Source organism: Streptomyces sp. NPDC006643 (genome assembly GCF_042870175.1).
Classification (GTDB): Bacteria; Actinomycetota; Actinomycetes; order Streptomycetales; family Streptomycetaceae; genus Streptomyces.
This window is the reverse complement of record NZ_JBIAHA010000007.1, coordinates 1-53263: the sequence shown is the minus strand read 5'-3', so window position 1 is coordinate 53263 and position 53263 is coordinate 1. Positions and strand designations below refer to the sequence as shown.

Sequence of the window (53263 nt, the reverse complement as noted above, 5' to 3'; positions counted from 1 at the left end):
CGCTGTTGTAGTCGCCGTACGAATCGCTGGAGGAGCCACCGGAGGAGCTGCTGGAAATACTGCCCCCGCTCCTCCGGCGCGACAACGACTCCCCCGTCAGCGGCATCGGGATTCTCACGCCTCCGTGCCGCGTCGCCCCGGCGGTCGGTCGCACCAGCGGTGTCGGGCGGTCCCAGGCCGGGCGGCTCTGGCTCTCCCGGGCCTCCCGGGCCTCGCGGACCTCCCGGACGTCCTGGACCTGGTCGGCAGGGGCCGCCGCCTGCCGCTGCCTCTGCTGCTCGTTCGCGGCAAGCGCCTGGACGACATGTGCGAGCGCCTCGGTGGCACGGGCCAGATGCGCGGTCACGTCCAAGTTCATGTCGGCCGCCGGAGCGGCGGTCTGCCCCGCGGTCCGGCCCGGGGTCCGGCCCTCGGTCTGAGCCTGATTCGGTGGGTCACCGAGATCGCGCTGCGTGGACGGAGGCGACTGCTGCATCATTTCCTGGGGCTGTCGCCGGTACGCAGCCTCCTCCTCCACCGCCGCCCGCCCCTGCGCGATCTGGTGCGACCGCCGAAGCGCGGTCGATCCCATGGCGACAGCCGCCCCCGCGAGGATCAACGGCCCTCCGGCGACGGCCCCGACACCGGTGAGGCTCATCATCGCGCCCGCAGCCATCATGGCCAGTCCGGCGTACGTCGCCAGGTGCGACCGCGCGGCCCCCTTGGTCAGCGCCCACGTGGTCCTGAGGGCGCCGCGCGCCAGTCCGCCCAGCCGCTCACGCCACCCTTTCCCGCGCTCCTCCTGATCACGATCCTCAGTGCTGTGCATGCTGCTCGCATCGGACATGCGCTGCCACCCCTTCGCCCGGCCCGCCTGCCGGCCGGCCTGCTGAGCAAGAACGGTCAGGGGTGGTGGTCGGTTCAACCGCTCCCGGTACGTCTCGGTACGTACGTCACTAACGGGCCGGGCCCCGCGCGCTGTTGGGGCGGGAGGGAGTCACCACGTGCCCGTCGGGCGGCGCCGAGTTGATGACCGGCAGCGAACGGGACCGGCCGCGCCGCGGTGCGCCGACGACGGCAGCCGCAGCCGACGCCACCGCAGAGTTCACGGTCTCGGCGGCGGGCGCCGGCCGTACCGTGCCGCTCTCCAGCTCACCGGCCCGCAGCCAGCGATCGTCCGGACCCGGTGTCACCGGGGTCAACGCCCTTGCGTGGCGGGCGACATCGCCCCGATGCAGCGGGAGGAGCGGGCGCGGGTCGGCCGGGCGGTACATCTCCTCCGCCGGCAGGAAGTGCTGCTTGAGCACGTTGGAGGCGGTGACGAGCAACAGGCCGCCCCCGGTGCCGTACCGGCCGAGGCCCCCACCGGCACCGGCGCCGTAGAGCCCGTAACCCGTCACGTTGAGAACCCCGAAAGCGAGCCGCGTGAGACTCGGTTTGACGTGCTCCTGGTCGGGTCGCGTCCAGACCGCATGGGCGGCGCGGACCTCGTACACGATCTGGTTCAGCCCTTCGAGGCCGGCGATGCCCGTGCCCACCCCGTAGACGGCCAGGCTGTCCTGGAACTTCCCGAGCCCCTTCACGAAGGGCGCCGCGTCCGTCGCGACGGAGGGAAGCAGGTCGGCCCACCGCACATTGCTGACCACGCTCGGTACCTCCGCTCACGACCGGGAACGCGCCCCGGTGCCCTGCACGATCCTGATCACTCCGACCTTCGCGCCGGGAGCTGAATCCAGGACCAACGGCAAGTGACACCACGGCCATCGTTGGACCGTACGAGCCGATCAACAGGTCGTGTTCTACGACGAGTTCCCTGAGGTCCGCGCGCTGCGGACCCCAGGGCGCTCACCGAGCGGCGGGGCTACTTGCCGCTTCCACCACTCGGAGCGGGATCACGCGGGGCCTCGGGAGGCATGGGACCTCCGTCGTGCTTGCCGCCGTCGTCCTCGGCGGCGACGGCCACGTCCCACGGGTGCCGGAACGGAACGCCCCGCCACCCGGCGGCGTCCGGCGGTCGCGTCTCGTACGTGTCCACGGTCTGTGCGCTCACGGCGCCGACCTCCTCTTTCGCGAAAGGCCGCGCCGCCGTACCGTCGACGGCGTGACCGGTGAACCGTGAAGCGCACGCCTCACGGGTTGGTCATCCGCCCCGGCCACTCGACCTGTCCAGGGTTCTCACCGGCCGGGGCGGACGTTCAGATGGGACTTCGGCCTCGTCAGTGCCGTATCGACGCGCGGGGCAAAAGCGGCAGTCCGCTCACGTCGAAGGCCAGATACGGGCGTACGGTCCACTCGATCCACCGCCCCTCGCTGCTGAGCGAGAACCCGCACGGCTCCCCCCGGTACAGCGCGGCGACGGCCCCGAGGGAGCCCCCGGGCCCGGTCCACCGCAGGGCCCGCTCGCGCTCGACGGGTGCCAGGGTGTCCTTGATCGCGCGCACGTCGACGCGGATGGCCCGGATGGCCTCGGCCGGGTTGGACCGCGAACAGCGCGAGACATGGGCCTCGCTGTCGGGCTCGAACGTCTCGTAGACGATTCGCTCGCACCAGAAGGCGGTGAGGGTCTGGCCGGGTTGACGCATGCGGTTCCCTCCCGCGTACGGCACGGTGGCCGCCCCCTGCCTGCGGCCGGCGTGACGAGCGGCGAGCAGGGGGCAGCCCTTCGAACCGCTCCCCAACTGGCGCAGAAGTGGGGGGCGATGAAGAAACGCTAGCGTTTGATACTGAGCCGTATCAAGAGTTTTACGTCTAACGAGTGATACGGGATCCTGCCGACCCTTCGGCGCCTACCAGTAGGTGGCCGGCCCGGCGAGGACCCAGCAGCTCGGTCCAGATCCTCATCGCGGAAGGGTACGAGAACCACCAACGGGCGGCCCCACCTGCGCCGGTGGGACCGCCCGTCGTGAACACACCTCGGATCAGGCGAAGTTGTCGAACTCGCCTTCCTTGGCACCCTCAAGGAAGGCGCGGAGCTTGACGCGGGTGGTGTGGATGACCACACCGGGGTGGTCGCTCTCGCGCATCAGGATCTCGCCGTCGTGCTCCGCCAACTCCAGGCAGGAGTCGCCCTCGTCGTCTGCGGACTTCGAGGACTTACGCCATTGGATTTCCATCTTCCTCACGCCTTCATAGTTGCTTTGCGATTGTGCGGATGAACTCTCTCGACTTGTCCGGGTCGAGCGAGCACTCCTCTGTGCGGTCGAGCACTGCGCGCCAGTTCGCGAGCGGGGTTTCCGCGTCCAGGAACGCCGAGCCGCTTGGGGTGTCCGTCTGGACAGTGTCGAGTTGCGGCACTACGCCATACAGGTACTGGCTCGAACTACCGGCGTTCGGGAAACCGCCTGCCGCGAAAGGGATCGCGCGAATCGTGACATTGTCCCGATGGGACTCACTCAGCAGGTAGTCGAGCTGGTTGCGAGCAACCTTGACGCCGCCGTACACCATCCGCAGCGCCGCCTCGTGGATCAGGAAGGTGCACGCCGGTGGATTGTCGCGGTCGAGTACATCCCGGCGCTTCAGCCGATGCGACAGCCGTCGCCGCAGACGCGCGGGACTGATCGCCGGCACGGATCCCTCGTAGACCGCACGCATGTAGTCCTCGGTCTGAAGCACACCGGGCACATGCATGATCTGCACGGATCGGATACCGGCGGCATGGTGCTCCAACTCCGCCAAGTCCAGGGCAATGTTGACCAGTTCGTTGCGGTACTCCTCCCACCAGCCCTGTCCGCGCTCGGCAGCCATGTTGGCCAGTGCGTCAACGTACGCCGGGTCGGGACACTGATAGCCGTTGGCCCACGTACGCACCCGATCAGCGCTCACACCGAACCGTCCAGACTCGGTGTTGCTGATGGTGGTCCGGTCGGTGCCGAGTATGTCGGCGGCCTCGGCGATCGTGTGACCCGCGCGCTCGCGCATTCTGCGCAGCTCGGTACCCAATCGGCGCTGACGCGCTGTAGGCGCTTTCCTCGGTGGCATCGACCTCTCCGTCTGTCGGGTCTCAGTGTGTCCCTCTCCATAACGGTAGTTCAACCGTCGCTGGGATGCTCCTCTTGTGTATCACTAATGAGACTATGCGTTACGGTACTCACACCACGCGGCAACCGAACGCAACCGATCGCGGAGAGAAGGCGCCATGCCCACCGCCACCCCAACTCCCGTACCACCGAACCCTCCTCAGGGCGGTGAGACCTACCGACTCGCCGTACCCAACACCGCCGCCGCCCCCAAGATCGCGCGGGAATTCCTCGGCACGCTCCTTCGTGTCAGCCGGCACGACGCCCTCGCCGACGACGCCCAGCTCTGCGTAACCGAGCTGGTCACGAACGCGCACCGGCATACCCGGACCCACCGGATCGGCGTGACGGTCGCCGTCAACCGGAGGCGGATCACGGTGTACGTGACGGACGACGCGCCCTGGTCCCTGCCCGTACCCAGCACCGTCCCCACGGAGCGCGAACTCGGCTGCGGGCAGGGCATGTTCCTGCTGGACAGCGTCGCCGAGACGTGGGGGTCGACCATCTACGGGGGCCTGACCCCCAGCCACAAGGCCGTCTGGTTCACCCTCGCGCGGGCGGCGACGGCCGCGTAATGGTCGCCGAACTCGCCGGTCCGTACGGGGACTTCATCCTCGTCGGCATCATCCTCGGCGCGATCGCCGCAGGACTCTCGATTAATCAAGTTTGACTAGCCACCATAAGGGGCATACGCTGCGAGCGAGCAGGCTAGTCAAGCTTGACCAATGAACCACGGGAGTCCGCATGCCCCTTCTGCCCGACACCGGATACACCCCGACCGCCGCCGAACTCGCCTCCGTGGACGCGTGGTTCGCCGCGTACGACGGCCACAGCGCCAAGCGGGAGATCGAGCGGATGGCGGATCTCGCCGTCTTTCCGCTCAACCTCGTCAGCGACGACTCGGCCGGTGACGGCGCGTCGGCGCAGTGGAACAGGGAGCAGTTCGTCGCGACGATGACGCAGGTGATGGGCGACGGCGGCGACGGAGACATCACCTTCGACTCCGTCCGTACGCCCGTCTTCCTCTCCGCCGCGATGGTCGTCGTGTTCACCGACTCGACGATGACGACGGCGAACGGCGAGACCCAACAGCTGCGCTACGCCGACGTCTTGATCAAGCGGGGCGGGGAGTGGGCGTTCCAGACGATGATCCAGGGCGGCTGGGGCGACAACCTGCGCTGAGGCGCGCGGAGGCCGTTCAGCTCGGCGGGGGCGTGACGAGGCAGAACGGATGGCCGACGGGGTCGGCGTACACCCGGTAGCCGACCGGCTTGTCCGACCCGTCGAGCAGGGTCGCGCCCAGGGCGAGCACCTGCGGCTCGGCCACGTCGAGATCCGCGACCTTCACGTCGATGTGCGTCTGCGCGGGGTGGCCGGGGTCGGGCCATCGCGGCGGCCGGTAGTCGTGGACCTGCTGGAACGCGACGACTTCGGCGCCCGCCCCCGTACCGAGGACGACGAACTCCGGCTCGTCCGTCAGCCGTTGGAGGGACAGCAGCTTCTCGTAGAAGCCCGCCAGCTCCGACGGGTCGGGGCAGTCGATGACGATGGAGTACAGCTGTCCGATCACCCGTAGACGATACGCGCCGGCGCCCCGGCAGCCCGCTCGGTGAGGAACCGGTCCGGCGAGCCACGACGTCTTCTCCGGCGACAGATCACCGACTTCACGGGGAAGCCATGATGCAGCGAAAGAAGATCGCCACCACTGTCGCCGCCTTAGCCGTCATCACCGCGCTGGGCACGGCCACCGCAGGCACCGCCACCGCGAGCACCGCCACCGCAGGCACCGCCACCGCGGGCACCGCCACCGCAGGCACCGCCACCGCGGGCACCGCCACCGCGGGCACCGCCGGAGCGAGTGACAACCAGAGCGCCCGCGCGCTCGCGCCGGCCGCCGTCGGCCCCGTCAAATCGTGGGGTCCCTACATCAGCGGCCCGGCCCTCAAGAAGGCCCACGTCGCCTGCATCGACTTCGGGCGGGCCGGCGTCAAGGCGAAGAAGTGGAGGTCCTACGTCTGCCTGGTCGAAAGCGGCAAGGTCAAAGGCGACTACGTGAACCTGTACGTCAAGAAGATCTGAGCCCGCGGGCTCGGCGGCTTCGGTACGCGCACGGCGATGGGCGGGGCGGACGGCCTGGCGAACGCCGGGATCCTCGCGACGCGTCGTGCGCTGCCGAGCCGCACGCGGGCGAGGCCGACCGGGACTGTCAGACCCCGGCCGTACCGTCGTACGGAACCGATCCCTTCCCCGCGCGGAGCCTCCATGAGTGACACGTACTCGCCCATCCCCGAGCTGAATCTGCTCAAGGAGTTCTACGACCGGCGGCCGGCCCTCTCCGACGGCTTCGAGATGTACGGGTACGGGCAGCCGGACTTCGTCCTCGTCCACTGGCTGGACATGGCCGGGTCGTCGGACCCGGAGCTGCCCGGCCATCTCGCGCGGCTCGTTCCCTTCGCCCAGGCCAGCGGTTCCGGCTCGTTCTACGCGCTGTGGCGGTGCGACGACCGGGCCGATCTCGCCACCCTGCCCGTCATCCGTTTCGGCGACGAGGGGGACCTCGATGTGATCGCGTCGGGGCTGCGGGATCTGTTCCGGCTGCTCGCGGTGGACGACGAGTGGTACGCCGTCGACGACGAGGAGCGCGGCGAGGAGCGCAGCACCGACCACGCCGAGTATCTGGTCTGGCTGCGGCGTACGTTCGGGCTCACGCCGCCCGACGACCCGCAGGTGATCATCGACGCGGCCACGGCGGAGTACGGGCACCGATTCGCCGACTGGCTGCGGCAGTTCGCGGCGCCCGAGATAGCCGACTCGGTGTTCGAGCCCTCCGTTATGCACCCCTGACGGCTCACATCACTCCCTATTTTCCCCTCTCAGCGTCGAACAGGGAAGGTTGAGGTAACATTCGTACGCATGGAGAGCGGTGAACGTGAGCTGTACTCGGTCGGCGAGGTCGCCGAGAGGCTGGGGCTTCATGTGCGGACGGTGCGGAACTATGTCCGTGACGGGCGGCTGAAAGCCGTCCGGATCGGCAAGCAGTACCGCATCAGCCGCGCGGACTTCGAGGCGCTGACCGGCACCCCGGACAGCGCCGAACCGGCCGCCGCCGCCCTTCCGCGCGTACGGCACGTCGAGGTGTCGAGCATCGTGCAGATCGACTCCGTCGGCCCGGAGTCGGCGAGCCGGCTGAGCACCCTGATCACGGCCAGCGTGCAGGCCGTACGGGACTCACCGGACTCGCTGCGGATCCAGCTCGTCTACGACAAGGAACGGGCCCGGCTGAAGATCGTGATCCTCGGCGGGGCCGCCGACACCGCCGCCGTACTGACTCTGCTCGACGACGTGCTGGGGCCGGGCAACGACCTGCTCCCCACCGAAGGATGGGAGACGGACCGTGCCTGATCTGCTCATGGAGCACCACGGCGTGCAGGTGCTCGTGTGCGACGCCGACGGCGCGCCGATCGCCGGTGTCCAGGACGCGCTCGACCATCTGGTGGGCGCGGCCTTCGAGGGCGCGGAGCTGGTCGCCGTCCCGGCCGGACGGTTCGACGACAGCTTCTACGACCTCAGCAGCGGCGTGGCCGGCGAGATACTCCAGAAGTTCTCCACCTACCGGCTCCGGCTGGCCGTGGTCGGGGACATCTCGCGCCATCTGTCGGCCAGCGCCGCCCTGCCCGATCTCGTACGGGAGGCGAACCGGGGCCGGGACATCTGGTTCGTGGCCGACCTGGACGAACTCGTGGCGCGGCTCGCCCGCCAGGGCGTGTCCGGAAAGTAGCGCCGTCCGGCCGCGGGGCGGGGTCGGCGGCCACCCGCTCCCGTCACTCGCAGAACACCGACACCTTGGAGCCGGGGTCGTCCATGTCGACGATGACCTCGTCGAGCTGATCGATCAGCTCCTCGATGTGCTGGGGCTTCAGCTCGGCGAGGTCGATCGGCACCCCGGACCTGGCCATCGCCTCGTTGGCCCGGGTGAGCGCCTGCGGAGGGATGAGGGTCGCGACACGGACCCCGGCGCGCAGCAGTTGCAGCGGCACCTGGATGTTGATCCGGCTCGGGCCGTCGCCGCTGCCGTCGTCCTCCGAACTCACCAGCACGCGAAGGTACTTGGGCCGGGACTTCGGGCGGAAGGCGGCTCCCGTCGGCGACTCGGGCACCTCCCGTTCGAGGGCGCTGATCAGCCGATCGGCCTCGTCCGCGGTGATCTTGCCCTCCTCCAGCATCTGCAAGACCTGGCGACGCTGCTCGTTCATCGTGCTGCTCCTTCTCTGACCGATCCGGATCACCGGAGTCATCTGACGCTTATCAGCAGGGCCGTCCGGCCCTGTTCCATCTCGAACCGGGTGCCTGGCAGCGCCCACAGCAGCCGCCCGGCACCGCGCAGCGCGGCCGGTACGAGCGCCGGGCTCACCCGGGTGGCGAGGCACGCGATCAGCCCGGCCGGCACGGCGAGCAGCAGCAGCGGTGCCAGCACCAGCAGCAGCGGCAGGACGGGGACGTACAGCCGCAGTCGGCGGCCGTCGGAACGGTGACCGCGTACCGTCACCAGTTGCGGCATCACCGGGACTTCTCCAGCTCGGCCAGCGCCTCCTCGACGCTGATCTCCCCGCGCCGCAGGCGCTCGACCACGTCGGCGCCGGTGGCGGGCGCGGGGTCGGTCGCGACGAAGTCGAGGCGCTCGGCGATCCGGTTCAGCCGGGACTTGACCGTCGGGTAGCTCACCCCGAAGATCCGCTCCATCTCCTTGATCGAGCCGTGCGACCGTACGAACGCGGCGACGAACACCTGGTCCTCGACAGCGAGTTGGGCCAGCTGCGGTGTCTCGAACTCCCCCTCGACGGCGATGCCGCTGCCGACGAGGCGGACCCGCTCGACCACGAACGGCTGCCCGTGTGTCAGATCCGTCAGCTCCTGCCAGTCCACGCGTGGCTCCCTCACTCTCAGCAACATGCTCGCGATTCATTTCTATGTTGAGTTTCTTAAGCTGTCAACTCATCTCGATTGACTTTCTTAATATCCACTTCAACGGCACCGCTTGGCGCCATCTGGCGCCACAATGGTGCTACTCTGACGTCATGGACCTCACGCCGTATGTCGACAACCTCCGCCACGAACTCGCGGTGGCCGCCGAGACCGGCGGCGACGAAGCCCGCGCGCTGGCCGAGCGGCTCACCGCTCCCCTGGAGTCGGCGGCCCGCCTGACGATGCTCAACGTGCTCTCGGCCGCGATGGACGAGATCACCCGTGAACTCGCCCCCGGCTCCGTCGACGTACGACTGCGCGGACTCGACCCGGACTTCGTCGTCACACGGCCGGCGCACGACGAGACGTACGAGCCCCATGAGGCGTACGAGACGGGCCGGCCCGCCGAACCGCTCAGGCCGCCCACCCCCGCGCCCGCCGACGGGGACGACGCCGGCGGCACCGCCCGGGTCAATCTGCGGCTGCCCGCCCACCTCAAGGCGCGCGCCGAGGAGGCCGCGAGCCGCGAGGGCCTGTCGGTCAACGCGTGGCTGGTGCGGGCCGTGTCGGCCGCGGTCGAAGGCGGCGGCGGCGCCCCCTCGCGTACGGCGGAGAAGCCCCGCACCACCCGCACCGCCGGACAGAGCTACACGGGCTGGGTGCGCTGACCCCGCTTCCGCGCCGACGCGGCCCGCCGCACTCATCACACACCGAGACCCATGAGGACGGGACAGCCATGCCTTCTTTCGACGCCCCGGTCGACACTCCCTTCGACACCCCCGAACCGATCACCGCCACCACCCACATCGAGGCCGGGAGCATCCAGTTCGTCGCCTCCGACCGGCTCGACACCGTCGTGGGGGTGCGGCCCGGCGACCCGGACAAGGCCCCGGACGTACGGGCCGCCGAGCAGACCGAAGTGCGCTACCTCAAAGGGCAGTTGACGATCAGAACACCCAAACAGCGCTATCTCGTCGGCCGCACCGGCGCCGTCGACGTGACGGTCGAACTGCCCACGGGCTCACGGGTGGAGGTGACCGGCTCCTGGGCCCAGGTGCACGGCGCGGGCCGGCTCGGGGAGGTCCGCGTGAAGACCTCGTCGGGCGACGTCCGGCTCGACACCACCGGGCCGCTGAATCTGATCGCCTCCCACGGCAGCATCACCGTGGACCACGTCCAGGGGCCGGCCGAGATCACCACCAGCTCCGGCAGCCTGCGCGTCGGCACCGTCGACGGCCTGGCCGTCCTGAAGAACTCGCACGGCACCACGACCGTCCGCGACGCCATGGCCGATCTGCGGGTGAGCGGCTCCAACGGCGACATCCTCGTCGAGCACGCCGAGGGCTCTGTCACCGCCACCACCGCCCACGGCGCCCTGCGCCTCGATGATGTCGCCCGTGGCGCCGTCCAGTTGGAGACCGCCTACGGCTCCATCGAGATCGGCATCCGGGAGGGCACGGCCGCCTGGCTCGACGCCAGTTCACGCCTCGGGCAGGTGCACAACACCCTCACCGCCGCCGACACCCCGGACGCCTCGGAGGACACCGTCGAGGTCAGGGCCCACACCCGCTACGGCAACATCGACATCCGCCGCGCCCGGTCCTGACGCGGTTCAGACGACCAGGACCCGGCGCCCCCGGGCGTGGCCCGCGCGGCTGTCGGCGTGCGCCGCAGCCGCCTCGGTGAGCGCGTACGACTTCTCGACGGGGATGTGGAGCCTGCCCCGGGAGATGAGGTCGACGGCCTCGGCGAGCGCGTCCGGCACGCTTCCGGCCGCGCCGGAGAACCGGACGCCCAGTCGCGGCGCGCCGAGGTCGGCGATGGAGACGACCCTGGCCGGGTCCCCCGTCAGCTCGACGAGTTCGCGGATCACGCCCGAGCCTGACAGGTCGAGGGCCGCGTCGACCCGGCCCAGATGCCGTACGCGTTCGGCCCAGCCCTCGTCGTAGGTCGTGGCGAGGGCACCCAGGCCGCGCAGATAGTCCTGGTTCGCGGCCCCGGCCGTGCCGATCACCGTGATGCCGCGCACGCGGGCGATCTGGAGCACCGCCGACCCGACACCACCGGACGCGCCGCTGACCAGCAGCGTCTGTCCGCGCCGTACGCCGACCTCACGGATCACGCGCAGCGCGGTCTCCACCACCGACGGATACCCGGCCGCCTCCTCGAAGGACAGGCCCTCGGGCATCCGGGCCCAGGCCGACAGCACGGCGAACTCGGCGTAGGTGTCGGCGCCTTCGCCGAACACGCGGTCGCCGACCTGGACGTCTTCGACGCCCTCGCCGACCTCGTCCACCACCCCGGCGGCGTCCAGCCCGACCCCGGCGGGCAGCTCGACGGGATGGGCTCCCAGGACCTGGCCCTCCCGGATCCTCCAGTCGACGGGGTTCACGCCCGCGGCCCGTACGGCGATGCGTATCCGACCGGGGCTCGCGTGGGGCTCCTCGGCCTCCACCAGTCGCAGGACCTCGGGACCACCGAACTCGGCGAAACTGATCTTTTTCATGCGGCGAGGATAGGCATAACCGTTAGGATTTCACAACGGTTAGGAATTCGTAGCTGGTAGTGTCCGGGCATGACCGAGCCGTCCGGACGCCGCGAACGCAAGAAGGCCGCGACCCGTCGGAAGATCGCCGACACCGCGTTGGGCCTCTTCCTGGAGCGCGGGTACGACGCCGTGGGCATCCGTGACGTGGCGGCCGAGGCGGACGTGGCCGTCACCACCGTCTTCGCCCACTTCGCCTCGAAGGAGGCCCTGGTCTTCGAGCGCGACGAGGACTTCGAGCAGCGCCTCACCCGGGCGGTGACCGACCGGGCTCCGGATGAACCGCTCATCCCGGCGCTGCGCCGCGAGGTCCAGGCCCTCGTGCGGCACTGCACGGCGGAGGGCAGCGGCCCCCTGCGGGACCTGATCGAGGGATCACCCGCCCTGCGGGAGTACGAGGAGTCGATGAGCCTGCGTCACGCGCAGGCACTGGCAACGGCACTGACCGCCGACCCCCACCTGTCCCGGAGCGCGACGGCCTGCCGTGCGACCGCGCGGTTCACCATCGACGCGTACGCGCTGGCCCGCCGGGCGGACGATCCCGGGGCCACGGTGGACGAGATCTTCCGGATGATCGACGCGGCCTGGGAGTCCACGGCACCCTGAGCCGTGGAGGCTTGCCTACTACGGCCGGCACGCTGCGGCCGGCCTACTGCGGCCGGACAGCTTCCTGGACGGCTGGCCCCCCGGCGTCCAGCGCCGGGGCGAGTACCGCGAACGCCCGGTCCGTCAGGGCCCCCGGGTCCTGTGTGCCGTCGCTCTCGCTCCACTGTCGCAGCACCGTGTCGAACGCGGTGAGTGCCATCCCCGCCGCCAGTCGCGGATAGAGATCCGTCGCGGGATCGAGCCCCGACCGGCGTCCCAGCTCGTCCGCCAGGTCGTCGCGCCACTGCGCCTGCCGCTCCAGGAAGCGTGCGCGCAGGGCGGGCGTACGCAGGATCAACTGCACCACGCGCAGCGTCCGGTCGGTGTGATCCGCGTGGTCACCGGCGCACGCGGCCATCGCGACCCAGACCGCGTGCCGCAGCGCGACGGACGGCGGCTCGTCGGCGGGGCGGCCCGCCAGCTCGGCGCGGATGCCGGCGCCGAGGTCGGCGAGGAACTGGACGACCACGTCCTCCTTGGACGCGAAATACCGGAAGAACGTCCGCTTGGACACCCCGGCGGTCGCCACGATCTCGTCCACGGTGACGGTGTCGAACCCCTTCAGCGCCAGCAACTGGAGGGCCGCTTCGGTCAGTTCGTTCGCGACCAGCCGGCGCTTGCGCTCGGCCAGGCTGCCGCTCTCGGATCCGGTACTCACCCGGCAATCGTAACGCGCCATGCCTCACATGGCACTCAGTATCATCTTGACACCCAATGCCACACACGGCAGCCTATGCCACATGTCAAAGGAACCGAGCTGGACCGCCCACCAGATCCCCGACCAGACCGGCCGGGTGTTCGTCGTCACCGGGGCCAACAGCGGCCTCGGCCTGGCGACCACCCGGGCCCTCGCGCGGCGCGGCGGGCGCGTGATCCTCGCCGTACGCGACACCGCGAAAGGCGACCGGGCGGTGACCGAGATCACCGCCGGCCAACCGGACGCCCGCCTTGAGGTACGCCGTCTCGACCTGGCCGACCTGGACTCGGTGCGGGACTTCGCCCATCAACTGCGCGGGGACCACCCGCGATTGGACGTACTCGTCAACAACGCGGGCCTGATGGCGCCGCCCCGTTCGCTGAGCCCGCAGGGCCACGAGTCGCAGTTCGCCTGCAACCACCTCGGCCACTTCGCGCTCACCGGGCTGCTGCTCGACCCGCTGACCGCTGGGCGCGACCCGCGCGTGGTCACGGTGAGTTCGGTCAACCACCGCAAGGCGAGGATCCAGTTCGACGACATCACCGGTGAACGCCGCTACTCGGCCATGGGGTTCTACAACCAGTCGAAGCTCGCCAACGCCGTCTTCGGGCACGCACTCCACCGGCGACTCACGGAGGCCGGCAGCCCGGTGCGCAGCGTGCTCGCACACCCCGGCTACACCGCGACCAACCTCCAGACGAGCGCGCCGATCGGCCCGTGGCGGGTGGTGTTCGGCCGTATCGGCAACCCGCTGCTGGCCCAGAGCGCGGACGCCGGAGCGCTGCCGCAGCTGTACGCCGCGACCCAACCGGGTGTGGCGGGCGGCGAGTTCATCGGGCCGGACGGCGCGGCGGAGCTACGAGGGGCACCGACGCGGGTGAAGCTGGCGCCCGGCGCGGCCGACGCGGCGACGGGCAACAGGCTGTGGGAGCTGTCGGAGCGGGCCACCGGGGTGCGCTTCTCTTTCCCGAGCAACGTCTAGACCGTGTCTTCGCAGTAGCGCCGACCGCCCTGACCACGGCTTCCGATTCTCGTACCGGTACAGTATGGACGGTATATTTATTGGTCGCAGCGGATGTGAGCCGCGGCAGACGTGAGAAGGGCGCCCCATGATCGAGATTCTGAACCCCACCCTGGTGGCCCGTGCGAAGGACACCGGCGCCCTTGTCGCCGACATCCTCCAGACGCTGAAGGGCCGCAGCACGACCGGCACCAATCTGCTGGAGATCGACCGGTGGGCGAAGGCCATGATCATCGAAGCGGGGGCGCAGTCCTGTTACGTGGACTACGAACCGTCCTTCGGGCGCGGCCCGTTCGCCCACTACATCTGCACCGCCGTCAACGACGCCGTACTGCACGGGCGCCCGTACGACTACGCGCTCGCCGACGGCGATCTGCTGACCCTCGACCTCGCCGTCTCCAGGGGAGGCGTCGCCGCGGATGCCGCCATCAGCTTCCTCGTGGGCGACACGAGGCCGCCCGCGAGCGTCGCGATGATCGACGCGACCGAGCGCGCGCTGGCCGCGGGGATCGCGGCGGCCGGGCCGGGGGCCCGTGTCGGCGACATCTCGCACGCCATCGGGACCGTCCTCGGCGAGGCGGGATATCCGATCAACACCGAGTTCGGGGGCCATGGCATCGGATCGACGATGCACCAGGACCCGCATGTGTCGAACACCGGCCGCCCCGGCCGGGGTTACAAACTGCGCCCCGGGCTGCTGCTGGCGCTGGAGCCGTGGGTCATGGAGGACACCGCCCGCCTCGTCACCGACGCCGACGGCTGGACACTGCGCAGTGCGACGGGCTGCCGCACGGCACACACCGAGCACACGATCGCCATCACCGAGGACGGGGCCGACATCCTCACCCTGCCGACGCAGGCGCGGGCGTAACACCGAAGGGCGGCGGGACGTGAACTCCGTCCCGCCGCCCTGGGCCGTACTCGTGCGTGCGACTACTTGACGACCGTGATCCGGTCCGTCGCCGGCGGCGCCAGCGGCGCGTCGGCCGTGGAGTTCGCCGCGAGGTAGGCGTTGAACAGGTCCAGGTCGGACGGGCCGACCAGCTTGTTCGTGCCCTGGCCCAGCGCCGCGAAGCCGTCGCCGCCGCCGCCGAGGAACTCGTTCATCGCGACGCGGTAGGTCTTCGCCGGGTCCAGCGCCTCACCGTTCAGCTTCACCGAGTCGGTGACGATCCGGGCGGCGCCCGTCTTGGTCAGGTCCAGGGTGTAGGTGAAGCCCTTCGAGACCTGGAGGATCTTGATGGACGCCTCGTTGGAGCCGCTGACCTGCTGCTGGAGCGCGGTGACGATCTGCGCGCCGGTGAGGTCCACGACGTTCATCATGTTGGTGAACGGCTGGACGGTGAAGGCCTCGCCGTACGTGACCACACCGTCGCCCTCGCCGCCGGACGCGGCGTACACGAGGTCGGCCCGGATACCGCCCGGGTTCATGAACGCCAGCTGCGCCCCGCCCTTGTCGGCCGCGGACGTGCCCGCGAGCTGCGCGTCGGCGATGACGTTGCCCAGCGGCTGCTCGGGCGTGGCCGCGCCGCGGCCGTTGATGTCGGCGGAGATGTAGCCCTGCGGGGCACCCGCGATCGGCGCCGCCGTCTTGTTCCAGCGGGCGATCAGGTCGGTCATGTCCTTGGCCTTGGCCTGGTCACGGCTGACGACGTGGTTGGCCGACTGCACCTTCGTACGGACGATGTCCTTGGTCCGCAGGTCGTAGGTGAGCGTGGTGTCCGTGTAGACCTTGCCGAAGGACGCCGCCGAGGTGACCATGCGGTCGTTGCCCGCCGGGTCGGGGACGGTGCACGCGTACGCCTGGTGCGTGTGGCCCGTGACCAGCGCGTCGACCTTCGGCGTGATGCCCTTGGCGATGTCCACGATCGGACCCGAGATGCCGTCACCGGGGCCGGGGCTGTCGCAGTCGTAGTTGTACGAGGTGGAGGCCGGGGCCCCGCCCTCGTGGATCAGCGCGACGATCGACTTGACGCCCTGGCGGTCCAGTTCCTTGGCGTACTTGTTGACGGTCTCGATCTCGTCGTGGAACTTCAGGCCCTTGACGCCCTCGGCGGTGACGATGTTCGGGGTGCCCTCCAGGGTCACACCGATGAAGCCGACCTTGACGCCGTTCTTCTTCCAGACGGTGTACGGCTTGAGGACCGGCTTGCCGGACTTCTCGTACGTGGCGTTGGCCGCCAGGTAGGGGAAGTCGGCGCCCTTGAACTTCTTGCCCTTCTCGTAGCAGCCGTCCGTCGGGTGGCAGCCGCCCTTCTGAAGGCGGGTCAGCTCGGCGGACCCCTCGTCGAACTCGTGGTTGCCCACGGCCGTGACATCGAGGTCGATCTTGTTGAGGGCCTCGACGGTGGGCTCGTCGTGGAACAGCCCGGACAGCAGCGGGCTCGCGCCGACCATGTCACCGGCCGCCGCGGTGATGGAGTACGGGTTGCCCTTGCGCGCGGTGCGCAGCGAGGAGGCCAGGTACTCGACACCACCGGCGGGCACGGCCTTGACCGTGCCGTCGGCCTGTATCTCGTTCACATTCCCCGAGGACCCGGCCGGCGGCTCCAGGTTCCCGTGCAGGTCGTTGAAGGACAGCAGCTGGACGTCCACGGTGCGGGGCTTGGGGTGCCCGTGCCCGTGCCCGTGCCCGTGACCATGGCCGTTCCCGCTGCCCTGCGCCCCGACGGCTGAGGGCGCCGCGACGGCGAGAGCGCCGAATGTGGCAAGCCCGGCCACGGCGGCGAGCACCCGCCTGGCCTTGCGGTTGTTCTGCGGTGTCGCTGACATCGGTCCCCTTGTTGCTTCCGCTGTTAAGTTCCGTGTGAGGGAGAAGAGCTGCGAGCGGCAGCCTAGAGTCCACGCGCGTAGAGCAACAGGGGTGTTCGGGTTACGACCTGGTTGCCAATACCCGTCGACGGGCGGTCGACGGGCGGTCGTCGCCGAACGCACGGGAAACCGGGGGAACGCGCGGGTGCGCCGTACCCTCGACGCATGACTGATACCGCAGCCCTCGATCCGGGTCGGCAGATCGAGACCCTTGACGAGATCACCCCCGAGCAGGCACGGACCGTCCTCGAACTGCTCGACGCCGCCGCCGCGTCCGACGGTGTGCAGGCCGTGTCCGAGCAGGGGCGGTTGCAGTTGCGCGGCGGGCCGAGGGCCGGGGTGCGGCATTTCCTGCTGACCGTCGGCGGGGAACTGATGGGCTACGCCCAGCTGGAGGACACCGACCCTGTGGAGGCGCCGGCCGCCGAGCTGGTCGTGCATCCCTCGCACCGGGGGCGCGGGCACGGCCGGGCGCTCGGGGCCGCGTTGCTCGCCGCGTCGGGGAAGCGGCTGCGGGTGTGGGCGCACGGCGGCAAGTCGGCCGCCCGGCATCTGGCACAGGTGCTGGGGCTGACCATGTTCCGTGAACTGCGGCAGCTGCGGCGGCCGTTGGAGCCGCTGGACATCGCCGAGCCGGTCCTGCCCGACGGTGTCACCGTCCGTACCTTCGTACCCGGTCAGGACGAGGCGGCCTGGCTCGCCGTCAACGCCGCCGCCTTCGCCCACCACCCCGAGCAGGGCGGGCTCACCGAGCGGGATCTGGCCGACCGCGAGGCCGAGCCGTGGTTCGACCCGAAGGGCTTCTTCCTCGCCGAGCGGGACGGCCGGCTCATCGGCTTCCACTGGACCAAGGTGCACGCCGCCGAACACCTCGGTGAGGTGTACGTCGTCGGCATCAGCCCCGACGCGCAGGGCGGCGGGCTCGGCAAGGCGCTGACCGCGATCGGGCTCCGGCATCTGGCGGCGCAGGGCCTGCCGACCGCGATGCTCTACGTCGACGCGGACAACACGGCGGCCGTGACGGTGTACGAGCGGCTGGGCTTCGCGACGCACGAGGTGGATCTGATGTACCGCACGGAGTCGTAGAAGAGCCTGGTCAAGTAGGGCGAGGGGCGGTGGAGTTGACACCGCCCCTTCTCCGTCCCATGCTTTCACTACTTCCCTAGCGAAAGGGTGCTTGCGGGTGATCGAATTCCGCATCGACCGGCGCAGCGGGGTCGCCACCTATCTCCAGATCGTCCAGCAGACCAAACAGGCCCTGCGGCTCGGCCTGCTGGAGCCCGGCGACCAACTGCCCACGGCCCGCGAGGTCGTGGAGGCCACCGCCATCAACCCCAACACCGTGCTCAAGGCCTACCGCGAACTGGAGCGCGAAGGGCTCGCCGAGGGCCGCCGCGGGCTGGGGACCTTCGTACGCGGCACGCTCGGCGGCGGCGCCGCCGACAGCCCGCTGCGGGCCGAACTCCGCGCCGAACTCGCCACGTTGACCGAACGGGCCCGGGACGGCGGGCTGGAGAGGGACGACCTGACCGCCCTCTTCGAATCCGTCCTCGCGGAGCACTTCACGACGAACACCGCGACCGGCACCACCTCCGGCACCACGACCGGCATCACCACGGGCACCACGACAGGCACCACGACCGGCACCACCAAGGGGGAACACTGATGACAGCGGCGGCGATCGAGGCCACCGGCCTCGGCAAGCGCTACCGGAAACGGCGCGGCTGGGCTCTGCGCGAGTGTTCCTTCCGGGTCCCGGAGGGCCGCGTCTGCGCCCTCGTCGGCCCCAACGGCGCCGGCAAGTCCACCCTGCTCGCCCAGGCGGCGGGAGTGCTCCCGGCCACCGAGGGCGCCATCCGGGTCCTCGGCGAACGCCCGGCCGACGCCCGCGAACGCCTCGCGTACGTCGCCCAGGACAAGCCCCTGTACCGGCAGTTCACGATCCGCGACACCCTGCGGATGGGGCGCGAGCTGAACCCCGGCCGCTGGGACGCCGGGACCGCCGAGCGGATCGTCGCCGAGGGACGGCTCGACCCCGCCGTACGCGTCCGTACACTCTCCGGCGGCCAGCGCACCCGCGTCGCACTCGCCCTCGCGCTCGGCAAACGGCCCGAACTCATGCTGCTGGACGAGCCGATGGCCGACCTCGACCCGCTCGCCCGCCACCAGCTCATGGGCACGCTCATGGCCGAGGCCGCCGCGCACGGCACCACCGTCGTGATCTCGTCGCACATCCTCAGCGAGCTGGAAGGCACCTGCGACTACCTGCTGCTCGTCGACGACGGCCGGATCCGCCTCGGCGGCGAGACCGAGGACCTGCTGGGCGCGCACCGGCTGATCACCGGCCCCGTACGCGACCTGGCACCGCACACGGTCGTGGAGTCCCGCACCACCGGCCGCGGGCTCACCGCCCTGATCCGCCCCGACGGACCGGTCGCGCACGACTGGCAGACCGTGGAACCTTCCCTGGAGGAACTGTTGCTCGCCCACCTGCGCTCCCCCGGCGCGCCCGTCCTGCTCACACCGAGCGCGGAAGCACGGAGCACCGAGCGGCCAGTGGCGGTGACGGCATGAGCACCCTGACACCGCACGGCCCGGCCTGGGTCGCGATACGGCAGCACCGCCCCGCGCTGTGGACGGCCCTGCTCCTCATGGTGCTCGCCGTCGGCGGCTGGATCGCGGCCCGTGTCTGGGTCGGCTCGACGGGATTCATGGCGAGCTGCGGCAAGGGATGCGGCTTCTCCACGAACGCGGCCGGCTGGTTCCGCTGGGCGGAGAACTACGTCGCGGGCACGACCATCCTGCTGCCGCTCCTCGTCGCCGCCTTCACCGCCGGGCCGCTGATCGCCCGCGAACTGGCATCGGGCACCTACCGGCTCGCCTGGACCCAGTCGGTGTCACCCGCCCGCTGGCTCGCCGTCCGACTCGCCTGCGCCGCCGCGCTCGCCACCGCCGGCACCGTCCTGCTGGTCATCACCTTCCGCTGGAGCAGGTCCTACACCCAGACCGCGCCGGAGGCCTCCACACTCTCCCCGCTGTCCTGGGACGACCGCGAGGCCTTTCCCGCCATGGGGCCGACCGCCGTCGGCTACGTCCTGCTGGCGGTCGCCGTCGGCGCGCTCGCGGCCGTACTCGTGCGGCGCACCCTGCCGGCGATGGCCGCCGGCCTGGTCGCCACGGCGGGAGTCGGGCTGTTCTTCGCCTGGATGCGGCCCCACCTGTGGCCGACCCTCACCGTCGAGGGGAAGGGGATGGGCACGGCACTGACGGACGCGTCCCAGCCCTGGATCGTTCAGTACGGCGTCATCCTGGCCGACGGCAGCCGGATGAACAGCGAAGAGTGCTGGGACATGGGCTACGCCAAGTCGCCGTGCGGCTCAAGGTCCCCGGATCTCATCGGCTTCGCCGACTACCACCCCACCTCGCACTTCTGGCCCCTCCAGCTCGTCGAGACCGGCATCGTGCTGCTGCTCGCAGCGGCGTGCGTCTTCGCCGCTTTCAAGGTATTGCGCCGCCTTCACGGCTGATCCCGGCCGCGCGCAGGGGCCCGTCCGCCACCGGGGAGCGGACGGGCCCCCGCCCGTCCCGCCCCGCCCCGCTTCCCCTGCACGTCATGTCGCCGTTACCGGCCATTCAGACGCGCTTGCGACCCTCACGGAATGCAGCCCGCTGTGCCCCCCACTCCGAACGGCAGGTTCTACCTCGCCCCCGCCGGCTCCGACGCGCCTGTCGTGCCCTCCGCGCGGAACAATGGAGGTATGAGCCAGCAGCCTGCCGAGACCCCGGTCCACCCGCAGCCGTCCGTCGGGTCCATCGCCGCACACCGGCCGCACACGGTCAGCGCCGCCGTGTCCGATCTGGAGCCCGACCTCGACGCCGATCTCGACTCGTACGAGCAGGACGAGGACCCGGAGGGCGGCGTACTGCCCCAGGGCCGGTTCCTGGACCGTGAACGCAGCTGGCTCGCCTTCAACGAACGCGTGCTGGAACTGGCCGAGGACCCGGCCACCCCCCTACTCGAACGGGCGAACTTCCTCGCCATCTTCGCGTCCAACCTGGACGAGTTCTTCATGGTCCGCGTCGCCGGCCTGAAGCGCCGCATCGCGACCGGCGTCGCCACCCGATCGGCCTCAGGGCTCCAGCCCCGCGAAGTGCTCGACCTGATCTGGACCCGGTCGCGGGAGATCATGGCCCGGCACGCCGCCTGTTTCCAGCAGGACGTCTCCCCCGCGCTGGCCGACGAGGGCATCCATCTGATCCGCTGGGGCGATCTCACGGAGAAGGAGCAGGCCCGCCTGTTCACCCTCTTCCGGCAGCAGATCTTCCCCGTCCTGACGCCCCTGGCCGTGGACCCGGCGCACCCCTTCCCGTACATCTCGGGGCTCTCCCTCAACCTCGCCGTCGTCGTCCGCAACCCCGTCAGCGGCCACCGGCACTTCGCCCGGGTCAAGGTCCCGCCGCTGCTGACGCGCTTCCTGGAGGCGTCCCCCCAGCGGTACGTGCCGCTGGAGGACGTCATCGCGGCACACCTGGAGGAGCTGTTCCCCGGGATGGAGGTCCTGGCGCACCACATGTTCCGGGTCACCCGCAACGAGGACCTGGAGGTGGAGGAGGACGACGCGGAGAACCTCCTCAAGGCCCTGGAGAAGGAGCTGATGCGGCGCCGCTTCGGCCCGCCGGTGCGCCTGGAGGTCGAGGAGTCGATCGACCCGTACGTGCTCGACCTGCTCGTCCGCGAACTGAAGGTGTCCGACGCCGAGGTCTATCCGCTGCCGGGGCCGCTGGATCTGACCGGGCTGTTCGGCATAGCCGCGCTCGACCGGCCGGAGCTGAAATTCCCCAAGTTCATCGCGGGCACGCACCGCGACCTCGCGGAGGTGGAGTCCGCGTCCGCGCCGGACATCTTCGCGGCGCTGCGGGAGCGGGACGTCCTGCTGCACCACCCGTACGACTCGTTCTCCACCTCCGTCCAGGCGTTCCTGGAGCAGGCGGCGGGCGACCCGGACGTGCTGGCGATCAAGCAGACGCTCTACCGGACGTCCGGCGACTCCCCGATAGTCGACGCGCTGATCGACGCCGCCGAGTCCGGCAAGCAGGTCCTGGTCCTCGTGGAGATCAAGGCCCGCTTCGACGAGCAGGCCAACATCAAGTGGGCGCGCAAGCTCGAAGAGGCCGGCTGCCATGTCGTGTACGGGCTGGTCGGGCTGAAGACGCACTGCAAGCTGTCGCTCGTGGTCCGGCAGGAGGGCGAGACCCTGCGCCGCTACAGCCATGTCGGCACCGGCAACTACCACCCCAAGACGGCACGGCTCTACGAGGACCTGGGCCTGCTCACGGCGGACCCACACGTCGGGGCGGACCTCTCCGACCTCTTCAACCGGCTGTCGGGCTACTCGCGGCGCGAGACCTACCGCCGGCTGCTCGTCGCGCCCAAGTCGCTGCGCGACGGGCTGATCACCCGGATAAACAAGGAAGCGGCGCACCACCGTTCGGGCCGGCCCGCCTATGTACGCATCAAGGTCAACTCGATGGTCGACGAGGCCGTCATCGACGCGTGCTACCGGGCGGCGCAGGCAGGCGTGCCCGTCGACATCTGGGTGCGCGGCATCTGCGCCGTGCGCCCCGGCGTACACGGTCTGTCGGAGAACATCCGGGTGCGCTCCATCCTCGGCCGCTTCCTCGAACACTCCCGGATCTTCGCCTTCGGCAACGGCGGCGAGCCCGAAGTGTGGTTCGGCAGCGCCGACATGATGCACCGCAACCTCGACCGCCGTATCGAGGCACTGGTCCGGGTCACCGACCCGGCCCACCGCGCGGCCATCACCCGGCTTCTGGAGACCGGCATGGCGGACGACACCGCCTCCTGGCATCTGGGCGCCGACGGCGGCTGGACCCGGCACTCCGTCGACGCGGACGGACAGCCGCTCAGGCACGTACAGGAAATGCTCATTGACGCCCGGAGGCGCCGGCGTGCAGCACCATGAAGCAGACACCGTCGGCTCGGTCGGTACGGCTCAGCCCTCCCACCCCAACGACGCCTTCGAGGCGACCGCGGGGCAGGTGCTCGCCGGGTATCTGAACACCCGCTGCGGGGACTTCCTGCGCAGCCTGCGGCTGTACGGGGAGAGCGGCTCCGACACGGCCGCCGCCGAGGAGGCGGCGTCCGCGCTGCGCTGCTCCGCGCGGCGGATCGCGGGCAGCCTGCACACCTTCCGGGTGCTGCTCGACCCGGTATGGGCGGACCAGCTCCGCACGGAGCTGGGCTGGCTGTCCGGCACCCTCGCGCAGGAGTACGCGTGCACGGCCCGGCTGCACCGGCTGGTGTCGGCGCTGGCGCGGCTGTCGGGGACGGTCCCCAGCCCCCGTAACACCGAGAGCGCTCCGGCCGCGCCGGGGGCGCTGACCGTCGGGGCGTCGCGCGCCGGGGCGCTGCTGGAGCGGCAGTTGACACTCGCGCGTACGCGGTCGCACTCGGCCGCGCTCCAGGCGCTGGGCTCGTCCCGCTTCCACGCGGTGGCCGACGCCGTCGCCGTACTGGCCTCCGAGGTCCCGCTGGCGCCGGTCTCGGGCGCGCCCGCCGCCGAGATCCTGACCGCGCCGCAGAGCGCGGCGGAGCGAAGACTCCTCGACGCCGTGTCCACGCTGCCCCTGGCGCGCGCCGCCCACCCGTACAACGCGGAGGCCCTGGTCCACGGCCTCGCCACCCCCTCGGACGGCGAGGCCCAGGACGCGCCGTGGCACCAGGTGCGGCTGCTGCTCAGGCTGCACCGGTACGCCCAGGAGGTCCGCCACGCGGGCGGCGCCCCCGACCCGGTGCTCGCCGAAGCCGGCCGCGCGCTGGACCGCCACCGCGACGCGGCCGAGGCCGCAGCCGCCTCGGCGAACGCCGCCCGTACCCCCCGGATCGCCCCGGCGACGGCGTACGCCCTCGGCGTGCTGCACGCCGACCAGCGCCACGAGGTGGAGGCGGCACGCTACGACTTCCAGCAGATCTGGACCCGCCGAACGGTACCCACACCATGACCGACACCGACGGCCCCCACACCCGCACCATCCTCGCTGCGGGCTGCGTACTGTGGCGAAAGTCCCCGTACCGGGCCGACGGCACAGAGATCTGCCTGGTCCACCGGCCGAAGTACGACGACTGGTCCCACCCGAAAGGCAAGCTGAAGCACGCGGAGGACGCCCTGGCGGGGGCGCTGCGCGAGGTCCTGGAGGAGACGGGCCACCACTGCGCCCCCGGCGCCCGGCTCGGCACCGTCAGCTATCTCGCCAACGGCCGCCCCAAGCAGGTCGTCTACTGGGCGGCCGAGGCGACGGACGGCGAGTTCGCGGCGAACGACGAGGTGGACCGTATCCTCTGGCTCCCCCCGCCCACGGCCCGCGACCGGCTGACCCAGCCGCGCGACCGGCTGCTGATCGACGCGCTGCTGGAGTCACTGCCGGCGTGAGACCGGCCGCTCAGCCGCCGACCTGCTGCACGGAGGTCGGACCGAGCTGCTTGGCGCTCGCGTACTCCGGCATCGACATGGGCTTGTCGAACAGGAAGAACGACTGGTTCGTGCCGACCGTGAACTCGATGTAGGCGCCGGTCGTCGCGTCGAAGCCGTAGTACGCGTTGCACATCGAGCCCGCCGAGTAGACGCCGTCCATCCCCGGCAGCGACACGACCACGCTGCCCTGGCTGGAGCGGTCCACCTTCTCCGTCGGGGTGAGCATCTCGCAGCGCGCGACGGGCAGGCCCTTCATGATGAAGTACCCGTACTCGCCCTTGGCGTTCTGGATGTAGACGTAGCTCAGCTTGCCCCGCTTGCCCCACGTCTTCACCCACTTGTTGATGGCCTCACGCGTCGGCGAGTACTCCATCCTCCCGGCGGGCTGGTTCGCCACGAGGTGGTCGTAGTTCTCCTGCTTGGCCTTGGTCTCCTTGCTCTGGCTGGAGTCGTCGTCGCAGGCCGTCAGACCCGCCCCCAGGGTGAGCGCCGCCATGGACGCCACGACGGCGCGAATGATCGTCTTCATGCTGTGCTGCCCCTTTCCCGGGTCGCTGGTCGCTGATCGCTACCGCTCGGCGCAGACCGTGTGGTCGTCCTCGGCATCGAGGCGGTACGGCAGATCCTGGTCACGGAAGGGCGCGCGGTGCTCCTGGGCGGCCTTCGCGTTGTAGTCGTTGACCGACTCGACGCGCGCCGCCTTCAGCGCCGTGACGGACTGGTCGATCTGGGTCCGACGGGCGTCCGAAGCGGCCCCGCGCTCCTCCGCGAGCGCCTGGATCGCGCCCTCGGCGTTCTGCACGGCCTCGCACAGATCGAAGAACTCCTGATAGGTCGACTGCCGGAACGCCCCCGACCCGACGGTGTTCGCCCGCTCCTGCGCCTGACCCCGGAACGGCTCGGTGATCCACCCCGCGCCCCCGAGGACGAACGTGCCGATCACCCCCAGAACCGCCAGCGCGACGATCCCGCCCCCGATCCACGTACTGACCCGCACTCCCTCTCGTACGACCCCCATCGCCATCCCTCCTTCACTCGGCCGACGACCGTCCTCCGAGTGTGGTCGCCGTTGGACCGGCAGCCCATGGGAGGGAGTTGGGAGCTGGATGGAATGAGCGCGCGTACGGGTCACCCGGGCCGTCGTCGGCGTGGGCCGCCCCACCCACCCGGTAGCCGCGGGGCCGCGCCGGGAATCCGTTCCGCGAGCCGGTCGAACCACACCTCCGTACGCGGCACGCGCAGGACGAGATCCGGCCCCAGGAGCCAGGCCCGATTCGCCACCCCCGAGACCAGGGGGAGCACATTCTCGGCGTGCACGCCGTGTCGAGCCGCGATCAGGACCGAAGCCGCACCAGGCTGTCCGTCACGGTTCACCTTCCGTTCACTCCCATCCGTCAGCCACTTCACCTGATCTGCCTAATTTCGGCCTTACACGGTGACCGGCACACCGCCGGACCCACCAACTCGACGCACGCCGCCGTAGAAGTGCGAAAACCCGCACACAGGCGGCTTCTGGAAGGAACACCCGAAGTGAAGCTTCAGCGCAAGAACCGGCTGCGCGCCACCGCGCTCGGTGCCCTCGCCGTCTCCGGCGCCCTGGTTCTCACGGCGTGCGGCTCCGACGACAACACCAAGGACACCGGCACCGGTGACAGCACCGCCGCCGCCTCCTCCATCAAGTGTGACGACGCCAAGGGCCAGATCCTTGCCGCCGGATCGAGTGCCCAGAAGAACGCGATGGACCTCTGGGTCAAGAACTTCCAGCAGGCCTGCGCGGGCGTCGAGATCAACTACCAGCCGATCGGTTCCGGCGGCGGCATCACCAAGTTCACGCAGGGCCAGGTCGCCTTCGCGGGCTCCGACTCCGCCCTGAAGCCCGAGGAAGTCACCGCCTCCGAGGAAGTCTGCAAGGGCGGCAAGGGCATCAACCTCCCGATGGTCGGCGGCCCCGTCGCCATCGGCTTCAACGTGCCCGGCGTCGACAGCCTCGTGCTGGACGGCCCGACCCTCGCCAAGATCTTCGACTCGAAGATCACCAAGTGGAACGACGAGGCGATCGCCAAGCTCAACCCCGACGCCAAGCTGCCGGCCACCGCGATCCAGGCGTTCCACCGCTCGGACGAGTCGGGTACGACGCAGAACCTGAACAAGTACCTCAAGGCCGCGGCCCCGGCCGACTGGAAGTACGACGACAGCTCGAAGTCGTGGGAGGCCAAGGGCGGCCAGGCCGCCAGCGGTTCCTCCGGCGTCGCCTCCAGCGTCAAGGACACCGAGGGCGCCATCGGCTACTTCGAGCTCTCCTACGCGACCGCCAGCAACCTGACCACCGTCAAGGTGGACACGGGCGCCGGCACGCCGGTCGAGGCCACCACGGAGAACGCGTCCAAGGCCATCGCCGCCGCCAAGGTCAAGGGCACGGGCAACGACCTGGCCCTGGAGCTGGACTACGCCACCAAGGCCGAGGGTGCCTACCCGATCATCCTGGTGACGTACGAGATCGCCTGCGACAAGGGCAACAAGGCCGAGACCCTGCCCAGCGTCAAGGCGTTCCTCAACTACACCGTCAGCGAAGAGGGCCAGAAGGTCCTGAGCGACGCCGGTTACGCGCCGCTCCCGACCGAGATCGCGGCCAAGGTCCGCGAGATCGTTCCCACCCTGTCCTGACCCCCGGACGTGGCCGGCCCCCGAGCGGGGCCGGCCACGTCTTCCGGTGCACCGCCGCCAGGAGCCGTCACGCGGCTCCGCAGACCGGAGAAACGATGGATACAACTACCGCTCCCCCCACCGACGCACCACCACCGCCGCCGCCACCCCTCTTCGACAAGGGCACGCCCAAGGCGAAGAAGCAACTCGGTGACCGGATCTTCCTCGGCCTGTCCCGGGGTTCCGGCATCACCCTGCTCGTCATCATGGCCGCCATCGCCGCGTTCCTCACGTACCGCGCGATGCTCGCGATCTCCAAGGACGAGACGAACTTCCTCACGACCTTCGAGTGGAACCCGCAGGGCGAGCCGGTCTCGTTCGGTATCGCCGTCCTCGCCTACGGCACCGTGGTCAGCTCGATCATCGCCATGGTGATCGCCGTCCCGATCGCCATCGGCATCGCGCTGTTCATCTCACACTTCGCGCCCCGCAGGCTCGCCGCCCCGATCGCCTACCTGGTCGACCTGCTGGCAGCCGTACCGAGCATCATCTACGGCCTCTGGGGCGCCGTCTTCCTCGTCCCGTATCTCGACGGCCTGAACAAGTGGCTGGACGAGTACTTCGCCTGGACGTACATCTTCGACAAGACCAACGAAGGCGTCGCGCGCAACCTGTTCACCGTGGGCATCCTGCTGGCGATCATGATCCTCCCGATCATCACGAACGTCATACGCGAGGTCTTCCTCCAGTCGCCGAAGATGATCGAGGAGGCCGCACTGGCCCTCGGCGCCACGCGCTGGGAAGTGATCAGGATGGCGGTCATCCCCTTCGGCCGCTCCGGCATCATCAGCGCCTCGATGCTCGGTCTGGGCCGCGCCCTGGGCGAGACGATGGCCGTCGCCGTCGTCCTGTCGCCGAGCTTCCTGCTCTCCTTCCACATCCTCGACGCGGGCGGCGGCACCTTCGCGCAGAACATCGCCGCGAAGTTCAACGAGGCGAACGGCTTCGGCCGGGACGCCCTGATCGCCTCCGGCCTGGTCCTCTTCGTCATCACACTGCTGGTCAACGGCGCGGCCCGCGCGATCATCGCCCGCCGCAAGGAGTACTCGGGGGCCAACGCATGAGCCACACGCTTCAGGACAAGCGGCCCCCGCTGGCCGCCCCCCAGGGCCCGCTCTCCGGTGCGCGTATGCCGCGCTGGGCCCCCCTGGCCATCGCCGCCGGCTCCGCGGTTCTCGGCTGTCTGATCGGTCTGGTCGCCGGGCTGGACAGCAAGATCCAGTGGGCCCTGCTGGCCGCGCTGGTCTTCGTCGCCGCCACCTACCTGATCACCGCCAAGGTGGAAGGCAGCCGCCAGGGCAAGAACCAGGTCGCGACCAGCCTCGTCTGGGTCTGCTTCCTGCTGGCGGTCATCCCCCTGCTGTCGCTGGCCTGGACCACCATCAGCAAGGGCGCCGGGGTCGTGGACGGGTACTTCCTGTCCCACTCGATGAGCGGACTCCTCGACACGGACGAGGGCGGCGGCGTCTACCACGCGCTGCTCGGCACCATCGAGCAGGTCGCCATCGCCGCGGTGATCGCCACGCCGATCGGTCTGCTGACCGCCGTCTACCTGGTGGAGTACGGCACCGGGAAGCTCTCCCGCGCCGTCACCTTCTTCGTGGACGTGATGACGGGTATCCCGTCGATCGTCGCCGGTCTGTTCATCCTCTCGACGTGGAACCTGATGCTGGGCTTCGGAGTCTCCGGCTTCGCCGGCGCCCTGGCGCTCTCGATCCTGATGATGCCCGTGGTCGTACGCTCCACCGAGGAGATGCTCAAGCTCGTCCCGAACGAGCTGCGCGAAGCCTCCCTCGCCCTGGGCGTACCCCAGTGGCGCACGATCCTGAAGGTGGTCCTGCCGACCGCGATCGGCGGTATCACCACCGGTGTGATGCTCGCCATCGCGCGTATCACCGGCGAGACCGCGCCCGTGCTGCTGCTCGTCTTCGGTACGAAGCTGATCAACCCGAATCCGTTCGAAGGCGCCCAGTCGTCCCTGCCGCTCTATGTGTTCGAGCAGTACTCGGTCGGCACCGACGCCTCGCACGCCCGCGCCTGGGGCGCGGCCCTCGTGCTGATCGCCTTCGTCATGATCCTGAACCTGGTGGCTCGCGGCATCGCCCGCTGGAAGGCCCCGAAGACCGGCCGCTGAGGCCCCGAAATCCGGCTCCGCCGAGCGGGGTCACGCAGAAAGCAGTGATTGAAGATGGCCAAGCGAATCGACGTCAGCGGACTGACCGCGTTCTACGGCACCCACCGGGCGATCGACGACATCTCCATGACCGTCGAGCCCCGCTCCGTGACGGCCTTCATCGGCCCGTCCGGCTGCGGCAAGTCCACGTTCCTGCGCACCCTCAACCGTATGCACGAGGTCACGCCCGGTGGCCGCGTCGAGGGCAAGGTCCTGCTGGACGACGAGAATCTGTACGGCGCCAACGTCGACCCGGTCGCGGTGCGCCGCACGGTCGGCATGGTCTTCCAGCGGCCCAACCCGTTCCCGACCATGTCGATCTTCGACAACGTCGCGGCGGGCCTGAAGCTCAACGGCAAGTACCGCAAGAACGAGCTGGCGCACGTCGTCGAGAAGTCCCTCAAGGGCGCCAACCTCTGGAACGAGGTCAAGGACCGCCTCAACAAGCCCGGTTCCGGCCTCTCCGGCGGCCAGCAGCAGCGCCTGTGCATCGCCCGCGCGATCGCGGTCGAGCCGGACGTGCTGCTGATGGACGAGCCGTGCTCGGCGCTCGACCCGATCTCCACGCTCGCGATCGAGGACCTGATCGGTGAGCTGAAGGAGCGCTTCACGATCGTCATCGTGACGCACAACATGCAGCAGGCGGCGCGCGTCTCGGACCGTACGGCCTTCTTCAACCTGTCGGCCGTGGGCCAGCCCGGCAAGCTCATCGAAATAGACGAGACGGAGCGGATCTTCGCCAACCCGTCCGTGCAGGCCACGGAGGACTACATCTCCGGCCGCTTCGGATAGGCACCGGCGCCGAAAGCCGTCCTGCGGTGCTGCATGGCGGTGCCACCGCAGGCCGAAGGGCCCGCCCCCTCTCCCAGGGGGCGGGCCCACTTCTGTTGTGTACGGGGTTGGGGGGCCGGCGTCAGCCGAAGGCCAAATTCACGATCCAGAAGCTGATCGCAGCGACGAGGGCCGCCGCCGGCATCGTGATGAACCAGCCCAGGACGATGTTCTTCGCGACACCCCACCGCACCGCGTTCACCCGCTTCGTCGCGCCGACGCCCATGATCGCCGAGGTGATGACGTGGGTCGTCGAGATCGGCGCGTGGAAGATGAACGCCGAGCCGAACATGATCGACGCGCCCGTCGTCTCCGCCGCGAACCCCTGCGGCGGATCCAGCTCGATGATCTTGCGGCCCAGCGTCCGCATGATGCGCCAGCCGCCCGCGTACGTACCCAGCGACAGCATCACCGCACAAGCGATCTTCACCCACACCGGGATCTCGTCGCCCTGGCCCTCGACATCGGCGATGACCAGCGCCATCACCACGATGCCCATCGTCTTCTGCGCGTCCTGGAGCCCGTGTCCGAGCGCCATGCCGGCCGCCGAGACGGTCTGCGCGATACGGAAGCCGCGCTTGGCCTTGTGCGGGTTGGCGTGCCGGAACATCCACATGATGGCGACCATCACCAGATAGCCGATGACCAGACCGACGATCGGTGACAGGAACATGGGGATGACGATCTTCTCCAGCACCCCGGTCCAGATCACGTCCGTCCCGCCGGCGAGCGCCGCGCCCACCATGCCGCCGAAGAGCGCGTGCGAGGAGGAGGACGGCAGGCCGTAGTACCAGGTGACCAGGTTCCAGACGATCGCGCCGACGAGCGCGGCGAAGAGGATCCCCATCCCTCGCTGCCCGTGCGGTGTGGCGATCAGTCCCTCACTGACGGTCTTGGCGACCCCCTGGCCGAGAAACGCGCCCGCGAGATTCATCACGGCGGCCATCGCGAGCGCCGCGCGCGGTGTCAGCGCGCGCGTTGACACCGATGTCGCGATGGCGTTCGCGGAGTCGTGGAAGCCGTTCGTGTACGTGAAGCCGAGCGCGACTCCGATGGTCACGATCAGGGCGAAGGTGTCCACGTGGTTCAGGACTCCTTGACCGCGATCGTCTCCACCGTGTTCGCGACGTGCTCGAACGCGTCCGCGGCCTCCTCCAGCACGTCCACGATCTGCTTGAGCTTCAGGACTTCCATGGCGTCGTACTTACCGTTGAAGAGCTGGGCGAGCAGTTTGCGGTGGATCTGGTCGGCCTGGTTCTCCAGGCGGTTGACCTCGATCCAGTACTCGGTGAGATTCGTCATCGTCCGCAGGTGCGGCATCGCCTCCGCGGTCAGCTCCGCCGCCCGCGCCAGCACCTCGATCTGCTGCTCGACGCCCTTGGGCAGTTCCTCGACCTGATAGAGGACGACCAGGTCGACGGCCTCCTCCATGAAGTCCATGATGTCGTCGAGCGACGAGGCGAGGTTGTAGATGTCCTCGCGGTCGAACGGCGTGATGAAGGAAGAGTTCAGCTGGTGGAAGATCGCGTGCGTGGCATCGTCCCCCGCGTGCTCCGCCGCCCGCATCCGTTCCGCGATCTCGGCTCTGGCGGAGGAATCCGCTCCGAGCAGTTCCATGAGGAGCTTGGAGCCCGTGACGATGTTGTCCGCGGACGCGGCGAACATGTCGTAGAAGCTCGTCTCCCTGGGGGTCAGACGAAAGCGCACGGGGGATCCTCGGGTTACATCGGATTCGGTCAGGCTGATGCTAAGCGCATCATCCGGCCACGGCTAACCGGCGTCCATCAGTGTGCTGCATAGGACACGACGATCATGACGTGCCCCTGCCCCTGCGCGAAAGACTGGGTATCATATACCTACCTGGGGTATTTTCGCCCCTTTCGGACATCCCTCACGAACACCCCACCAGGAGGACGCGATGACGACCACCGAGGCGGCAGGCGCGGCGACCAACGACGCGACCTCCGGTACGGCCCCGACCGCCGGCACCGCCGGCACCGTCGGCGACGAGATCATCACCGACCACGATCGCGGTGTGCACGGCTACCACAAGCAGAAGGACGAGCACCTGAAGCGGCTGCGCCGGATCGAGGGGCAGATCCGCGGGCTCCAGCGGCTCGTCGACGAGGACGTCTACTGCATCGACATACTCACCCAGGTGTCGGCCTCGACGAAGGCCCTTCAGTCCTTCGCGCTCCAGCTCCTGGAGGAACACCTGCGGCACTGCGTCGCGGACGCGGCGGTCAAGGGCGGCGACGAGATCGACGACAAGGTGCAGGAAGCGACGAAGGCCATCGCGCGCCTGCTGCGTACCTGACCCCGACCGCCGAGGGGGATCGCCGCCGGCTCAGCGGCACGACGATCTCTCACCGCGGTCCGCGCGCACCTTCAGGACCTCGTCGATACGGTCCGGGCTGAGCCGTTCACCGTCCGCGGCCGACGCCGCGATCATCAGCTCTCCGCAGAGTTCGATCTCGGCGAGGGCCACGTGGTCGTGGACGGTCGGCGTGCGCAACAGAGCCACGTGCGTTCACCTCTTCCTACCGGTGTCGTCTTCCTGGCGGTGTCGACTGCCGACTTCCTAGGGTAAGGAGGGTGAGACGTGACGCGCATGGCACGTCCGGACCATTTACACCTTGATCTTCCCGGTGAAGATCTGGTCCTTCGGGGGGAGCCGCACCCCGACGGCGACCCCGAATTCGTACAGCAGTGTGGTCGAGGCAACAGCGACCGTACGCCCCTGATTCCGGTAGCTGAACTGGTGTCTGACCTTGCGTAGCCGCCCCTCGCCGTCCAGATAGACATCGAACGGCACGACGTCCTCGGCGAAGCCCCGCGCCGCCGCCGCCAGCGCCTCGCGCGCGTACGGCGCCGCCCGCTTGGCCGCCCGCGCGATGTCCGTGACACCCCGGTAGTGCGTCACGCGCACACCGGCCAGCTCCTGCTCACCGACGAGGACCACGTCCTGCGCGGCGCGCAGCAGTTCGGCGGCGGTCAGCGGATCGGTGGCGCCGCCGGTGACCAGATTGCCGTCGGCGAGGGTGGTCGAGTCGAGCATGACCCACTTGTCGTCGGGCACCCCGGCGCCCCGGTTCTTCATATAGAGGGCGGCGGGCGCCAGCAGTTCCGAGATCGGCCGGTGCTCGTCGGCGCCGGCCGGGTCCTTCGGCAGCACGACCGAGAGCTGCCCCATCCGCTTACGGAAGTCGTACCGCCCCTCGCCCCTGATGGTCACGCGCGTCCCGCCCGTCGCCATCACCAGCGACGTCTCCGCCTTGGAGCTGCCGGCCGCGACCAGCACGTCGGCGGCGCCACGGACCGCGCCCGGATCGTCGAGGGGCCGGTCGGCGCCGGCCACGGCGCCCTCGCTCCCGGAACAGCCGGTGGTCCCGGCCACGACTCCCACCATCGTGACGGCAGCGGCGACGACCGCCACGCCTCTGCGTCTGCGCTGCTGCACCATCGCCTGCCAACCCCCAACGCCTTACCGTTGCTTGCCGTGCCGCCGTCGTCCGCCGTCGCCTGCTGTCATCCGCCATCAGGTGCCATCAGGTGCCATCGCGTGCCCTCACGTGCCCGAGAGGCGTCCTGTCCCGATAACGACGCCCCGCGCGCCTCGTCACGCACCACGGCGGGCCGCGAACGCACGCGCGAGTACGGTGGAGAAGTGCGCGAGCAAGAAACCTCGGACCCGCCCACCTCCTCCCACGCCCCCCACTCCACATCGACTGTCGAGCGCGGCTCGTTCGCCCTCGCCCGCTGCGAGTGCGGCTGGTCGGGACCGGCCAGGCGCTCCCGCGACCGGGCCAGAGCGGACGCCGCGTCGCACGAGACGGCAGACTGACATCACCGACATCACTGCCATTGCGCAGGCACCGGGGGAGGACGGCCCATGGAACGGCGCACACTGCTGACCGGCGCGCTGGCCGTGACAACGGCCGGCGCGGTGAGCGCGTGCACGAGCGACGGCGGAGACAGCTCGCCGGGCTCCACCGCGAACAAGCCCCCGCCACAGCGCACCTCCCCCAGCCCCACCCCCACCGCCTCCCCTTCCTGGGGCGCGCTCGCCTCGGGGCTGGACGGTCAGCTCGTACGCCCGGAGGACAGCGCGTACGCGACGGCCCGCCAGCTCTACAACACCCGCTTCGACGCTCTGAAGCCCGCGGCCGTCGCCTATGTGGCGGGCGAGGACGACATCCGGGAGTGCCTGGCCTTCGCCCGTACGCACGGCACACCCGTCTCGATCCGTAACGGCGGCCATTCCTACGCGGGGTGGTCCAGCGGCGACGGCCGGCTCGTCATCGACATCTCCTCGCTCGACGGCCTCGGCGACGCCGCGTCGGACGGGGTGATCGGCGCGGGCGCCAAGCTCGTGGACATCTACCGCGCGCTCGCCCGGCGGGACCGTACGATCCCCGGCGGCTCCTGCGCCACCGTCGGCATCTCCGGACTCACCCTGGGCGGCGGGCACGGGGTCGTCTCCCGCGCGTACGGTCTGACCTGCGACAGCCTCACCTCCGCGACGATCGTGACCGCCGACGGCCGGCGCCTGACCGCCGACGCCGAGCAGCACCCGGACCTCTTCTGGGCCCTGCGGGGCGCCGGCAACGGCAACTTCGGCGTCGTCACCGAGCTGCGCTTCCGGACCCACCCCGCCTCCACCGGCGTGGCGGCGAACCTCAACTGGCCCTGGTCAAAAGCCCGTTCGGTGCTCGCGGCATGGCAGGAGTGGGGCCCCGACCAGCCGGACGAGATCTGGTCCTCGCTCCATCTCGCGGTCGGCGCGGGCGGCGGCGCGGACCCGACGGTCTCGGTCTCCGCCTTCACCCTCGGCGCCGAGTCCGACCTCAAGAACGCCCTCGACCGGCTCGCCGACCGCGCGGGCTCACCGGCGAGCTTCGTCTCACTGCGCCCGCGCGGCTACGAGGAGTCGATGCTCGCGTACGCCGGCTGCGCCGGATTCAGCGAGGACCAGTGCCGGCTGCCGGGCACGACACCCGGCCGCGACGAGGACGGTGCGCTGCGACGGGAGACGTACGCCGCGACCTCGGACTTCTTCGACCGTTCGCTGTCGCCGGCGGGCATCGCCGCCGTGCTGTCGGCCGTGGAGGACTTCAGCCGGATCGAGGCCGGCGACGGCGCGGGGTCGGGCACGGTCGCGCTGACCGCGCTCGGCGGCGCGATCAACCGCGTCGACTCGCTCGCGACGTCCTTCGTGCACCGGGGCTCGCGGATGCTCGCCCAGTACGTGGCGTCCTGGCAGCCCGGCACTCCCGGCACCTCACAGCGGGCATGGCTGAAAACCAGCCAAGATTCGCTACGGCGCCACGCCTCCGGCGCGGCGTACCAGAACTACACGGACCCGGCGCTGGCGGACTGGCGCACGGCGTACTACGGCAAGGCGGCCCCCCGCCTGAAGCAGCTGAAGGCCCGCTACGACCCGAAGCGCCTGTTCGACTTCCCGCAGGCGCTCTGACGTCAAGGACTACGCGGCGAGGTTGTTGTCGTCGGGCCGCGGCTCGGGGATGCCGAGTGGCCGGGTCCCGGGCGTTCCTGCCGCCGCCGCGGCACCGGCGGCCTCGGCCTCGGCCCGGTCGGCGTCGCGCGCGGCCCGTGACCGTACGAGCAGCCCCGCCCGCCGCGACCGGCAGACCGCCGACACCAGCGGGGTGAGCAGCGCCATCGCGAGGGGCGCGAGGAGCAGCACCACGGCCGTACCGAGGGCGAACCCGCCGATCACGTCGGTCGGGTAGTGCACACCCACATAGATCCGGCTGAAGCCCGCGACCAGCGCGAGGCCGATCGCGACGAGCCCGAATCTGCGGTGCGCGACGAAGATGCCCGCGGCCAGGGCCATGGCCATGGTCGAGTGGTCGCTGACGAAGGAGAAGCCGCCCTTGCCCGCCACGAGGACATCGAGCCCCATGTGGTCGACGAAGGGCCGGTCGCGCCCGACGAACTCCCGGATCGGGATGTTGATCAGCAACGCGACACCGGCGGCCAGCGGCGCCCACAGCAACCCGGCGACGGCGGCCACGGAATCCTCGGCCGCTCCCCGCCGCCGCACGCTCCACCAGCACCAGAGCGTGACCAGGACGAGCCCGATCATGATCCCGTACTCGCCGGCGAACTCCATGCCGCGGTCGAACCACCCAGGAGCCGACCCGGCCAGCCCGTTGATGTCGTAGAGCAGGCTGACGTCGGGGTTCGACCCATCGATCGCGAGTCCAGCCATGTGCTGCGGCCCCTTGCCTTGTCGCCCACCACGACACGCCTCCGGGCGTATCGCTTCCACCAACCCTCGTGGTACCTGCGGTCAGTGCTGCGCGATCAACGCCACAGCCCCAGTCCAGGGAACGGCCTGATTCCCCTACAGGTTCCAGTCTTCACCGGACGATCTCCAGGACGTTATCGAAGAGTGACACATCGTCCCAGCTCAGAGGGGTGAACGAACGGATAATTCCGGCCACGCGCGCCCCGGACGAGGCCCGACTCCACCCTTCCGGACGTCAACGCGCCGCCGCCCTTAAGCCCCGTCGGTCCGACGTCCCGTCAGCCGTTTTACGTACCGGCCCTGCGCTCGGTGGGCAGACCGGTCGGCAGCGATTTCGCGCCGTCTTCGGTGACTCTGGTCGCTCCGAAGTAGTCGGGGGTATCGATTTTGTCGAACCGGATCACGGCACCGGTGTACGGCGCGTTGATCATGTATCCGCCGCCGACGTAGATCCCCACATGCCGGATGGCCCGCGAGTTGGTGAGGTCGTCGGAGAAGAACACCAGATCGCCGGGCATGAGCTCGTCCCGCGAGGGGTGCTCGCCGGCGTTGTACTGATCGTTGGCCACACGCGGCAACTCGATGTCGACGGACCGGTAGGCGGCCTGCGTCAGCCCGGAACAGTCGAACCGGCCCCCCTGCTCGGGAGTGCCGTTGCCGCCCCACAGATACTTCGTGCCGAGCTTCTGCTGCGCGTAGTAGATGGCGGCGGCGGCCTGCCGGGAGGGCTCCACGCGGCCGACGGGGCGGGCGAAGCTCTGCTGGAGGGTGGTGATGACCTTCACATAGTTCTGCGTCTCCGCGTACGGCGGGACGCCCCCGTACTTGATGACCGCGTACGCGCCCGCGTTGTACGCCGCGAGCATGTTCTTCGTCTGATCGCCCGGCACATCGTCGACGTACCCGGCGAGTTTGCAGTCGTACGACGCGGCCGACGGAATCGCGTCCTCCGGGTCCCAGACGTCACGGTCGCCGTCCTTGTCCCCGTCGACCCCGTGCGCCGCCCAGGTCCCCGGGATGAACTGCGCGATGCCCTGGGCCTGCGCCGGGCTCACGACGTCGGGGTCCCAGCCGCTCTCCTGGTACAACTGCGCGGCGAGCAGCGCGGGATTGATCGCGGGACAGAGATTGCCCCACTCCTGCACCAGCCGCTGATACTTCGCGGGCACGGCCCCCTTGGCCAACCCGACGGCCCCGCCACCCCCCGCACCACCGGCGAGCCCGGCCGCGGCGGAGTACGTCCCGACGACGAGCAGCGCGATGAAGCCCAGGCTCAACCCGAGCCCGACCGCGCCGGCCATCCAGAATCTACGCACCCCTCAACCCTCCCCCATCCGGGCCACGTTCACCGCTATTTTCCCGCCTGTCGTGTCGGCCCTATTCGGACACGCCTCCGGAGGGCATCCACGGCCACGGGAACGACTGTGCCACAGGGGGTGGGAGGGGTGCGGAGGGGTGCTGACTGTGGATCAGGTGGGGGGTGGGGGTGTGGTGGCGGACCAGAAGTCGTCGTGGATGTCGGGACGCTGGGGGTATCCACCTTCGCGGTGCGGGGTGTTCGGCTCGGTCTTGGGATCAGCGACGTCGGACTCGGTGAAGCAGGGGGTGGTGATGGAGAAGAAGAACTGGCCTTCGCCCGCGACGGCCACGCTCATGCGAAACCCGTCCGGAGTCGCCGCGTAGATGGCGGGCAGCTCTTCGTCCGCATCCACGCTGGTGATCTCATAGCCTCGCGACTTCCAAGCGCGCTCCACGACACCGAGCAAACTGCCGCGTCGCTCCTTTGAGACCACAGTCATGATCGCTGCTCGACGCTTCACCGAACCCGTGCCGAGGGAGTCGTTCTTGAAGTCGGTGCACACCTTGTCGCTCGACGGACCATGGTTCCAGCGAAGCTCCGGCCGTACCGAATCGATTGTCTGCTGGACAATCCTGTCCGCTCTCTCGGCGGCCTCCTGCATGTTCATATCCGACCGCTTCCCCTCCGGAGCATCCGTATTTGGCGTAAGTCCGCATCCGGCCACAGCAAGCAGCAGCGGAACGCAAACGGCTCGCGCAATTCTCATCGTGGATCCTGCATGCTGATGTCCTGTCCTCTACCGGCAACGATCTTGGCGACATTCCGAGCGGATACCTCATCACGATCCGGGTCGAAATAGTTGGAGTGCGCGTCAACCCCGCCCATATCCATCACCGGCCGTCTCCCCTCATCCACCCTGAATCTCCTCGCCCCGAAATCCTCGTGCGCCGGGTCCGTCCCGAACCAGATCTCGCTCTTCTCCGTCTGCGCGTCCTGCGCGAAATACGCCATCGTCGCGCCACCCGCCCCGCCGAGCGCCGCCCCCACCGGGCCGCCCAGCGCCGCTCCCACCGATGCGCCGCCCAGCGCGCCCATTCCCATGCCCTGCGCCTCGCCCTTCGCCGGCATACGCGTCACCGGGTCGTTCTCGGCCGCGCCCACATAGACGTGCGCTCTGCCCACCCCCAGGTCGTCCGCGGAATCCGCGCCCGTTCCCGGGCTGCCCACCAGCACAATGTCGTCCACGCCCGGAATACCGCCGTTCCGCTGGGCGGCCTGGCCCACCGTCAGGGAGCCGTAGGAGTGGCCCATGGCCGTCAAATGCGGGTCGTCGTTCCCGTTCGTCGCCGCGATTCCCGCCATGAAGTCCCCGTACGCCGCCGCCCCCGCCGCCGCGTTGTCGGTGAACATGACGTCCGTATTTCCCGTGATGTCATTCACCGAAAGCTGCGGCGCGTCATAGCCGAGCCACACGATGGACGCCGTCGAACTGTCGTACTCAGACGCACCCAGCATGGTGTCTCTCGCCCGCTTCAAATCGTTCTCCGCGAACGCCTCGTCCAACCCCGTCCCCAGCCCCGGCACATACGCCGACACATTCCGCGCCGTATCCGGATTCCCGTACGAAACGATCGCCCGCCCATTCCCCTCGTCCCCGATACCCAGCAGAAACATCGGCGGATGCCCGCCGGCCCGCAACTGGCTGTCGATGGATCTCAGTCCCGCCAGCATCGTCCGCGACCTGTCGTCCTCCGCGCCCGCCAACTTGCCCATCAGCAGCGCCAGGTTGTCGCGGTTCGCCGCGTCGCGGACCGGGGAGGGGATGCCGTCCAGGTTGCCGATCACGTCCGGGTGGACCGCCAGGTACTCCTCCCTCTGTTCCGCCGTCAGGCTCTGCCACCAAGCCAGGCGTTCCGGCGCCGTCGCGTCGAGGGGGATCGCGGCGCGGAGGTAGTCCGCCGTCAGCGCGCGTACCGCCGCCGCGTCCGCGCTCGCGTCCGTCCACATCGCGTCCGTGACGTGCAGACCCTCCTGCGCGGTCAGCTTCCGCAACGTGCCCGCGTACCGCGCGTCGATCTCCGCCGCCTCGCTCAGCGCGCGGGCGATCCGGTCCGCGATGGCCTGCGCCTTCGCCGCGAGGGGGTTCGGGCTCGTGAGCCCCGGCGGCGGGGCGGACCGCAGATACGCGTGGCCCGACGCCGTACCGCCCCGGAGTTCCTCCTTCGTGTGCGGGTCCTCCCCGGCCGCCGGATAGCTCACCGCCCCGTCCGGCCGCACGGTGAACTTCAGGCCCGCCGCCTCCTCCAGCGCGTCCCGGAGCTGCCGTTGTGTACGACGCAGGTCCTGGGCGAGGCTGTTCAGCGTCGTACGGACCAGTCCGCACTCCGTGTAGATGTACGACAGGTTCCGCCCCAGCGCCCGCAGCCGGCCGACCGCCGCCCGCGCCGCCTCGCCCTCCTGAGTCGCGGTCAGCCCCGCGAGGAGCCCTTTGTCGATCCGGTCGCGTGCCGCGTCCGCGCGGTTGCTGGCCTTGCCCCAGCCGTCCGCCGCGCCCTCCAACTCGGCGCATCTCACGTCCCGTAACTGCGCCCAGGTCAGCCCGCCACTCACCGGCGTCACCGCACTCGCCGGGCCGAGCGGGCTCAACGACCCGCCCCCGCGTCGACCCCCGCCAGCCCCGACCTGACCGCGCTGTCGTGCTCGCCCTGCGTCTTCGCCACCGCGCGCAGCCGGCCCCCGAGGCTTCCGCACTCGTCGCGGGCTGCCTCGATGCGCCGTTCCCACGACGTACGTACGGTGCCCAGGACCGCGACGACGCTCAGCCCGTCGCCGCAGCCCGCCACGCCCTCGTGCGCCGTTTCGAACTCCGCCCTGAGGTACGACATCTGTGTGCGCATCACCTCGGCCCCGCCCGCCGCCCGGGTCCAGGGCCCGTCGCTGTGCCTCAGCCGCTCCCCCGGCGCCGACGGTGCCGCGTCCGCCTCGTCGGCCAACGCCCGCAAACCGCCCGCCGTGCCTGCCATGCCCGCCATGCCGCCCGTCCTTGTCCACTGGTGTCCGGGATGTCGGGTGGCACTGTCCCAACCCGGGACGGGGTCGATGAGGTGCGGAAGATCCGGCCGCCGCGGGGCGGGAGGGCGAGAAGCCCGCTCCCCGTTGGCATCGGACGCCTTCGACAACAGGCGGGCGCTCCGGGCAGGTTCACCCGTACGGTGGGCCCGGCTTCCGATCGCGGGCCGCACGGGCGGGGCGGGGATGGCGCACGGATGGCGCACGGACGCAAAACCGCGGCGGGCTCAAGAGTGCACAACGCCAATCATTGCCCGGAGTCACCCTCCGTGATACACAGAGTGACCATACGCGTACCCGCATACTCCGGTTCACGACGCAGGTCAGGGCAGTCGGATCGGTCAAACGTGCGGGGATCGGGTAAAGAGACCCGCCAAGTCGGCATACGAGGCCGGTTCCATCAGCGAAGATAGAAGGCGATCCGTGCCGCCCGGCGCGGGCACTTAACAACCCAACAGGGGCGGTGAGTTGCATGGACGTGGAAGCCGAGAAGGGCGACATCAACACCATCATCGGTGGTATCGCTCCGAGCTGGGGACCCTTCGGGAACCTCGGCACCGAAGCGCGTGTCATTGTCCAGGTGGTGATGGCCGTCGCCATCCTGCTCTGTCTCGCCATCGCGATCTGGGGCGCCGCCAAGCAGCGTATCGGCGCGACGGCTCTGCGGGACACCTTCAGCGCGGAGCAGGGCAAGGGCCTGATCGTGGCCGGCCTGACAGGCGTCTTCATCATCGGGTCCCTCGGGACGGTCTTCACGATTGTGTACGGGATGGCTGTCTAGCGCCGCATCGGTCCGATCCGCACCGGGCACACCCGTACGCCCGGCCCAACCTCGATCCCATCCGACACAACGCCACCCGTCCCCACACCATCCGTCCGTCGCGCCCATCCGCCGAGGTTGCGTCTCCCTGATGTCGAGTCACCACACCGCGTCCGCGCGGAAACCAGCGCTACCGTCGTACGCGGTACCGCAAGCGGAACAGCACACGGTTGAACCGGTCGAGGGGGCGGACGCGGCATGAGCTTCGGCGATGAGCACGGTCACGGGGGCGACCCGGGCCGTACGACGGACGACAACTTCGGCGGCATGGGCCAGACCCGTACGCGCCTGCCGGACGGCGGGGGCGGCGACGGGTACGGCGGCCCCGGCCGGCGCCCCCAGCGCAGCTCGCGCTCGCTGATCGCGGTGGTGGGTGTCGTGGTGCTGCTTATCGCGGCTATCGCGTTCGCGAACCGCGGAGGCGGCGGCGACACGGGTGCGTCGGGCACGGGCGGCGGCGGCGACGGAGCGGCCGGCTCGGAACCGACGGCGGCGTCGGGGGTGAAGCCGGTGACGGGGAAGAGCGGGGGGATTCCTTCGGGGTTCGCGAAGGATGAGCAGGGGGCGGAGAGCGCGGCGGCGAACTACGCGGTGACTCTGGTGTCCGCCGACATCCTGCGTCCCGCGGCACGCGAACAGATCATGAGTCAGGTCTTCGCGCCCGACAAGGCGACGGACCTTGAAGCGAAGTTCGACGCGGCCTACGACAAGGCGTTCCTCGACAAGCTCGGTCTCGACGAGAACGGCAACGCCGCCGAGGGCCTGACCTACGTCTCACGTACGGCTCCGGTCGGAACCAAGGTCACGCAGTTCACGGACAGTTCCGCCACCGTGGAGGTCTGGTGCACCGGCGTGTTCGGCACGGCCGGTGTCAGCTCCACGAATCCGGTGACCAACGACTGGTTCACCATGACGCTCAAGCTTCAGTGGGTGGGCGACGACTGGAAGGTCGGGAGCTTTGCCCAGAAGGACGGTCCGGCACCGGTCAACACCGACCGTACGGCCTCCAACGCCGATGAGATCGCGAAGGCTGTCGAAGAGTACGGAGGGTTCACCTATGCCCGGTAGCCGCCGCCTCTCACTCAAGATCGCCGGTGTTCTCGCCGTGGTGCAGACCTCGGCGGTGCTTCTGGCGACTCGGGCCGTCGCCGCGCCGACGCCCTCCCCCACACCCTCGCCGTCCAACGAGGAAAACTGCGACCTGATCGTCGGCCCCGCCCGCGACTTCTGCGACAACGGAGAAGCCGGCGCCGGCTCCCGCTCCGGCAACAACTCCCTCAACGACCCCACCAGCGCCCTCGACCCCCTCACCTCCCTCGCCCGCGGCTGCGCCGACGCCGCCGCGTGGACCGTGGACACCCTCTCCAAGGCCGTGAAGGACACCGCCACGGTCGACTTCACCAACACCGCGTTCCTCTCCCAGTACGCCGTCGTCTTCGCCGCCGCCACCATCCTCACCCTCATCCTCTGGCTCCTCGCCGTCGCCAAGCGCGCCATCCGCGGCGTCCCGCTCACCACCGCCATCTCCGAGGCCATCGGGTTCCTCTGGCTCACCGTCCTCGCCTCCGCCTTCACCCCGCTCATCCTCTACACCCTCGTCTCCGCCACCGACGCCGTCACCGAGGTCATCGCGGGTGGGACCAGTGGGCAGACGGACGTGTTCTTCGGGACGTTCTCCGAGGCGTTGAAGAAGGACACCGAGATCGGCGGCGGGCCGATCATGCTGATCGTCGTGTCCCTCGTGACGATCCTCGCCGCCGGCATCCTCTATCTGGAGCTGTTCATCCGGGCGATCCTGCTCTACGTCGGCGCCCTCCTCGGCGTCGTCGTCTACGCCGGGCTCGTCGACAAGAACATGTGGGGCCATGTACGCCGCTGGGCGGGCCTGATGATCGCCGTCATCATGGTGAAGCCCGTCATCGTCATCGTCCTCGGTCTCGCCGGGGCGCTCACGTCGTCCGACGAGGGCCCCGACTCCTTCTCAGCCGTCGTCTCCGGGCTCGCCATCATCCTTCTCGCGATCTTCGCCTCCGCCATGATCTACCGCTTCGTCCCCGGCTTCGGCGACGAGATCGCGAGTGCCCGCAGCAACGCCAAGCTGTCCACGGACGGCGGCCGGGCCGCCGCGGTGATCAGTTCGCCCGCCGGTGTCGTCTCGCAGGGCATCAAGACCCACAGCGGCCGGGGCGGCGGAGGCGTCGACAGCGGCAACAGCGGCGCCCGCCCGTCCAATCCTGTCTCCGGCGGTGTCGCCGCCCACAGCAGCCGCCCTTCGTCCGGCGGCGGCGGAGGCGGAGGTGGCGGCGTCCCCTCGCCCGCCTCCGCCCCCCGCTCCAGCAGCCCCACCAGCGGCACACCCCACAGCAGCCGCAGCAGCCACGGCGCTCGCGGAACCGGTAACAACAGCACAGGAGGTGGAGGGCGTTGACGACTCAGTCCCACCCGATCGCGCCCCGCCGCACGTATCTCATCGGCCGCGCGCGGCCGAACGCGATCGTCGGCAAGAACCGTGAGACGGGCGAGATCGCGCTGATCATCGCCGGCGCGTTCCTCGGCATGATGAGCGGGCTCATCGTCCCCGTCCTGTCGCTGCGGATCGTGACGCTGCTCGGGTTCCCGCTCCTCGCGCTGGCCGTGGTGTACGTCCCGTACAAGCACCGCACGTTCTACAAGTGGTTCGAGATCAACCGCAGTTACAAACGCACCCTGCGCAACGGCACCACCTACCGTTCGTCCGCCATGGAGGCCGGCACCGCCGCCGACGGACGCGAGGTCGAGGTCGGACCGCCCCCCGGTATCGGACGGATCAACTGGCTGGCCGCGCCCTTCGGGCCCGACGAGATCGCCGTACTGCTCCACGCCGACCGCCGCACCGTCACCGCCGCCATCGAGATCGAGGGCCCCGGCGTCGGCCTGCGCGACAGCGAGGACCAGGAAGCCCTCGTGGACCGTTTCGGCACGCTCCTCAAGCACGTCGCCAACGGCGACGGCTTCGTCACCCGCCTCCAGATGCTCGCCCGTACGCTCCCCGCCGACCCCGACGCGCACGCCAAGGACGTCGCCCAGCGCGGCGATTCCGCGTCCCCGGGCTGGCTCCAGGAGTCGTACGAGCAACTCCAGTCCATGGTCTCCACCTCCAGCGAGCAGCACCGCGCCTACCTCGTGGCCTGCATGCACTACACCCGCGAACTGGCCTCCGAGGGCCAGGCCATGGCCCGCGCCACCCGCCAGGCCGCGGGCGGCAAGGGCCGGGGCCGCAGGCTCGACAGGGACGCCGGGCTCGCCGTCGTCATGGCCCGCGAACTCACCGACATCTGCGCCCGTCTCGCCGAGGCCGACATCCGTGTACGCCAGCCGCTCGGGCAGGCGCGGCTCGCCTCACTCGTGCACTCGATGTACGACCCGGACCACCCCATAGACCACATCCAGGCCATGACGAAGCGCAACGCCTGGCCCGCCGAGCTGGACGCCATGGAGCCCACGTACCTCCAGGCCAAGACTCGCGAGTCGTCCACGCGCGCACCCTGGTGCCACTCCACGGCCTGGGTGAAGGAGTGGCCGATGACTCCGGTCGGCGTGAACTTCCTCGCCCCGCTGCTCGTCCACACGCCCGACGTGATCCGTACGGTCGCGGTCTGCATGGACCTGGAGCCCACCGAGGTCGCCATCGAGCGGATGCTCACGGAGAAGACGAACGACGAGGCCGACGCGAGCCGCGCCGCCAAGATGAACCGCACCGTCGACCCGCGCGACATCGCGGCACACGGCCGGCTCGACCAGCGTGGCGAGGACCTCGCCAGCGGTGCGGCGGGAGTCAACATCGTCGGGTACATCACGGTGTCGTCCCGCTCGCCCGAGGCCCTGGCCAGGGACAAGCGGACGATCCGGGCATCGGCCGGCAAGTCGTATCTGAAACTGGAGTGGTGCGACCGCGAGCACCACCGGGCATTCGTGAACACCCTGCCGTTCGCGACCGGCATCCGCCGATGACCGTCAAGCCGATCACCATCGAAATCGAACCGCCGACCGTCAAGACGATCGCCATCGAACCGATCACTGTCCAACCGACGACCGCCAGTCAGAAGCCGACCGCCGCTGATAGGGGCCTGTGATGCGAGATCCCATGTCCGCCTTCACGGACGCCTTCACCACCCTCCTCTTCGGGAAGGTGGAGACCACCCGGCTGCCGGTCCGTACCTCGACCGGCCAGGCGCAGGCCGTCTATCTGCCGACCGCCGCCCCCGGCCTCGGCGACTCCGGCGTCATCATCGGCCGCGAGGTCTACAGCGGCAAGGGCTACATCTACGACCCCTTCCAGCTGTACGGGCAGCAACTCCCCGCCCCCCACTGGCTGGTCCTCGGTGAGTCCGGCAACGGCAAGTCGGCGCTGGAGAAGACATACGTCCTCCGGCAGCTGCGCTTCCGCGACCGCCAGGTCGTCGTCCTCGACGCGCAGGGCGAGGACGGCGCGGGCGAGTGGAACCTCATCGCGCAGCAGCTGGGTATAACCCCCATCCGGCTCGACCCGATGGCGGCCCTGGACGGCGGCATCAAGCTCAACCCGCTCGACCCGGCGATCACCACGACCGGGCAGCTCGCCCTGCTCCGCACGATCATCGAAGTCGCCATGGGGCACGGCCTGGACGAGCGTTCCGGCTTCGCCCTCAAGGTCGCGCACGCCTACGTCCACGCCACGATCACCGAGCGCCAGCCCGTCCTCATGGACATCGTGGAGCAACTGCGGCACCCCGAGCCGGAGTCGGCCGAGGCGATGAACGTGGACATAGACGACGTACGGGCCTGGGGCCTGGACGTCGCCCTCGTCCTCGACCGGCTCGTCGACGGTGACCTGCGCGGCATGTTCGACGGCCCGACGACCGTCGGTATCGACCTGGACTCGCCGCTCATCGTCTTCGACCTCTCGCACATCGACCGCAACTCGATCGCGATGCCGATCCTGATGGCGATCGTCGGCGTCTGGCTGGAGCACACCTGGATCCGCCCCGACCGGAAGAAACGCATCTTCCTGGTCGAGGAGGCCTGGCACATCATCAACTCCCCGTTCGTCGCTCAGCTCTTCCAGCGGCTTCTCAAGTTCGGCCGCCGGCTGGGTCTCTCGTTCGTGGCGGTCGTCCACCATCTCTCCGACGTGGTCGACGGCGCCGCCGCCAAGGAAGCCGCCGCCATCCTCAAGATGGCGTCGACCAGAACGATCTACGCCCAGAAGGCCGACGAGGCACGGGCGACCGGTCAGGTCCTCGGGCTGCCGCGCTGGGCGGTCGAGATCATCCCGAGCCTCACACCCGGTATCGCGGTGTGGGACGTCAACGGCAATGTCCAGGTCGTCAAACACCTGGTCACCGAGGCCGAACGTCCCCTGGTCTTCACCGACCGCGCGATGACGGAGAACAGCCAGGCGTCCGACGCCTCCGACGCGGCCGACGCCCTCAGCGGCGGGCTGCCCGACGACGTACGGGCCGCCGAGTGGGAGGCGGAACAGCGCGCGATCCTCATGGAGCAGCAACGGCTGAACGCCTCCTCCGAGTCGACGGTGGCCTGAGCGGTATGGCGGCGGGCGGTGGATCCGGGCCCAGGCCGGGCGATCAGCGCGGGATTCCGGACGGGCTGATCCTGGGCGTGCTGGGCTTCCTGCTCGGGTTCACGCTGTTCGCGTGGACGGCGACGGGCCTCGCCGCGCTCTTCGCCCACGGCTCGTGGCCGGACTCGGTGACCTTCACCCGTACGCCGATGGCGGTACGGCAGTTGATCTCGACCCCGCAGGACCTCCAGGCCGCCTGGCCGGACACCCCGCCGGGCGAGCTGTCGGGATACGGGCTGTTCTGGGGCCTGTTCATAGGCGAGCTGATGGTCGCGGCCGTGCTGACGGTGTTCGTGCTGGGCGTGGTGACCCGCCGGCGCGCGCTGCGTACGGTACGGCTCCGGGAACGCGAGCTGGCACGGGAACGGGCGGAGGAGCGGGCCGAGGAGCGGGCCGAGCAACGGCTGCGGGAGCCCGTACGGGAGACCCCGGCGCCGACACCGTACGCACCACCACCTGCCCAGCCGACCCCAACTCCCGCACCTGGGCCTCCCGCACCCTCTCCCTGGCCCGCGCACCTCGCCCCGGTCGAACAGGCCCCCGGCCCGGCCCCCGGCCCGGCCCCCGACCCGGCCACGGAGCCTCTCCCGCTCCCTGTCGCCGTCCCCGCTCCCCGTACCGCCCCCCACGTCCACGTCCGCTACGGCGGCCCCCAGACCCGCCGCCCCGCCGCCGTGCAGGCCATCCAGGACGCCGAAGGCCCCGCGCTCGTCGTCACGTCCGACCCCACCGTCTGGGCCGAGACCAAGGACGCCCGCGCCAAACTCGGCCCCGTCCTCGTCTACGACCCCGGCCACCTCTGCGACACCCCGGCCCGCCTCCACTGGTCCCCGACCACCGGCTGCGAGGACCCCGACACCGCCGCCGCCCGCGCCGCGGCCCTCCTCGCCCCCGTACGCCCGCTGGCCCGCCTCGACGCCGCCATGGCCGACACGGCGGAGACCCTGCTGCGCTGCTGGCTGCACGCCGCCGCCGTGGACGCGCGGCCCTTCAAGCAGGTGCACCGGTGGGCGCAGGGCGGCGGCGCCCACGAAGCCGTACGGCTCCTGCGTACGCACCCCAAGGCCGCCTCCGGACTCGCGGGGCTGCTGGAGTCCGCACTCACCGGGCACCCCGAACGCCGGGAGATCGCCCAGCAGTTGACCACTCGCGCGCTGGCCTCGCTGACGTCCGTCCACATCCGTGAGGCGTGCACACCCAATCGAGCCGACTCGCTCGCGCTGGATTCTTATCCCGCCGAGGGGGGCACGCTTTATGTGGTGGGTGAGCCGATCGAAGATCCGCGCACTCGTCCGGGAGCGATGCCGCTGCTGACCGCTCTCGCCTCAAGCGTGGTCGAGCACGGCCGCCGCATGGCCGCACGGTCATCCGCCGGTCGGCTCGACCCACCAATGACGCTGGTCCTCGACGACGTGGCGGCGGTGGCGCCACTGCCCGCGCTGCCGGATCTGCTGGCCGACGGGGACGAGCAGGGGATGCCCGCGCTGGCCCTGCTGCGCTCGCGCGAACAGGGCCGCGACCGCTGGCCGGACCGCTGGCCTCACCAGGAACTGCCCGCCTGAGCCTTAGCTGGGCTTGGACCTGAGTTTGAATTGGGCCTGATCCTCACTCTTGCCGTTGCGCTCAGTCCGTCGGCCGCGCCACCGCGAGCTCGAACTCCTGCGCGCCGGGGTCGTTCGCCACAGGAATGATCACCCCGGTCGGTTCGAATCCGAGCTTGCGGTAGGCGGCCCGCGCCCGCCCGTTCCGCTCGTCCACATACAGCCGCACCCGCTCGACACGGGGCTCCTCCAGTGACCAGGCCCACCCGGTGGCCGCGTCGAACAGCTCCTTCAGGACACCGAAGCCGCGATGCTCGGGCCGTACATACACAGCGACGAGATGCGCCTGGTCGTACGCGCTCACCCCGCCCAGCGCATCGGTCGCACCCCGCCGCTCGACCAGCACCACCACCGAACCGACCCACTCGCCGTCCGCCGGCTCGGCCACGAACTGCCGCGCCGACGTGCCGCGCGCCGCGCGCTCCGTCCGCTCACGCCAGAAGGAGTCCGGGCGCCGTACGGAGTCCTCGTACGTTTCTAGGAAGGCGACCGGCGCGGCGGGATCCCGCAGGGCCTCCAGGCGCAGTTCCCGGGCCCTGGCCCATTCGTCGGCGCGTACGGCGCGCACAGCCCGTACAGCAGGTGTCTGACTCATCCCGCGATCCTCCGTGCCCACGGCCCCGCGCACAAACGGGTTTCGCCGCACCGGGCCGCACCGGCCGCACCGAGTCGTACCGGGGTAGGACGCCCCGTACGCGGTACCCACCCCCGGTCCGACGTTCCGCACTCGCCCGCTGCCTACCGTCAAAGCCATGATCAAGGCCAACGGACTCACCAAACGCTACGGCGGCCGGACCGACAGAACCGGCAAGACCGTCGTCGACCACCTCACCTTCACCGTCGAGCCGGGCGCCGTCACCGGCTTCCTCGGACCCAACGGCGCCGGCAAATCCACCACCATGCGCATGATCCTGGGCCTCGACGCCCCCACCGCCGGCAGCGTCACCGTCGGCGGTCGCGCCTACGCCGCGCACCCCGCCCCGCTCCACGAGGTCGGCGCCCTGCTGGAGGCCCGCGCCGTACACCCGGGCCGCACCGCCCACCACCATCTGATGGCACTCGCCCACACCCACGGCATCCCCCGCTCCCGGGTCGAGCACGTCCTGGACCTGACCGGCCTCACCGATGTCGCGGGACACCGGGTGAAGGGCTTCTCCCTGGGCATGGGCCAGCGCCTCGGCATCGCGGCGGCCCTGCTCGGCGACCCGGCCACGGTCATCCTCGACGAACCGGTCAACGGTCTCGACCCGGAGGGCGTCCTGTGGATCCGTAACCTCCTCAAGTCCCTTGCCGCCGAAGGCCGTACGGTCTTCGTCTCCTCCCACCTCATGAGCGAGATGGCGCTGACCGCCGAACGCCTCATCATCATCGGCCGCGGCCGGCTGCTGGCCGAGACGACGGTCGCCGACTTCGTACGGGACTGGGGCGTCGCGGCCATGAAGGTCGTCTCCCCCGACGCCCGGACACTCTCAGTGCTGCTCGAAGGCCCCGGTATCGAGATCACGCCGGGCTCGGACCCCGACGAGCTGACCGTACGGGGCGCCGACGGCGAGTACATCGGCCGTATCGCCGCCGCCCACGCCGTCCCCGTGTTCGAGCTGACGCCGCGCACCGCGTCGCTGGAACAGGCCTTCATGGACCTGACGCGCGACGAGGTCGAGTACCAGGCCGGGGCTGCCACCCAGGCCTCCACCCACGACACACCGACAGGAGCGACCGCATGAGCACCGTGAGCAGCGCGAAGACCACGAGAAGCACGCGCCTGGGCGTCACCCCCGCCCGTGTCCTGCGCTCCGAATGGCACAAGTTCTGGACCCTGCGCTCCACCTGGATCACGCTCTCGACGGCGTCGGTCCTCATCCTCGGCACCGGTCTGGTCATGGCGATCGGCCACGAGCCGGCCGGCGGCGGCATCGGCGAGGTCCGCGACCCGGTCGTACTGACCCTGATCGGCGTCCAGTTCGGGCAGATTCTGCTGCCCGTGCTCGGTGTGCTGTTCAGCGCGGGCGAGTACTCGACCGGCATGATCCGCGCCTCGCTCTCCGCCGTACCCCGACGGCTCCCCGTCCTGTGGGCCAAGGCGACGGTCTTCGCCGCGGTGGCTCTGGCCGTGTCCTCCATCACCGTCCTCGCGACCTTCCTGCTCGCCCAGCTCTTCCTCTCGGACACGGACATGGCAGCCTCGCTCACCGACCCGGGGATCGCGGGCGCCGTCGCGGGCACGGCGGTCGCGCTCACCCTCTTCGGAGTGCTCGGCCTCGGCCTGGGCGCGCTGATCCGGTCCGTGCCTGGGGCCATCGGGGCGTTCTTCGCGGGGGCGGTGATCCTCCCGGAGGTGCTGTCGGCGGTGCCCTCCAGCGCCGTTCAGGACGCCGTCGCGTATTTCCCGGCCCGCGCCGGCGAATCCCTCGGGGCGGTCCAGCAGCACGACGGGGCGCTGTCGGACGGCACGGCCCTGCTCGCCCTGTGCCTGTGGGCGCTGATGGCACTGGTGGCGGCGGGCCGGCTGCTGAAGCGCCGAGATGTATGACGATGGACGAATGACGGCAGGGACAGAGCCAGGGGCACGGGCGGCGGCAGGAGCACCAGCGGGCGGCGAAACGCTCACCCAGCTAGTCAACCGCGCGGCTCAACGCATCCTCGTTTTCGACGAGTCGCGCCCGCTCGTCTGGGATCTGCTGCTGACCGGCTGCCTGCTGCTGGGCGGCGCGCTCGACGTGGCAACGGGCGGCTGGCGAATGGTCGCGCCCAACCCCGACGTGCCCCTGTGGCCGGCGGCCGTCTGCACCGTCGCCCTGCCCCTGACCGTGCTGCGCCGCCGTACGCACCCGCTCGGCGCGCTGCTCGCGATGCTCCCGTTCGCCGTGCTGCACGCCTGGTCGGGCGCCGGACTCCAGATCGCCGTGTTCTGCCAGCTGATCGTCGTCTTCAACATCGCGCTACGGCTGCCGACCCGCCAACTCGCCCTGACCGGCGGCCTGCTGACCGTCCCCCTCGTTGTCACCGCGGCCCGCTTCCCGGCGGACGGCTGGGTCGTCCCTCTCCAGTCGTCACTGACCAGCTTCGCGGCGGTGGCACTGCTGGGGATCGCGGTGCGTACGAGACAGGAGTACACGGCGTCGTTGAGAGAACGGGCGAAGCAGTTGGAGATCGAACGCGACCAGCAGGCCCAACTCGCGACCGCCGCCGAACGCACCAGAATCGCCCGCGAGATGCACGACATCCTCGGTCACAACCTCTCGGTCATCACGGGCCTTGCGGACGGCGGTTCGTACGCGGCGAAGAAGAACCCGCAGCGCGCGACCGAGGCCCTGGACGCGATCGCCACCACCAGCCGCCAGGCCCTCACGGAACTGCGCCGTCTGCTCGACATCCTCCAGAACGACACCGGCCCCGGCACCCCCGCCGAGCTGACACCTCAGCCCGGCGTCGGCGAACTGGACCAACTGATCGACGGCGTACGGGCAGCCGGCCTGCCGGTGCGTGTCACGGTCACCGGCGATCTCGAAGCCGTACCGACGGGCCGCCAGCTCACGGTCTACCGGATCGTCCAGGAAGCCCTCACGAACACCCTCAAGCACGCCGGCCCGGACGCCACGGCGACGGTCGCACTCAGCCGCACACCCAACTCCGTCACCGCGGAGATCACCGACACGGGCCGAGGCGCGGGCCGACCCGCCCCACCTGGGCCGGGAGGCCGCGGCATCACCGGCATGCGTGAGCGAACCGCCCTGTACGCGGGCACACTTGACGTCGGACCGCTATCACCGCCCGACAGCGGCTGGCGGGTCCATCTGCATCTGCCGAACGACGAGGACGACCGGCTGTGACGACCGTACTGATCGCCGACGACCAGCCCCTACAGCGCCTGGGCTTCCGGATGCTGCTGGAGAGCCAGGACGACATGGCCCTGGTGGGCGAGGCGAGCGGCGGCGCCGAAGCCGTACGCCTGATCGCCCGACTCCACCCGGACGTGGTCCTGATGGATGTCCGGATGCCGGGCCTCGACGGCATCGAGGCCACGCGCCGTATCGTCGCCGCAGGCAGCCGTACGAAGGTGCTCATCCTGACCACCTTCGACCTGGACGAGTACGCGTACGCGGGCCTCCGCGCCGGCGCCAGCGGCTTCCTCGTCAAGGACGCCCTCCCCGAGGAGCTGCTGTCCGGCATCCGCGCGGTGGCGAGCGGCGACGCGGTCGTGGCACCGAGCCTCACCCGCCGCCTGCTGGACGCGTACGTCCACCACCTCCCGGCAGACGGCCGAGGCCAGGGCACGGAAGGCGAACCGAACAAGCCGGCGGAACCCGAGGCACCCCACCCAGGAATAGCCCTCCTCACCGACCGGGAACAGGAAATCCTCACTGTCATCGGCCAGGGCTGGACGAACGCGGAGATCGCCACCCGATTCCACCTCGCGGAGTCGACGGTGAAGACACATGTGGGCCGTGTTCTGGCAAAGACGGGATCGCGCGACCGCGTCCAGGCGGTAATCCTGGCGTACGAGGCGAAGCTGGTCCGCCCGTCGTGAACCCGCCATGAACCCGTCGTGAAAGGGGGTCAAGGTGACAGGGTCAAGGGTTTTGAACGCAGAAATGCCTCAACCCCCGGACACAGTCCGGGGGTTGAGGCCAAAGATTGTTCGGCGGCGTCCTACTCTCCCACAGGGTCCCCCCTGCAGTACCATCGGCGCTGAAAGGCTTAGCTTCCGGGTTCGGAATGTAACC

At 70.0% G+C, this 53263-nt stretch carries 61 protein-coding genes and 1 rRNA gene (1 of these 62 cut by a window edge); 36 read left to right on the top strand and 26 right to left on the bottom strand.

Annotated features, from left to right (window positions below; translation table 11 throughout):
- From ACFYNU_RS11525 to ACFYNU_RS11500, 6 genes are all read right to left on the bottom strand, one after another.
- Positions 1-808, bottom strand: the 5' portion of a protein-coding gene (locus ACFYNU_RS11525) for a hypothetical protein (RefSeq protein ID WP_356587413.1). 77 nt of this gene lie to the left of the window's left edge; 808 of the gene's 885 nt are visible here — the first part of the coding sequence; the start codon lies at positions 806-808; its stop codon lies beyond the left edge, outside the window.
- A gap of 127 nt (positions 809-935) precedes the next feature.
- A complete protein-coding gene (locus ACFYNU_RS11520; protein ID WP_356587415.1) occupies positions 936-1625 on the bottom strand; it encodes a hypothetical protein in 690 nt (229 codons plus the stop codon).
- A gap of 215 nt (positions 1626-1840) precedes the next feature.
- Entirely contained in the window at positions 1841-2029 is a 189-nt protein-coding gene (locus ACFYNU_RS11515; protein WP_356587417.1) for a hypothetical protein, read from the bottom strand.
- 166 nt (positions 2030-2195) lie between these two features.
- Positions 2196-2561: a hypothetical protein gene (locus tag ACFYNU_RS11510; RefSeq protein WP_356587419.1), complete on the bottom strand. Its 366-nt coding sequence runs from the start codon at positions 2559-2561 to the stop codon at positions 2196-2198.
- 336 nt (positions 2562-2897) lie between these two features.
- The gene (locus tag ACFYNU_RS11505) at positions 2898-3092 is read right to left on the bottom strand and encodes a DUF397 domain-containing protein (RefSeq protein ID WP_356587421.1); all 195 of its coding nucleotides are present in this window, start codon (positions 3090-3092) and stop codon (positions 2898-2900) included.
- Between the two features lie 13 nt (positions 3093-3105).
- Positions 3106-3957 (bottom strand): helix-turn-helix domain-containing protein, encoded by an 852-nt coding sequence (locus ACFYNU_RS11500; RefSeq protein ID WP_388765913.1) that lies wholly within the window; start codon positions 3955-3957, stop codon positions 3106-3108.
- Positions 3958-4114: 157 nt separating this feature from the next.
- Here ACFYNU_RS11500 and ACFYNU_RS11495 point away from each other — a divergent pair, with 157 nt between their 5' ends.
- On the top strand, positions 4115-4570 hold the full coding sequence (locus ACFYNU_RS11495) for an ATP-binding protein (RefSeq protein WP_356596352.1): 456 nt from the start codon (positions 4115-4117) through the stop codon (positions 4568-4570).
- Positions 4571-4739: 169 nt separating this feature from the next.
- Complete coding sequence (locus ACFYNU_RS11490) at positions 4740-5177, top strand: nuclear transport factor 2 family protein (RefSeq protein ID WP_356596354.1); 438 nt, start codon at positions 4740-4742, stop codon at positions 5175-5177.
- A gap of 16 nt (positions 5178-5193) precedes the next feature.
- Here ACFYNU_RS11490 and ACFYNU_RS11485 read toward each other — a convergent pair whose 3' ends face one another.
- Complete coding sequence (locus ACFYNU_RS11485) at positions 5194-5565, bottom strand: VOC family protein (protein WP_356596356.1); 372 nt, start codon at positions 5563-5565, stop codon at positions 5194-5196.
- 107 nt (positions 5566-5672) lie between these two features.
- Between ACFYNU_RS11485 and ACFYNU_RS11480 the strand changes: the two genes are divergently transcribed.
- The 4 genes from ACFYNU_RS11480 (at position 5673) to ACFYNU_RS11465 (ending at position 7773) form a co-directional block, all read left to right on the top strand.
- Positions 5673-6074 (top strand): hypothetical protein, encoded by a 402-nt coding sequence (locus tag ACFYNU_RS11480; protein ID WP_356596358.1) that lies wholly within the window; start codon positions 5673-5675, stop codon positions 6072-6074.
- 183 nt (positions 6075-6257) lie between these two features.
- Positions 6258-6839 (top strand): hypothetical protein, encoded by a 582-nt coding sequence (locus ACFYNU_RS11475; RefSeq protein ID WP_356596360.1) that lies wholly within the window; start codon positions 6258-6260, stop codon positions 6837-6839.
- 69 nt (positions 6840-6908) lie between these two features.
- On the top strand, positions 6909-7397 hold the full coding sequence (locus ACFYNU_RS11470) for a helix-turn-helix domain-containing protein (RefSeq protein WP_356596362.1): 489 nt from the start codon (positions 6909-6911) through the stop codon (positions 7395-7397).
- Positions 7390-7773, top strand: a complete 384-nt coding sequence (locus ACFYNU_RS11465; protein ID WP_356596364.1) for a DUF4180 domain-containing protein — start codon at positions 7390-7392, stop codon at positions 7771-7773. Before ACFYNU_RS11470 ends, ACFYNU_RS11465 begins: the two co-directional genes overlap by 8 nt.
- A gap of 43 nt (positions 7774-7816) precedes the next feature.
- Here the strand turns inward: ACFYNU_RS11465 and ACFYNU_RS11460 are convergent, their stop codons facing one another.
- From ACFYNU_RS11460 to ACFYNU_RS11450, 3 genes are read right to left on the bottom strand one after another with little or no spacing between them, the layout of a single operon-like run.
- Positions 7817-8248, bottom strand: coding sequence for a hypothetical protein (locus tag ACFYNU_RS11460; RefSeq protein WP_356596366.1), 432 nt, complete (start codon positions 8246-8248; stop codon positions 7817-7819).
- A gap of 38 nt (positions 8249-8286) precedes the next feature.
- A complete protein-coding gene (locus ACFYNU_RS11455) occupies positions 8287-8553 on the bottom strand; it encodes a hypothetical protein (RefSeq protein ID WP_356596368.1) in 267 nt (88 codons plus the stop codon).
- Positions 8553-8918, bottom strand: coding sequence for a DUF2089 domain-containing protein (locus ACFYNU_RS11450; protein WP_356596370.1), 366 nt, complete (start codon positions 8916-8918; stop codon positions 8553-8555). Before ACFYNU_RS11450 ends, ACFYNU_RS11455 begins: the two co-directional genes overlap by 1 nt.
- A gap of 152 nt (positions 8919-9070) precedes the next feature.
- Here ACFYNU_RS11450 and ACFYNU_RS11445 point away from each other — a divergent pair, with 152 nt between their 5' ends.
- Together ACFYNU_RS11445 and ACFYNU_RS11440 are read left to right on the top strand one after the other, a co-directional pair.
- Positions 9071-9625, top strand: coding sequence for a hypothetical protein (locus tag ACFYNU_RS11445; RefSeq protein ID WP_356596372.1), 555 nt, complete (start codon positions 9071-9073; stop codon positions 9623-9625).
- A gap of 68 nt (positions 9626-9693) precedes the next feature.
- A complete protein-coding gene (locus ACFYNU_RS11440) occupies positions 9694-10563 on the top strand; it encodes a DUF4097 family beta strand repeat-containing protein (RefSeq protein ID WP_356596374.1) in 870 nt (289 codons plus the stop codon).
- A 6-nt stretch (positions 10564-10569) separates the two neighbouring features.
- Here the strand turns inward: ACFYNU_RS11440 and ACFYNU_RS11435 are convergent, their stop codons facing one another.
- Positions 10570-11463 (bottom strand): NADP-dependent oxidoreductase, encoded by an 894-nt coding sequence (locus tag ACFYNU_RS11435; RefSeq protein ID WP_356596376.1) that lies wholly within the window; start codon positions 11461-11463, stop codon positions 10570-10572.
- Between the two features lie 69 nt (positions 11464-11532).
- Here ACFYNU_RS11435 and ACFYNU_RS11430 point away from each other — a divergent pair, with 69 nt between their 5' ends.
- The gene (locus tag ACFYNU_RS11430) at positions 11533-12108 is read left to right on the top strand and encodes a helix-turn-helix domain-containing protein (protein WP_356596378.1); all 576 of its coding nucleotides are present in this window, start codon (positions 11533-11535) and stop codon (positions 12106-12108) included.
- Between the two features lie 43 nt (positions 12109-12151).
- Here the strand turns inward: ACFYNU_RS11430 and ACFYNU_RS11425 are convergent, their stop codons facing one another.
- The gene (locus ACFYNU_RS11425) at positions 12152-12826 is read right to left on the bottom strand and encodes a TetR family transcriptional regulator (protein WP_388765904.1); all 675 of its coding nucleotides are present in this window, start codon (positions 12824-12826) and stop codon (positions 12152-12154) included.
- Between the two features lie 61 nt (positions 12827-12887).
- On the opposite strand from ACFYNU_RS11425, the gene ACFYNU_RS11420 reads away from it, so the two are divergent.
- Complete coding sequence (locus ACFYNU_RS11420) at positions 12888-13826, top strand: oxidoreductase (RefSeq protein WP_356596382.1); 939 nt, start codon at positions 12888-12890, stop codon at positions 13824-13826.
- Positions 13827-13953: 127 nt separating this feature from the next.
- Positions 13954-14736 (top strand): type I methionyl aminopeptidase, encoded by a 783-nt coding sequence (gene map / locus ACFYNU_RS11415; protein ID WP_356596384.1) that lies wholly within the window; start codon positions 13954-13956, stop codon positions 14734-14736.
- Between the two features lie 62 nt (positions 14737-14798).
- On the opposite strand, the gene ACFYNU_RS11410 is transcribed toward map, so the two are convergent.
- Positions 14799-16637: a bifunctional metallophosphatase/5'-nucleotidase gene (locus ACFYNU_RS11410; protein WP_356596386.1), complete on the bottom strand. Its 1839-nt coding sequence runs from the start codon at positions 16635-16637 to the stop codon at positions 14799-14801.
- A gap of 204 nt (positions 16638-16841) precedes the next feature.
- On the opposite strand from ACFYNU_RS11410, the gene mshD reads away from it, so the two are divergent.
- The 7 genes from mshD to ACFYNU_RS11375 all read left to right on the top strand — a co-directional run bounded on the left by mshD (position 16842) and on the right by ACFYNU_RS11375 (position 24127).
- Positions 16842-17762, top strand: a complete 921-nt coding sequence (gene mshD / locus ACFYNU_RS11405) for a mycothiol synthase (RefSeq protein WP_356596388.1) — start codon at positions 16842-16844, stop codon at positions 17760-17762.
- A 97-nt stretch (positions 17763-17859) separates the two neighbouring features.
- Positions 17860-18342 carry a GntR family transcriptional regulator gene (locus tag ACFYNU_RS11400; protein ID WP_356596390.1) on the top strand — a complete coding sequence of 161 codons (483 nt, stop codon included), beginning with the start codon at positions 17860-17862 and terminating at the stop codon, positions 18340-18342.
- Positions 18342-19250 (top strand): ABC transporter ATP-binding protein, encoded by a 909-nt coding sequence (locus ACFYNU_RS11395; RefSeq protein WP_356596392.1) that lies wholly within the window; start codon positions 18342-18344, stop codon positions 19248-19250. Before ACFYNU_RS11400 ends, ACFYNU_RS11395 begins: the two co-directional genes overlap by 1 nt.
- Positions 19247-20203, top strand: coding sequence for an ABC transporter permease (locus ACFYNU_RS11390; RefSeq protein ID WP_356596394.1), 957 nt, complete (start codon positions 19247-19249; stop codon positions 20201-20203). The genes ACFYNU_RS11395 and ACFYNU_RS11390 overlap by 4 nt, the downstream gene beginning before the upstream one ends.
- A gap of 231 nt (positions 20204-20434) precedes the next feature.
- A complete protein-coding gene (locus ACFYNU_RS11385; RefSeq protein ID WP_356596396.1) occupies positions 20435-22660 on the top strand; it encodes an RNA degradosome polyphosphate kinase in 2226 nt (741 codons plus the stop codon).
- A complete protein-coding gene (locus ACFYNU_RS11380) occupies positions 22647-23699 on the top strand; it encodes a CHAD domain-containing protein (protein WP_388765898.1) in 1053 nt (350 codons plus the stop codon). Before ACFYNU_RS11385 ends, ACFYNU_RS11380 begins: the two co-directional genes overlap by 14 nt.
- Complete coding sequence (locus ACFYNU_RS11375; RefSeq protein ID WP_356596398.1) at positions 23696-24127, top strand: NUDIX hydrolase; 432 nt, start codon at positions 23696-23698, stop codon at positions 24125-24127. The genes ACFYNU_RS11380 and ACFYNU_RS11375 overlap by 4 nt, the downstream gene beginning before the upstream one ends.
- Positions 24128-24137: 10 nt before the next feature.
- Here ACFYNU_RS11375 and ACFYNU_RS11370 read toward each other — a convergent pair whose 3' ends face one another.
- Both ACFYNU_RS11370 and ACFYNU_RS11365 read right to left on the bottom strand, forming a co-directional pair.
- A complete protein-coding gene (locus tag ACFYNU_RS11370) occupies positions 24138-24698 on the bottom strand; it encodes a hypothetical protein (protein WP_356596400.1) in 561 nt (186 codons plus the stop codon).
- Between the two features lie 39 nt (positions 24699-24737).
- A complete protein-coding gene (locus ACFYNU_RS11365) occupies positions 24738-25187 on the bottom strand; it encodes a hypothetical protein (protein WP_356596402.1) in 450 nt (149 codons plus the stop codon).
- Positions 25188-25699: 512 nt separating this feature from the next.
- Here ACFYNU_RS11365 and pstS point away from each other — a divergent pair.
- The 4 genes from pstS to pstB all read left to right on the top strand — a co-directional run bounded on the left by pstS (position 25700) and on the right by pstB (position 29837).
- On the top strand, positions 25700-26833 hold the full coding sequence (gene pstS, locus ACFYNU_RS11360) for a phosphate ABC transporter substrate-binding protein PstS (RefSeq protein WP_356596404.1): 1134 nt from the start codon (positions 25700-25702) through the stop codon (positions 26831-26833).
- 95 nt (positions 26834-26928) lie between these two features.
- Positions 26929-27936: a phosphate ABC transporter permease subunit PstC gene (gene pstC / locus ACFYNU_RS11355; protein ID WP_356596406.1), complete on the top strand. Its 1008-nt coding sequence runs from the start codon at positions 26929-26931 to the stop codon at positions 27934-27936.
- Positions 27933-29006, top strand: coding sequence for a phosphate ABC transporter permease PstA (pstA, locus tag ACFYNU_RS11350; protein WP_356596408.1), 1074 nt, complete (start codon positions 27933-27935; stop codon positions 29004-29006). Before pstC ends, pstA begins: the two co-directional genes overlap by 4 nt.
- Positions 29007-29060: 54 nt before the next feature.
- A complete protein-coding gene (pstB, locus tag ACFYNU_RS11345; protein ID WP_356596410.1) occupies positions 29061-29837 on the top strand; it encodes a phosphate ABC transporter ATP-binding protein PstB in 777 nt (258 codons plus the stop codon).
- Between the two features lie 121 nt (positions 29838-29958).
- On the opposite strand, the gene ACFYNU_RS11340 is transcribed toward pstB, so the two are convergent.
- The gene (locus ACFYNU_RS11340) at positions 29959-30957 is read right to left on the bottom strand and encodes an inorganic phosphate transporter (RefSeq protein WP_356596412.1); all 999 of its coding nucleotides are present in this window, start codon (positions 30955-30957) and stop codon (positions 29959-29961) included.
- A 5-nt stretch (positions 30958-30962) separates the two neighbouring features.
- The gene (locus tag ACFYNU_RS11335; protein ID WP_069627297.1) at positions 30963-31583 is read right to left on the bottom strand and encodes a DUF47 domain-containing protein; all 621 of its coding nucleotides are present in this window, start codon (positions 31581-31583) and stop codon (positions 30963-30965) included.
- A gap of 211 nt (positions 31584-31794) precedes the next feature.
- Here ACFYNU_RS11335 and ACFYNU_RS11330 point away from each other — a divergent pair, with 211 nt between their 5' ends.
- A complete protein-coding gene (locus ACFYNU_RS11330) occupies positions 31795-32193 on the top strand; it encodes a metal-sensitive transcriptional regulator (RefSeq protein ID WP_356596414.1) in 399 nt (132 codons plus the stop codon).
- A 30-nt stretch (positions 32194-32223) separates the two neighbouring features.
- Here ACFYNU_RS11330 and ACFYNU_RS11325 read toward each other — a convergent pair whose 3' ends face one another.
- Entirely contained in the window at positions 32224-32400 is a 177-nt protein-coding gene (locus ACFYNU_RS11325) for a hypothetical protein (protein ID WP_167756134.1), read from the bottom strand.
- 105 nt (positions 32401-32505) lie between these two features.
- The gene (locus ACFYNU_RS11320; protein WP_356596416.1) at positions 32506-33339 is read right to left on the bottom strand and encodes a hypothetical protein; all 834 of its coding nucleotides are present in this window, start codon (positions 33337-33339) and stop codon (positions 32506-32508) included.
- A gap of 204 nt (positions 33340-33543) precedes the next feature.
- On the opposite strand from ACFYNU_RS11320, the gene ACFYNU_RS11315 reads away from it, so the two are divergent.
- Together ACFYNU_RS11315 and ACFYNU_RS11310 are read left to right on the top strand one after the other, a co-directional pair.
- Positions 33544-33720, top strand: a complete 177-nt coding sequence (locus ACFYNU_RS11315) for a hypothetical protein (protein WP_356596418.1) — start codon at positions 33544-33546, stop codon at positions 33718-33720.
- Between the two features lie 48 nt (positions 33721-33768).
- Positions 33769-35352 (top strand): FAD-binding oxidoreductase, encoded by a 1584-nt coding sequence (locus ACFYNU_RS11310; RefSeq protein ID WP_356596420.1) that lies wholly within the window; start codon positions 33769-33771, stop codon positions 35350-35352.
- Between the two features lie 9 nt (positions 35353-35361).
- On the opposite strand, the gene ACFYNU_RS11305 is transcribed toward ACFYNU_RS11310, so the two are convergent.
- The 5 genes from ACFYNU_RS11305 to ACFYNU_RS11285 all read right to left on the bottom strand — a co-directional run bounded on the left by ACFYNU_RS11305 (position 35362) and on the right by ACFYNU_RS11285 (position 40482).
- Entirely contained in the window at positions 35362-36111 is a 750-nt protein-coding gene (locus tag ACFYNU_RS11305; RefSeq protein WP_356596422.1) for a phosphatase PAP2 family protein, read from the bottom strand.
- Between the two features lie 326 nt (positions 36112-36437).
- Positions 36438-37451, bottom strand: a complete 1014-nt coding sequence (locus ACFYNU_RS11300; protein ID WP_356596452.1) for a bifunctional lytic transglycosylase/C40 family peptidase — start codon at positions 37449-37451, stop codon at positions 36438-36440.
- 168 nt (positions 37452-37619) lie between these two features.
- Positions 37620-38117, bottom strand: a complete 498-nt coding sequence (locus tag ACFYNU_RS11295; protein WP_356596424.1) for a hypothetical protein — start codon at positions 38115-38117, stop codon at positions 37620-37622.
- Positions 38118-38212: 95 nt separating this feature from the next.
- The gene (locus ACFYNU_RS11290) at positions 38213-40069 is read right to left on the bottom strand and encodes an alpha/beta hydrolase (protein WP_356596454.1); all 1857 of its coding nucleotides are present in this window, start codon (positions 40067-40069) and stop codon (positions 38213-38215) included.
- A 23-nt stretch (positions 40070-40092) separates the two neighbouring features.
- Complete coding sequence (locus ACFYNU_RS11285) at positions 40093-40482, bottom strand: hypothetical protein (RefSeq protein WP_356596426.1); 390 nt, start codon at positions 40480-40482, stop codon at positions 40093-40095.
- A 509-nt stretch (positions 40483-40991) separates the two neighbouring features.
- Here ACFYNU_RS11285 and ACFYNU_RS11280 point away from each other — a divergent pair.
- From ACFYNU_RS11280 to ACFYNU_RS11250, 7 genes are all read left to right on the top strand, one after another.
- On the top strand, positions 40992-41300 hold the full coding sequence (locus ACFYNU_RS11280; protein WP_023540597.1) for a membrane protein: 309 nt from the start codon (positions 40992-40994) through the stop codon (positions 41298-41300).
- Positions 41301-41537: 237 nt separating this feature from the next.
- On the top strand, positions 41538-42407 hold the full coding sequence (locus tag ACFYNU_RS11275) for a hypothetical protein (protein ID WP_356596428.1): 870 nt from the start codon (positions 41538-41540) through the stop codon (positions 42405-42407).
- Positions 42397-43767 carry a hypothetical protein gene (locus tag ACFYNU_RS11270; protein WP_356596430.1) on the top strand — a complete coding sequence of 457 codons (1371 nt, stop codon included), beginning with the start codon at positions 42397-42399 and terminating at the stop codon, positions 43765-43767. The genes ACFYNU_RS11275 and ACFYNU_RS11270 overlap by 11 nt, the downstream gene beginning before the upstream one ends.
- Positions 43764-45329, top strand: coding sequence for an SCO6880 family protein (locus ACFYNU_RS11265; protein WP_356596432.1), 1566 nt, complete (start codon positions 43764-43766; stop codon positions 45327-45329). The genes ACFYNU_RS11270 and ACFYNU_RS11265 overlap by 4 nt, the downstream gene beginning before the upstream one ends.
- Complete coding sequence (locus ACFYNU_RS11260) at positions 45326-45451, top strand: hypothetical protein (protein ID WP_356596434.1); 126 nt, start codon at positions 45326-45328, stop codon at positions 45449-45451. Before ACFYNU_RS11265 ends, ACFYNU_RS11260 begins: the two co-directional genes overlap by 4 nt.
- On the top strand, positions 45451-46899 hold the full coding sequence (locus tag ACFYNU_RS11255) for an ATP-binding protein (protein WP_356596436.1): 1449 nt from the start codon (positions 45451-45453) through the stop codon (positions 46897-46899). Before ACFYNU_RS11260 ends, ACFYNU_RS11255 begins: the two co-directional genes overlap by 1 nt.
- A 5-nt stretch (positions 46900-46904) precedes the next feature.
- On the top strand, positions 46905-48500 hold the full coding sequence (locus tag ACFYNU_RS11250) for a type IV secretory system conjugative DNA transfer family protein (protein WP_356596438.1): 1596 nt from the start codon (positions 46905-46907) through the stop codon (positions 48498-48500).
- Positions 48501-48561: 61 nt separating this feature from the next.
- On the opposite strand, the gene ACFYNU_RS11245 is transcribed toward ACFYNU_RS11250, so the two are convergent.
- Positions 48562-49134 carry a GNAT family N-acetyltransferase gene (locus ACFYNU_RS11245; RefSeq protein WP_356596440.1) on the bottom strand — a complete coding sequence of 191 codons (573 nt, stop codon included), beginning with the start codon at positions 49132-49134 and terminating at the stop codon, positions 48562-48564.
- Between the two features lie 157 nt (positions 49135-49291).
- On the opposite strand from ACFYNU_RS11245, the gene ACFYNU_RS11240 reads away from it, so the two are divergent.
- From ACFYNU_RS11240 to ACFYNU_RS11225, 4 genes are read left to right on the top strand one after another with little or no spacing between them, the layout of a single operon-like run.
- Positions 49292-50263: an ATP-binding cassette domain-containing protein gene (locus ACFYNU_RS11240; RefSeq protein WP_356596442.1), complete on the top strand. Its 972-nt coding sequence runs from the start codon at positions 49292-49294 to the stop codon at positions 50261-50263.
- On the top strand, positions 50260-51069 hold the full coding sequence (locus tag ACFYNU_RS11235; RefSeq protein ID WP_356596444.1) for an ABC transporter permease subunit: 810 nt from the start codon (positions 50260-50262) through the stop codon (positions 51067-51069). Before ACFYNU_RS11240 ends, ACFYNU_RS11235 begins: the two co-directional genes overlap by 4 nt.
- A 10-nt stretch (positions 51070-51079) precedes the next feature.
- A complete protein-coding gene (locus ACFYNU_RS11230; protein ID WP_356596446.1) occupies positions 51080-52369 on the top strand; it encodes a histidine kinase in 1290 nt (429 codons plus the stop codon).
- Positions 52366-53067, top strand: a complete 702-nt coding sequence (locus tag ACFYNU_RS11225) for a response regulator transcription factor (RefSeq protein ID WP_356596448.1) — start codon at positions 52366-52368, stop codon at positions 53065-53067. The genes ACFYNU_RS11230 and ACFYNU_RS11225 overlap by 4 nt, the downstream gene beginning before the upstream one ends.
- Positions 53068-53176: 109 nt before the next feature.
- On the opposite strand, the gene rrf is transcribed toward ACFYNU_RS11225, so the two are convergent.
- A 5S ribosomal RNA gene (gene rrf, locus ACFYNU_RS11220) occupies positions 53177-53263 on the bottom strand; the annotation flags it as partial.

What these genes read in the sequence shown, in the direction of transcription:
- ACFYNU_RS11510 (WP_356587419.1), bottom strand. Translation starts at nt 2,561, where the DNA reads ATGCGTCAACCCGGCCAGACCCTCACCGCCTTCTGGTGCGAGCGAATC.
- ACFYNU_RS11505 (WP_356587421.1), bottom strand. Translation starts at nt 3,092, where the DNA reads ATGGAAATCCAATGGCGTAAGTCCTCGAAGTCCGCAGACGACGAGGGC.
- ACFYNU_RS11500 (WP_388765913.1), bottom strand. Translation starts at nt 3,957, where the DNA reads ATGCCACCGAGGAAAGCGCCTACAGCGCGTCAGCGCCGATTGGGTACC.
- ACFYNU_RS11495 (WP_356596352.1), top strand. Translation starts at nt 4,115, where the DNA reads ATGCCCACCGCCACCCCAACTCCCGTACCACCGAACCCTCCTCAGGGC.
- ACFYNU_RS11490 (WP_356596354.1), top strand. Translation starts at nt 4,740, where the DNA reads ATGCCCCTTCTGCCCGACACCGGATACACCCCGACCGCCGCCGAACTC.
- ACFYNU_RS11480 (WP_356596358.1), top strand. Translation starts at nt 5,673, where the DNA reads ATGATGCAGCGAAAGAAGATCGCCACCACTGTCGCCGCCTTAGCCGTC.
- ACFYNU_RS11475 (WP_356596360.1), top strand. Translation starts at nt 6,258, where the DNA reads ATGAGTGACACGTACTCGCCCATCCCCGAGCTGAATCTGCTCAAGGAG.
- ACFYNU_RS11470 (WP_356596362.1), top strand. Translation starts at nt 6,909, where the DNA reads ATGGAGAGCGGTGAACGTGAGCTGTACTCGGTCGGCGAGGTCGCCGAG.
- ACFYNU_RS11460 (WP_356596366.1), bottom strand. Translation starts at nt 8,248, where the DNA reads ATGAACGAGCAGCGTCGCCAGGTCTTGCAGATGCTGGAGGAGGGCAAG.
- ACFYNU_RS11455 (WP_356596368.1), bottom strand. Translation starts at nt 8,553, where the DNA reads ATGCCGCAACTGGTGACGGTACGCGGTCACCGTTCCGACGGCCGCCGA.
- ACFYNU_RS11445 (WP_356596372.1), top strand. Translation starts at nt 9,071, where the DNA reads ATGGACCTCACGCCGTATGTCGACAACCTCCGCCACGAACTCGCGGTG.
- ACFYNU_RS11440 (WP_356596374.1), top strand. Translation starts at nt 9,694, where the DNA reads ATGCCTTCTTTCGACGCCCCGGTCGACACTCCCTTCGACACCCCCGAA.
- ACFYNU_RS11435 (WP_356596376.1), bottom strand. Translation starts at nt 11,463, where the DNA reads ATGAAAAAGATCAGTTTCGCCGAGTTCGGTGGTCCCGAGGTCCTGCGA.
- ACFYNU_RS11430 (WP_356596378.1), top strand. Translation starts at nt 11,533, where the DNA reads ATGACCGAGCCGTCCGGACGCCGCGAACGCAAGAAGGCCGCGACCCGT.
- ACFYNU_RS11425 (WP_388765904.1), bottom strand. Translation starts at nt 12,826, where the DNA reads ATGGCGCGTTACGATTGCCGGGTGAGTACCGGATCCGAGAGCGGCAGC.
- ACFYNU_RS11420 (WP_356596382.1), top strand. Translation starts at nt 12,888, where the DNA reads ATGTCAAAGGAACCGAGCTGGACCGCCCACCAGATCCCCGACCAGACC.
- map (WP_356596384.1), top strand. Translation starts at nt 13,954, where the DNA reads ATGATCGAGATTCTGAACCCCACCCTGGTGGCCCGTGCGAAGGACACC.
- ACFYNU_RS11410 (WP_356596386.1), bottom strand. Translation starts at nt 16,637, where the DNA reads ATGTCAGCGACACCGCAGAACAACCGCAAGGCCAGGCGGGTGCTCGCC.
- mshD (WP_356596388.1), top strand. Translation starts at nt 16,842, where the DNA reads ATGACTGATACCGCAGCCCTCGATCCGGGTCGGCAGATCGAGACCCTT.
- ACFYNU_RS11395 (WP_356596392.1), top strand. Translation starts at nt 18,342, where the DNA reads ATGACAGCGGCGGCGATCGAGGCCACCGGCCTCGGCAAGCGCTACCGG.
- ACFYNU_RS11390 (WP_356596394.1), top strand. Translation starts at nt 19,247, where the DNA reads ATGAGCACCCTGACACCGCACGGCCCGGCCTGGGTCGCGATACGGCAG.
- ACFYNU_RS11385 (WP_356596396.1), top strand. Translation starts at nt 20,435, where the DNA reads ATGAGCCAGCAGCCTGCCGAGACCCCGGTCCACCCGCAGCCGTCCGTC.
- ACFYNU_RS11375 (WP_356596398.1), top strand. Translation starts at nt 23,696, where the DNA reads ATGACCGACACCGACGGCCCCCACACCCGCACCATCCTCGCTGCGGGC.
- ACFYNU_RS11370 (WP_356596400.1), bottom strand. Translation starts at nt 24,698, where the DNA reads ATGAAGACGATCATTCGCGCCGTCGTGGCGTCCATGGCGGCGCTCACC.
- ACFYNU_RS11365 (WP_356596402.1), bottom strand. Translation starts at nt 25,187, where the DNA reads ATGGGGGTCGTACGAGAGGGAGTGCGGGTCAGTACGTGGATCGGGGGC.
- pstC (WP_356596406.1), top strand. Translation starts at nt 26,929, where the DNA reads ATGGATACAACTACCGCTCCCCCCACCGACGCACCACCACCGCCGCCG.
- pstA (WP_356596408.1), top strand. Translation starts at nt 27,933, where the DNA reads ATGAGCCACACGCTTCAGGACAAGCGGCCCCCGCTGGCCGCCCCCCAG.
- pstB (WP_356596410.1), top strand. Translation starts at nt 29,061, where the DNA reads ATGGCCAAGCGAATCGACGTCAGCGGACTGACCGCGTTCTACGGCACC.
- ACFYNU_RS11330 (WP_356596414.1), top strand. Translation starts at nt 31,795, where the DNA reads ATGACGACCACCGAGGCGGCAGGCGCGGCGACCAACGACGCGACCTCC.
- ACFYNU_RS11320 (WP_356596416.1), bottom strand. Translation starts at nt 33,339, where the DNA reads ATGGTGCAGCAGCGCAGACGCAGAGGCGTGGCGGTCGTCGCCGCTGCC.
- ACFYNU_RS11310 (WP_356596420.1), top strand. Translation starts at nt 33,769, where the DNA reads ATGGAACGGCGCACACTGCTGACCGGCGCGCTGGCCGTGACAACGGCC.
- ACFYNU_RS11305 (WP_356596422.1), bottom strand. Translation starts at nt 36,111, where the DNA reads ATGGCTGGACTCGCGATCGATGGGTCGAACCCCGACGTCAGCCTGCTC.
- ACFYNU_RS11300 (WP_356596452.1), bottom strand. Translation starts at nt 37,451, where the DNA reads ATGGCCGGCGCGGTCGGGCTCGGGTTGAGCCTGGGCTTCATCGCGCTG.
- ACFYNU_RS11295 (WP_356596424.1), bottom strand. Translation starts at nt 38,117, where the DNA reads ATGAACATGCAGGAGGCCGCCGAGAGAGCGGACAGGATTGTCCAGCAG.
- ACFYNU_RS11285 (WP_356596426.1), bottom strand. Translation starts at nt 40,482, where the DNA reads ATGGCGGGCATGGCAGGCACGGCGGGCGGTTTGCGGGCGTTGGCCGAC.
- ACFYNU_RS11280 (WP_023540597.1), top strand. Translation starts at nt 40,992, where the DNA reads ATGGACGTGGAAGCCGAGAAGGGCGACATCAACACCATCATCGGTGGT.
- ACFYNU_RS11275 (WP_356596428.1), top strand. Translation starts at nt 41,538, where the DNA reads ATGAGCTTCGGCGATGAGCACGGTCACGGGGGCGACCCGGGCCGTACG.
- ACFYNU_RS11270 (WP_356596430.1), top strand. Translation starts at nt 42,397, where the DNA reads ATGCCCGGTAGCCGCCGCCTCTCACTCAAGATCGCCGGTGTTCTCGCC.
- ACFYNU_RS11260 (WP_356596434.1), top strand. Translation starts at nt 45,326, where the DNA reads ATGACCGTCAAGCCGATCACCATCGAAATCGAACCGCCGACCGTCAAG.
- ACFYNU_RS11255 (WP_356596436.1), top strand. Translation starts at nt 45,451, where the DNA reads ATGCGAGATCCCATGTCCGCCTTCACGGACGCCTTCACCACCCTCCTC.
- ACFYNU_RS11250 (WP_356596438.1), top strand. Translation starts at nt 46,905, where the DNA reads ATGGCGGCGGGCGGTGGATCCGGGCCCAGGCCGGGCGATCAGCGCGGG.
- ACFYNU_RS11245 (WP_356596440.1), bottom strand. Translation starts at nt 49,134, where the DNA reads ATGAGTCAGACACCTGCTGTACGGGCTGTGCGCGCCGTACGCGCCGAC.
- ACFYNU_RS11240 (WP_356596442.1), top strand. Translation starts at nt 49,292, where the DNA reads ATGATCAAGGCCAACGGACTCACCAAACGCTACGGCGGCCGGACCGAC.
- ACFYNU_RS11235 (WP_356596444.1), top strand. Translation starts at nt 50,260, where the DNA reads ATGAGCACCGTGAGCAGCGCGAAGACCACGAGAAGCACGCGCCTGGGC.
- ACFYNU_RS11230 (WP_356596446.1), top strand. Translation starts at nt 51,080, where the DNA reads ATGACGGCAGGGACAGAGCCAGGGGCACGGGCGGCGGCAGGAGCACCA.